General features: G+C 42.3%; 37 protein-coding genes, 1 tRNA gene and 2 pseudogenes. 22 read left to right on the forward strand and 18 right to left on the reverse strand.

All coding sequences use genetic code 11. The annotated features are described in order from the left end of the window. The first annotated feature begins 544 nt into the window (after nt 1-544). Both AC5590_RS23550 and argC read left to right on the forward strand, forming a co-directional pair. Nucleotides 545-2125, forward strand: coding sequence for a reverse transcriptase domain-containing protein (locus tag AC5590_RS23550; protein ID WP_169265820.1), 1581 nt, complete (start codon nt 545-547; stop codon nt 2123-2125). Between the two features lie 294 nt (nt 2126-2419). Then, on the forward strand, nt 2420-3388 hold the full coding sequence (gene argC, locus AC5590_RS23555) for an N-acetyl-gamma-glutamyl-phosphate reductase (RefSeq protein WP_169265851.1): 969 nt from the start codon (nt 2420-2422) through the stop codon (nt 3386-3388). Between the two features lie 100 nt (nt 3389-3488). On the opposite strand, the gene AC5590_RS23560 is transcribed toward argC, so the two are convergent. Continuing rightward, nucleotides 3489-4118: a chorismate lyase gene (locus AC5590_RS23560; RefSeq protein WP_169265821.1), complete on the reverse strand. Its 630-nt coding sequence runs from the start codon at nt 4116-4118 to the stop codon at nt 3489-3491. 175 nt (nt 4119-4293) lie between these two features. After that, a tRNA-Leu gene (locus tag AC5590_RS23565) sits at nt 4294-4374 on the reverse strand. 517 nt (nt 4375-4891) lie between these two features. Between AC5590_RS23565 and accC the strand changes: the two genes are divergently transcribed. Then, nucleotides 4892-6244 carry an acetyl-CoA carboxylase biotin carboxylase subunit gene (gene accC, locus AC5590_RS23570; RefSeq protein ID WP_169265823.1) on the forward strand — a complete coding sequence of 451 codons (1353 nt, stop codon included), beginning with the start codon at nt 4892-4894 and terminating at the stop codon, nt 6242-6244. A 158-nt stretch (nt 6245-6402) separates the two neighbouring features. Here accC and AC5590_RS23575 read toward each other — a convergent pair whose 3' ends face one another. Next, nucleotides 6403-6693 carry a YggT family protein gene (locus AC5590_RS23575; RefSeq protein WP_169265824.1) on the reverse strand — a complete coding sequence of 97 codons (291 nt, stop codon included), beginning with the start codon at nt 6691-6693 and terminating at the stop codon, nt 6403-6405. Between the two features lie 194 nt (nt 6694-6887). Between AC5590_RS23575 and psbX the strand changes: the two genes are divergently transcribed. The 4 genes from psbX (at nt 6888) to AC5590_RS23595 (ending at nt 9410) form a co-directional block, all read left to right on the forward strand. Continuing rightward, nucleotides 6888-7007, forward strand: a complete 120-nt coding sequence (gene psbX / locus AC5590_RS23580) for a photosystem II reaction center X protein (RefSeq protein WP_169265825.1) — start codon at nt 6888-6890, stop codon at nt 7005-7007. Between the two features lie 293 nt (nt 7008-7300). Then, nucleotides 7301-8224 (forward strand): Ycf66 family protein, encoded by a 924-nt coding sequence (locus AC5590_RS23585; RefSeq protein ID WP_169265826.1) that lies wholly within the window; start codon nt 7301-7303, stop codon nt 8222-8224. Between the two features lie 53 nt (nt 8225-8277). After that, nucleotides 8278-8838 carry a TolB-like translocation protein gene (locus tag AC5590_RS23590; protein ID WP_169265827.1) on the forward strand — a complete coding sequence of 187 codons (561 nt, stop codon included), beginning with the start codon at nt 8278-8280 and terminating at the stop codon, nt 8836-8838. Between the two features lie 47 nt (nt 8839-8885). Beyond that, on the forward strand, nt 8886-9410 hold the full coding sequence (locus tag AC5590_RS23595) for a TolB family protein (protein ID WP_169265828.1): 525 nt from the start codon (nt 8886-8888) through the stop codon (nt 9408-9410). A gap of 77 nt (nt 9411-9487) precedes the next feature. Here AC5590_RS23595 and AC5590_RS23600 read toward each other — a convergent pair whose 3' ends face one another. Then, nucleotides 9488-10507 (reverse strand): succinate dehydrogenase/fumarate reductase iron-sulfur subunit, encoded by a 1020-nt coding sequence (locus tag AC5590_RS23600; protein WP_211178496.1) that lies wholly within the window; start codon nt 10505-10507, stop codon nt 9488-9490. A gap of 1368 nt (nt 10508-11875) precedes the next feature. Here AC5590_RS23600 and AC5590_RS23605 point away from each other — a divergent pair. The 8 genes and pseudogenes from AC5590_RS23605 to AC5590_RS23640 form a co-directional block, all read left to right on the forward strand. Beyond that, nucleotides 11876-12337 (forward strand): AbrB family transcriptional regulator, encoded by a 462-nt coding sequence (locus tag AC5590_RS23605; RefSeq protein WP_169265830.1) that lies wholly within the window; start codon nt 11876-11878, stop codon nt 12335-12337. A gap of 272 nt (nt 12338-12609) precedes the next feature. Beyond that, a complete protein-coding gene (locus tag AC5590_RS23610) occupies nt 12610-13506 on the forward strand; it encodes a CPBP family intramembrane glutamic endopeptidase (RefSeq protein ID WP_169265831.1) in 897 nt (298 codons plus the stop codon). A 173-nt stretch (nt 13507-13679) separates the two neighbouring features. Next, the gene (locus AC5590_RS23615; RefSeq protein ID WP_169265832.1) at nt 13680-14720 is read left to right on the forward strand and encodes a caspase family protein; all 1041 of its coding nucleotides are present in this window, start codon (nt 13680-13682) and stop codon (nt 14718-14720) included. A gap of 90 nt (nt 14721-14810) precedes the next feature. Then, nucleotides 14811-15791 carry a hypothetical protein gene (locus AC5590_RS23620; protein ID WP_169265833.1) on the forward strand — a complete coding sequence of 327 codons (981 nt, stop codon included), beginning with the start codon at nt 14811-14813 and terminating at the stop codon, nt 15789-15791. Next, on the forward strand, nt 15776-16762 hold the full coding sequence (locus AC5590_RS23625; RefSeq protein ID WP_169265834.1) for an AAA family ATPase: 987 nt from the start codon (nt 15776-15778) through the stop codon (nt 16760-16762). The genes AC5590_RS23620 and AC5590_RS23625 overlap by 16 nt, the downstream gene beginning before the upstream one ends. Before the next feature lie 2 nt (nt 16763-16764). Then, on the forward strand, nt 16765-17886 hold the full coding sequence (locus AC5590_RS23630) for a hypothetical protein (protein WP_211178494.1): 1122 nt from the start codon (nt 16765-16767) through the stop codon (nt 17884-17886). A 313-nt stretch (nt 17887-18199) separates the two neighbouring features. Beyond that, entirely contained in the window at nt 18200-18820 is a 621-nt protein-coding gene (locus tag AC5590_RS23635) for a hypothetical protein (RefSeq protein WP_169265852.1), read from the forward strand. 656 nt (nt 18821-19476) lie between these two features. Continuing rightward, nucleotides 19477-19854 (forward strand): annotated as a pseudogene (locus AC5590_RS23640) (response regulator); the annotation flags it as partial. An 87-nt stretch (nt 19855-19941) separates the two neighbouring features. On the opposite strand, the gene AC5590_RS23645 reads toward AC5590_RS23640, so the two are convergent. From AC5590_RS23645 to pyrH, 3 genes are all read right to left on the reverse strand, one after another. Beyond that, a complete protein-coding gene (locus tag AC5590_RS23645) occupies nt 19942-21066 on the reverse strand; it encodes a geranylgeranyl reductase family protein (RefSeq protein WP_169265836.1) in 1125 nt (374 codons plus the stop codon). Between the two features lie 792 nt (nt 21067-21858). Then, nucleotides 21859-22407: a ribosome recycling factor gene (gene frr / locus AC5590_RS23650; RefSeq protein ID WP_169265837.1), complete on the reverse strand. Its 549-nt coding sequence runs from the start codon at nt 22405-22407 to the stop codon at nt 21859-21861. Continuing rightward, entirely contained in the window at nt 22394-23122 is a 729-nt protein-coding gene (pyrH, locus tag AC5590_RS23655) for a UMP kinase (RefSeq protein WP_169265838.1), read from the reverse strand. The genes frr and pyrH overlap by 14 nt, the downstream gene beginning before the upstream one ends. A gap of 369 nt (nt 23123-23491) precedes the next feature. Here pyrH and AC5590_RS23660 point away from each other — a divergent pair, with 369 nt between their 5' ends. The 3 genes from AC5590_RS23660 to AC5590_RS23670 all read left to right on the forward strand — a co-directional run bounded on the left by AC5590_RS23660 (nt 23492) and on the right by AC5590_RS23670 (nt 25954). Beyond that, entirely contained in the window at nt 23492-24661 is a 1170-nt protein-coding gene (locus AC5590_RS23660; RefSeq protein WP_169265839.1) for an RNA-guided endonuclease TnpB family protein, read from the forward strand. A gap of 133 nt (nt 24662-24794) precedes the next feature. Beyond that, on the forward strand, nt 24795-24977 hold the full coding sequence (locus tag AC5590_RS23665) for a hypothetical protein (RefSeq protein ID WP_169265840.1): 183 nt from the start codon (nt 24795-24797) through the stop codon (nt 24975-24977). Nucleotides 24978-25054: 77 nt separating this feature from the next. Then, on the forward strand, nt 25055-25954 hold the full coding sequence (locus tag AC5590_RS23670; RefSeq protein ID WP_169265841.1) for an alpha/beta fold hydrolase: 900 nt from the start codon (nt 25055-25057) through the stop codon (nt 25952-25954). Between the two features lie 82 nt (nt 25955-26036). Here AC5590_RS23670 and AC5590_RS23675 read toward each other — a convergent pair whose 3' ends face one another. Continuing rightward, the gene (locus AC5590_RS23675; RefSeq protein WP_169265842.1) at nt 26037-27449 is read right to left on the reverse strand and encodes an LCP family glycopolymer transferase; all 1413 of its coding nucleotides are present in this window, start codon (nt 27447-27449) and stop codon (nt 26037-26039) included. A gap of 397 nt (nt 27450-27846) precedes the next feature. Beyond that, complete coding sequence (locus AC5590_RS23680) at nt 27847-28170, reverse strand: hypothetical protein (RefSeq protein WP_248277255.1); 324 nt, start codon at nt 28168-28170, stop codon at nt 27847-27849. Nucleotides 28171-28237: 67 nt separating this feature from the next. Between AC5590_RS23680 and AC5590_RS23685 the strand changes: the two genes are divergently transcribed. Then, the gene (locus AC5590_RS23685) at nt 28238-29518 is read left to right on the forward strand and encodes an AI-2E family transporter (protein ID WP_169265853.1); all 1281 of its coding nucleotides are present in this window, start codon (nt 28238-28240) and stop codon (nt 29516-29518) included. Here AC5590_RS23685 and AC5590_RS23690 read toward each other — a convergent pair. Together AC5590_RS23690 and AC5590_RS23695 are read right to left on the reverse strand one after the other, a co-directional pair. After that, nucleotides 29487-30815: a serpin family protein gene (locus AC5590_RS23690; RefSeq protein WP_169265843.1), complete on the reverse strand. Its 1329-nt coding sequence runs from the start codon at nt 30813-30815 to the stop codon at nt 29487-29489. The two genes, AC5590_RS23685 and AC5590_RS23690, sit on opposite strands and share 32 nt — an antisense overlap. A gap of 191 nt (nt 30816-31006) precedes the next feature. Beyond that, nucleotides 31007-32599, reverse strand: coding sequence for a S8 family serine peptidase (locus tag AC5590_RS23695; protein WP_169265844.1), 1593 nt, complete (start codon nt 32597-32599; stop codon nt 31007-31009). 260 nt (nt 32600-32859) lie between these two features. Here AC5590_RS23695 and rpe point away from each other — a divergent pair, with 260 nt between their 5' ends. Continuing rightward, complete coding sequence (rpe, locus tag AC5590_RS23700; protein ID WP_169265845.1) at nt 32860-33567, forward strand: ribulose-phosphate 3-epimerase; 708 nt, start codon at nt 32860-32862, stop codon at nt 33565-33567. 196 nt (nt 33568-33763) lie between these two features. Here rpe and hpsJ-A read toward each other — a convergent pair whose 3' ends face one another. From hpsJ-A to AC5590_RS23735, 7 genes and pseudogenes are all read right to left on the reverse strand, one after another. Beyond that, nucleotides 33764-34477: an HpsJ-like protein, cyanoexosortase A-associated gene (hpsJ-A, locus tag AC5590_RS23705; RefSeq protein ID WP_171975779.1), complete on the reverse strand. Its 714-nt coding sequence runs from the start codon at nt 34475-34477 to the stop codon at nt 33764-33766. Between the two features lie 37 nt (nt 34478-34514). Continuing rightward, nucleotides 34515-35165, reverse strand: a complete 651-nt coding sequence (locus AC5590_RS23710; RefSeq protein WP_169265846.1) for a cyanoexosortase A system-associated protein — start codon at nt 35163-35165, stop codon at nt 34515-34517. A gap of 13 nt (nt 35166-35178) precedes the next feature. After that, nucleotides 35179-36036: a cyanoexosortase A gene (crtA, locus tag AC5590_RS23715; protein WP_169265847.1), complete on the reverse strand. Its 858-nt coding sequence runs from the start codon at nt 36034-36036 to the stop codon at nt 35179-35181. Nucleotides 36037-36125: 89 nt separating this feature from the next. Then, nucleotides 36126-37091 carry a PEP-CTERM sorting domain-containing protein gene (locus AC5590_RS23720; protein WP_169265848.1) on the reverse strand — a complete coding sequence of 322 codons (966 nt, stop codon included), beginning with the start codon at nt 37089-37091 and terminating at the stop codon, nt 36126-36128. 470 nt (nt 37092-37561) lie between these two features. Next, nucleotides 37562-37771, reverse strand: a pseudogene (locus AC5590_RS23725) (hypothetical protein); the annotation flags it as partial. A gap of 69 nt (nt 37772-37840) precedes the next feature. Then, nucleotides 37841-38023, reverse strand: coding sequence for a CsbD family protein (locus AC5590_RS23730; RefSeq protein WP_169265849.1), 183 nt, complete (start codon nt 38021-38023; stop codon nt 37841-37843). Nucleotides 38024-38699: 676 nt separating this feature from the next. Then, a complete protein-coding gene (locus tag AC5590_RS23735; protein WP_169265850.1) occupies nt 38700-39119 on the reverse strand; it encodes a hypothetical protein in 420 nt (139 codons plus the stop codon). An 846-nt stretch (nt 39120-39965) separates the two neighbouring features. Between AC5590_RS23735 and AC5590_RS23740 the strand changes: the two genes are divergently transcribed. Both AC5590_RS23740 and AC5590_RS23745 read left to right on the forward strand, forming a co-directional pair. Further along, on the forward strand, nt 39966-40976 hold the full coding sequence (locus AC5590_RS23740; protein ID WP_248277256.1) for a hypothetical protein: 1011 nt from the start codon (nt 39966-39968) through the stop codon (nt 40974-40976). A 67-nt stretch (nt 40977-41043) separates the two neighbouring features. Then, nucleotides 41044-41721, forward strand: a complete 678-nt coding sequence (locus AC5590_RS23745; protein WP_248277257.1) for a vWA domain-containing protein — start codon at nt 41044-41046, stop codon at nt 41719-41721. The last annotated feature ends 164 nt before the right edge of the window (nt 41722-41885 follow it).

Consider the following 41885-nt stretch of genomic DNA (forward strand, 5'->3'; position numbering starts at 1 on the left):
GTACTTGTGCGATTCGTTACATGCTGAATCACGGTATTCAGCCCGTAAATAAGCATGTCAACCAGAAATGGTTGAACTTCGGACAAGATGAAGGTGAAAACCCTTCCCCTCAAACTCAGAGGTGACTCCTTATCTGCCCACACCGAGCGGACTCGGAATTCCGCAGAGTGAAGCTGGGAACAGGGCGCAACCAGACGGTTGTTATGAATCGACACTGGCGCTAACAGGGAGTGCGCAAGATGAAATAGAACCTAGAAAAACGACCCAGATTGGAGCAAGGCATAACATAAAAACCTTGACTTCGTTAGAGCAAAAATCCCGCCGATGATAAGTACGCAAGCGGCAAGAGTAAGGGGTTCTAACGGTTGGATTGGTTACATCTGACGGCACATATATCTTGACTGAGGAACGAATAAAAACGAGCTAAGAGTCCTGGGAGGTCGAACCCAAGGTAGGTATGACGAGATACGGAACTCTCTTAGCACGGGTAGGATTCAGCGTAATTGCTGAAAGGTGTTCAGAAAATAACCAAAAGGAGTAGAGTATGGTTAGGCACAGTCATGAGATTAGTGAATCATGGAAGAATCTGCCCTGGAAGAAATTTCGGAAAGATTTATTCCGCCTACAAGTTAGGTTATTTAAAGCAGTTAAAGCAGGAGACAAGCGAAAAACGCGGTCACTCCAAAAACTGATTCTGAAATCTCAAGCTGCAAGGTTCCTGGCTATTCGTCAAGTAACTCAGCTAAATGCCGGAAAAAAGACTGCGGGTATTGATGGCAAAGCGTCCCTCAATTTTGAAGAACGTTTTGCACTTGAGGAAAAACTCAAGACTAATTACATCAATTGGCATCATAACAAATTACGCGAAATTCCGATTCCAAAAAAGGACGGAAAAACTCGAATTCTCAAAGTCCCAACTATTGCAGACAGAGCTTGGCAATGCCTAGCAAAATATGCACTAGAACCAGCACACGAAGCAACATTCCACGCGAGAAGTTACGGATTCAGACCAGGCAGAAGTGCACACGATGCACAAAAACAACTGGCAAACAATCTAAACTCATCCTCAAATGGAATCAATAAACGAGTCATAGAACTTGATATTGAGAAATGTTTCGACAGGATAAGCCATACGACTATCATGGAAAACCTGATAGCACCAAAAGGGTTGAAAATCGGTATCTTCCGATGCCTAAAGGCAGGAATACACCCCGAATTTCCCGAACAAGGAACTCCCCAAGGTGGTGTAGTAAGTCCCTTATTAGCCAATATTGCGCTAAACGGAATCGAAAGTATCCATAGATATCATGAAATAGCAGGTAGAAGGATAACTCCAAATACCCCTACAAAATATATCATCGAACCATCAGTCAGATACGCTGACGATATGGTAATAATACTTAGACCCGAAGACAACGCAAGAGAAATACTTGAAAGAATAAATCAATTCCTTGCAGACAGAGGAATGAATATCAGTGAAAAGAAGACCAAGATAACCGCCTCGACAGATGGGTTTGATTTTCTAGGCTGGAAATTCAAAGTACAGAAGAACGGAAAATTTAGAAGCATCCCTTCAGCGGACAATTTTAAAGCATTTCGTAAGAAAGTCAAAAACATCGTCAACTGCCCTAACTATGGTTCTAAGGAAAAAGCCGAAAAGCTCGCTCCTTTAGTTAGAGGATGGAGAAATTACCACCGCTTCTGCAAAATGAATGGGTCACGAAATTCATTGTGGCACATCAACAACAGAACATTCACGGTATTTAATAAGGAAACCAAGAATGACCGCTACTCAAGCAAAGAGCTTGTAGACAAGGCATTCCCAGCGGTTCCTTACTCCGAAAACAGTCATGTCATGGTCATAGGAAATAAATCACCATTTGACGGAGACATACCATACTGGAGCAAGCGCAACAGCAAGCTCTACGATGGGCACACCTCTAAAGCCCTGAAACGGCAGAATCATTCATGTGGAATATGTGGAATGAAGATGATATCTTCAGATACAGTCCATCTACATCACGTAGACGGAAATCATCAGAATTGGAAACCCAAGAACTGCATAGCAGTCCATCGAGAATGCCACCAATACCACCACATGAGCAAAAGGGAACAACAACCCTAAGAACATCTGGGAGCCGTATGCACGGAAACGGGCACGTACGGTTCTGTAGGAGAGGTGCTCCGGATAATACCGGACATCGACTCTAACATGGACACGCTGATCAAACGGAAAATAGCCATGTCTAAGTACTCAATTTGACCAGAAAAAATCCTGATTATTGTGACATCATAATTGCTTGTTGGTAAGATTAACCAAAAGGTTTCCTTTCCTTTATTGATGAGTTGATCCACAACATATTAAGTTAAGTATTGGTGGGACAAAATATCTGTCACGGTTCAGGATGCTGAGCACATGATTACTAAACGTAAGATTTTCATTGATGGGGAATCAGGAACCACGGGCTTACAAATTTATTCGCGCCTCAACCAACGAGACGACATCGAGTTAGTTAATATTGAAGCATCTCGACGCAGGGATTCAGCTGAGCGAGCGAAACTGATCAATGCTGTCGATGTTGCCATTCTTTGTCTACCGGATGATGCAGCCCGCGAAGCTGTTAGCAATGTCCGCAGTGATAAGGTTAAAATTCTCGATGCTAGTACTGCCCATCGAACGGCTGAGGGTTGGGTTTATGGGTTTCCTGAACTGAGTTCGGGACAAAGAGAAAAAATTGCCAGCGCCCAGTTTGTGAGTGTTCCGGGCTGTTATCCCACAGGATTTTTAGCTTGTATCCGTCCGTTGATAGCCAAGGGACTCCTCCCTAGTCACTTTCCCATTACCATTAATGCGGTATCAGGATACTCTGGTGGCGGAAAGAATCTGATCAAAGAATACCACGCTTTCCACGAGCAGCAAGCCGGAGCAACATCGCTCTATCCCTATGGTATCTACAGTACACAGTTTGGGCACAAGCACGTTAAGGAAATGCATAAGTATTCAGGATTAGCATCGCCGCCGCTGTTTGTACCAGCAGTGGGGGATTTTGAGCAGGGGATGCTAGTACAGGTACCCTTACCACTGTGGACTTTGGATCATCCACCGTCTGGTGAGGTTATCCATCAAGTGATCGCCGACTACTACCAAGGCGAAAAATTTGTACAAATCGCTCCATTTGAAGATTCCACTCTTCTGCGAGACGGAAAATTCCTAGACCCGATGGCAATGAATGGCACTAATATTGTTCAAATTTTCGTTTTCGCCAATGATACAACCCACGAAGCGCTCTTAGTTGCTCGCCTCGATAACTTAGGCAAAGGCGCATCAGGAGCAGCTGTACAAAACTTAAACATCATGCTGGGCTTTCCAGAGGATCTGGGACTTTGATGTTGAACAAAGCAGCATAGGGAAGCTAGCACAGATGGATGGAAAATCCTGATTGTGTAGCAAAAAACAAGAAGTTTTTGCTACACAGCAAAATTTGCAACTAAATCTCAGCATTGATTGAACTGAGCTGCGTGGATCCCAAATATTTCGTCAAGTAAGGCGAGAACACCTCGTAAATTAACGTTAAAGGCTGTCCGTGGTGCCAAAACAAGTAGTGGCGACCCCAAAAAGGTCCGGTTTCATCAAAACCTGACTCCAAAGCTTCTGAGTCACCGTAGTAAATCCCTTGCACATCCCGATACAATTCTGTACGCAGACGAGCTAAACTCGCCCAAATCGGTAATGAACGGTTTTGCAAATACTCATCTACGTGAGATGCTTCCCACCATGAAGTAGCATATGCCAATCGTTGACCAGAGGCGGTACGCAGCCACACCTGTCGCCGTAACCGTGGTCCTGGGACAGCTTTAATAAGTTCTGGTGCACCATCTAAGTCCATGCCAATTAATGACATATCGATGACATCTACCTCTGTCGGTTCGCCCGTTAGTAATTGTAGGTGTCTGGTTGGAGAACCATCACCTAAAAGCAGCAATTGCCAAGCTGGTGCTAGCTGAGTGTGGGGCAAACTTTGTTGAATGACCTCTTCGCCACCTTGCCAAGTTGCACTGAGGCGGTGCCATCCAATAGGTAATGTTAAGTTGTTTGTTGGCCTAAAAGTAGCAGTCAAGGTTCTTTACAAAACTTCACTTATTTCTATCAAAGCACAAGTAAAGACTTATTGACGTACTCTCACATTCGTAGCCTGATCGCTAATCAAGTGTGACTGATGAGTGCTAAGTCATTCTTCCATTTACAAAAGTTGACACTTCGGCACCCATAACTTGGCACTAAATAATAAAATATGCGGATGGCGAGACTCGAACTCGCAAGGCAAAGCCACACGCACCTCAAGCGTGCGCGTATACCAATTCCGCCACATCCGCAAGGTTTCCCTGGATATATAGTATAGCACAACAAAAATATTTATCATCAGTAATATCCAAGTAACAAAAAATTAAGTACAAGAATTCACAACTATCAACAGATGGATATACTCGACGGACAGAAAAGTAATGACTTTCCAAGTGATATTAAAGGTATCGCGCGATCAGCTGCTCGGCAATTGGTTCTACCCTCCGGGAACGCCCGTCGCCAGGCTGCGCTTGAAAACGCCACATGCTACCCGAAGGGCACTGTCCTCCCCTACCAAGAGCGCGCTTACTCATCATGAAGCGCACAGTACGCTCTTATTATGCCAAAGTCGGGAAAATGAACTCATACTCGGCAACATCGCTGCTGCTAGTCTAGTTAATACCCGTAGAGGCAAGCAGCGAAATCTTTCCTTATATTTGGAAGGAATTTTGGGAATCTCCAGTCAGAATTTGAAATGAGGCTCTGCGTAATTTCAATTTTGATGGCAGAACAATGTCAATCTACAGGACTGATATCAAAAGCTAAAAGATGAAGTTTGACAAAATATTAATTGCTAATCGAGGAGAAATCGCGCTTCGCATTCTCCGCGCCTGTGAAGAAATGGGGATTGCGACTGTTGCGGTACACTCCACCGTTGACCGTAATGCTCTGCATGTCCAACTTGCTGATGAAGCGGTTTGCATTGGCGAAGCTGCTAGCAGTAAAAGTTATTTGAACATTCCTAACATTATTGCAGCGGCATTGATACGGAATGCCAGCGCTATTCACCCTGGTTATGGTTTTTTAGCAGAAAATGCTCGGTTTGCAGAAATATGTGCTGACCATCATATTGCTTTCATTGGTCCATCTGCGGAAGCTATCCGGCTGATGGGGGATAAATCCACCGCGAAAGAGACCATGCTAAAAGCTGGAGTACCCACAGTACCAGGTAGTGATGGGTTGATAGAGTCGGAGGAAGAAGGTTTGGCGATCGCCAGAAAAATTGGCTACCCAGTGATGATTAAAGCCACAGCAGGCGGTGGCGGACGGGGTATGCGCTTGGTACATTCTGAAAGCGAATTTGTCAAGTCTTTCCAAGCAGCCCAAGGCGAAGCCGGAGCTGCATTTGGCAATTCCGGAGTATATCTGGAAAAATTTATTGAGCGTCCCCGTCATATTGAATTTCAAATCTTGGCTGATAACTATGGTAATGTCATCCACTTAGGTGAACGGGATTGCTCAATTCAACGCCGTAACCAGAAGCTTTTAGAAGAAGCCCCCAGTCCAGCTCTAGATCCAGATTTACGAGAGAAAATGGGACAAGCTGCCGTCAAAGCTGCTCAGTTTATCAACTACAGTGGGGCAGGTACGATTGAGTTTCTCTTAGATAAATCCGGCAAATTCTACTTTATGGAAATGAACACCCGGATTCAAGTTGAGCATCCTGTCACGGAGATGATTACTGGGATAGATTTGGTTGTTGAACAAATCCGTGTTGCTCAAGGGGTAAGACTCCAGTTGACACAAGACCAAGTTATTTTACGGGGTCATGCGATCGAATGTCGTATTAATGCCGAAGATCCTGAGCATGACTTTCGTCCCTCCCCCGGACGTATCAGTGGTTATCTCCCCCCAGGAGGTCCAGGAGTTAGAATAGATTCCCATGTTTACACTGATTACCAAATTCCTCCTTACTACGACTCCCTCATTGGCAAGTTAATAGTTTGGGGAGCAGACCGTCCCACTGCTATTAACCGTATGAAACGAGCACTGCGAGAATGTGCCATCACGGGATTACCCACTACGATTGGGTTTCATCAGAAAATCATGGAACACCCACAGTTTTTGCAGGGGCAAGTCTACACGAGTTTCGTACAGGAGATGAAAACGTTAGTGCAGTAGTATTTGTGACCAAAGCTAAGGGTGTAGGGGGGTAAGGGTGTAGGGGAATAAGAGAATAAGAGAATAAGAGAATAAGAGAAAAATGCATTTTCTCTATCTCAAGCGTAAATGCATTTCCTCTATACGCCTATACCTTTACACCCCTACACCCCTTGTTACTAAGCACGAGACAGCATGGTCAGCAGTCCTTGCTGACCGAGAAGAATTTCCCGTAAAAGACTGAAGATACCAACCCAAATAATTGGGGTTATGTCCACCCCACCCACAGGTGCCACAATCTTTCGTAACGGTATTAGAAAAGGTTCAGTAGGCCAAGCGACCAGATTAAAAGGCAAACGATTCAAATCAGCTTGGGGATACCAAGTCAGAATAATCCGGAAAATAAACAAAAATGTCATCAGTCCTAATATTGGACCGAGAATCCAAATGGCAAGGTCAGCACCAGTCATGATTTAAGCTTGACTTTTTTTGAATAAAGGGAAAGAACTGAATCAGCAGATTTTAAGGTTTGTAAAGCCTTTCTCTAATTTTAACCAAAGGCTGTTAAACAACTTGAATCATTTATCTTTGGGATAACTGGCTTCTCAACGGTCTACTAGACCATTAGAATTGTTATAAAGTATGTAAAAAAAGGTTGAAATCTATGACGCCATCTTTAGCAAATTTCCTTTGGAGTCTGTTTTGGGGTGCATTAATTGTTGTTGTCCCCGCCACAGTAGGATTGCTTTTTGTGAGCCAGAAGGATAAAATCCAGCGTTCATAAGATGTATTGTAGGGGCGTGGCATACCACGCCTCTAGTTTTAAAACTGGTTTTCCGCCAGTTCACTGCTCAATTGGTAACTCTTAGCAATTCATTATAAAAAAATAATTATACTAAGCTTACTGAGTTGACAGACACAGACTTGTTAGCTTTGGGTCATAATGTAGAGACGCATAAGTGTTACTTCGCTTAGCCCGAGTGGCAAATTTACATCCTTAAAGTATATTGTGTCTAATTACAGTAGAGATTTCAATTCTGACTCGCTAACATAGATTTTGATATTAGGTAAACAACGATGCTAATGTTTGGGCTGAACTCAGCCAGTGTTCTGGCTCAAGTCAATTTTGGGGCAAACTCAGCCAGTATCCTAGGAATTTTCTTGGCTGTGGCTGGGGCAGCACTGTATTTTCTCCGCACTGTGCGTCCAGAACTCTCACGTGACCAGGATATCTTTTTTGCTGCTGTGGGCTTACTCTGCGGCTTCATTCTCATATTCCAAGGTTGGCGTCTGGACCCGATTTTACAATTTGGTCAGTTGCTTTTGGCAGGCTCAACTATATTTTTTGCGGTGGAAAGTATTCGCCTGCGCGGTATAGCGACTCAGCAAGCCAAGCGTAACACTCCCATTGTTGATGATGAACGAGAAGTTAGCGACAACTACAGGTATAACAAGAAGTATAAGGCACAGGTAGACGCTGAATTAGAACCACTGCCTTATGATGATGACTACGATGAGCGCCCCGTGCGTGGTCGAATTTCGGGTAGCAGGGATAACCGTTCATCTCGGGATGATTACTACGAAGATGAAACCCCTCGTCGTTTAGAACGTCGCAATGGTAGTGAAAGACCAACATCAAGTGACAAAACTGACAAAACCCGTCGCCGGAGTTCTGGACGTTCTGTACGCCCTTCAGAAAGGATTGAAGATGAACAGTGGGGTGGTTCCGATAGAGTAGTTGATGAGTGGGGTAGCTCGACTACTGAAGAAAGACGACCTTCGCGTCGTGGTAGTAATGGAACAGTACGTCCAGAAAGTCGTGATCAGGATGTTCCTGCAAGACCGAGAAAACGGCGATCGCCCAGTGAATCCGCTCCTCAAAGGGGACGTGAAGATGATGATGTCATTTCTAGTGAGTATGTAGAATACAAACCATTAGACCGTCCTGAGCGTTCGGATCAAGATCGAGATAGCTCATCCAAATTTGATGATGATCTATAAATCTATAAATAAGATTAGGTGAAAGACGCGAAAGCGTAACGAAAAAAGTTGAGGTGAGGAAAATTACACCTAGTTTTTGGCTCCAAAGGCAAATTCCTTGGGGTCTAAGTTTTGCATTGGTAAGTTTGCTTGTATCTTGTAGTTATAGCGATATCCCTCTTGGACCGACTTCCCTCAACAGCCGTTACACGGAACAGCAACCTGCGTTGAGTGGAAATGGTCGTTTTTTAGCATTAGTCTCTAATCGCAATGGTAGTCACCAACTGCTGGTGTATGACTTGGATCAGCAACAGTTTATTCAAACACCGCGCTTAAACCAACCGGAAACAATTGTCGAAAGTCCTAGCCTCAGCTACACCGGACGTTACATTGCTTATATGACCAGTGACCAAGGTAGACCAGTGGTGGCGCTTTATGATCGCGCTACGCAACAGTCGCAAATTCTTACCCCAACCTATCGTGGCTGGATCAGAAATCCAAGTATCAGCCCAAATGGGCGTTATGTTGTCTTTGAAAGTGCTAGCCGTGGTCAGTGGGATATTGAAGTTTTAGATCGCGGACCGGATGTTGAGTTAGATATAGACAATGGCGCATCGGTGGGTGCACCTCCATAAGGGGGATGGTGTAAAAGTCTAAAGTCTTCGACTCATGACTCATGACTATGAAACATTCTATTTTTCTACCTATATTTGTTACAGCTAGTTTGTTAAGTGGCTGTGTTGGTTACCCACGCATAGTGAACTATCCTTACGATCCAGGCGGAGTAAGTCTTAATAGTTCTGCTTCGGAATTAGATCCCCAAATCTCAAGAAGATATATCGTTTTTGCGAGTGACCGAGGGGGTAGACAAGATATTTATATGTTTGACAGAGTTACTGGTAGTTTGGTAGATTTGCCCGGTCTAAATTCCTTTGATACTGTCGCTTCTCATCCTGGTGTTTCTGAAAGTGGTCGTTATATCGTGTTTGCAGGTAGTAGACAGGGCCGCTCAGCTATTTTTCTGTATGATAGAGAAACACGTCAATTAAGAAATTTGACTGCCAACCTGCAAGCAGAAGTTCGTCATCCAACAATGAGTGCTGATGGTAATAGGATTGCTTTTGAGTCTAGTGTGAATGGGCAATGGGATATTTTAGTTTATAACCGTTCCGGACAACCGCTGAATATACCTCAAGATCCACGTTAAGAGATATGAGGAGTATGAGGAGGGAAAGAGGGAAGCAGGGAAGGCATTTTCCCTCCCTCACTCACTCTCTCACTTCCTCACTCCCTCACTCCCTGTAATTTCTTCTCTTCTTGCTTGACGGCTTCAATCAGCGATCGCACTTGTTGAGTTCCTTCGGAAGGTTCAAACGAAAGAGGAAACTTACCTCGGGCTATCATTCGCAATCCAAGGGGAGCAAGACTGAGCAACCCTTTGAGGTCTTTAAAGTAGTTCCCGACGACTTGTAAACCAAATTGACGCTCATCAATCCACCCGCCTTCTTTAACTAAGTCTATCAATACTTTACGATGACGAATTGAACGGCTGTCGCTTGCTTGTTTGCGATCAAGAATTTCCTGCTTGATTTTTGTGATTTGGTCTAATGGGGCGACTTCCATTGGACATACGGAATTACAGTAAAAACAACGGGTGCAACCCCAAACTCCTTTAGTTCCTTCGTTATATTCTTCTAAACGACTTTCGGTTTTGTGATCACGAGAGTCTGCCACCATGCGGTAAGCTTTAGCCAGTGCGTGGGGGCCAACAAAATTTGGGTCAACTTCACGAGCATTGCATTCAGAATAGCAAGCTCCACACATGATACAATTACCAGTTTCATCAAGCCGTGATCGCTCTTGCGGTGTTTGTAAAAACTCTCTTTCTGGAATGTTACGTCCCGCTGTACTCACATAAGGAGCAACCGCCTCAAGGTTGTTCCAAAAACTGCTCATATCTACCACTAAATCTTTGATCACAGGCATATTGCCTAGTGGTGCGATGATGATTTCTGGAATGCCATTTGTATGACTTCCTGTTATAACAGTTTGTTCCAATTTGGCAATTTCACTACCAACATTTTCCTTACAAGCCAAAGCCGAACGCCCATTGATTCGCATTGCGCAGCTACCACAAATCGTGTTGCGACAATTTTTGCGAAATGCCAATGTCCCATCTTGCTCCCACTTAATAAGATTGAGACAATCTAGGATTGTATTCCCCCCTTCAACATCCAAATGGTAATTCTGCACTATCGGGGAGGAATTTTGTTGTTGCCGTATGATCTTAAAAATAACTTCCATGACCACCAACCAAAGTTTTGAAATTGCTATACCCATCTTTGGGAATAATTTCCACTATGGAGTAGCTCACCAATAAGTGAGCTATACTCTTGTTGCCCTTAATTAAAAGCTACCTGTTAATAGGCTGATGATTAAAGAGGTACTCATTATAGTTTAAGGATAATTATCAAAATTTTAGTTGTATTACTACCCAATGGGTTTAACACCAGATGTGTCAATAGCCAGATTACCAGAAAAATGCTCACTGCTTGACAATTAATTTATATCTTTCGGCGTTGGAGGAAGGAGAGTAAAATACAGCGACACTGTTCTTGAGACTTTAGTTCATTGTAAGCTGCGAAAATTTCCAAATTTAATGCTCCTTGGATTCTAACTATATCTTGATGTCAAGACGAGTTAAACAAGCCCTGAGTTAAAAAATCGCTCAATTGGTCGTGAAGCTGTATTTTTTGGTTATATAGAATTGTTAAAGCTCTTAATGAACATCTTGACCTCTTGATCAAGAAACTCGCTTGTTCTCACTCATCTCGTTAAAACGGCTTGTCAAAATTAAATGAATTTTTATAAAACCCGACCACCAATACTCACCCCAACCATAAAAATTTCGATAAAAGTGTATCAGCAAGTTGATTTAAAAGTGAAACACCTATTTTGCTATTATTAAATCATGCTACTATTTAATATAAAATTATGAGGCAACAAAACCAGTATTAATCGCCGTGTAAGTGCGACTGTTACTGCTTTGTTTCTTTGTAATAAAGTGGAGGCAAGAAATTTATGGTCTCTACTAGCAGGGTTAAAGGTTGTATGTTGCTGCAACCTTAAGAAAATACTATGCTGTCAATTATGTTTCTTGAGTAGAAATGGGTAAAACCCTACGACTCAAGGTCAATTAAGACAGAGTAAGGAAAGTAAAAAGCCTGCAATTTATTGGGTCTACGACTTGTTTGGTCGTGGTAGAACACAACGGCGAAACGGCGAGAAATCGGGATGAAAATCCTCACCCGGACACTTTGCACCCCCCTTGGGAACCCCTAAGGGCGCAGTGTCATCGCTTTTTGTCTCCCCAATTTGTAGTTGTTCAAAGTTGCTCCACTTTAGTAGTGCCAAAAAAGAGAATTATTTCGTTTCAGATGGCAAATGATGGTTAGAAATGGCGTAAAATTACGAAAATTAATGCCTGTGACAACTACAACCATCTTCTGTTGTGGTCAATCGTAACAGATACTCTTGTGGCTCACCCTATATGGAGGAATAACCCCTCTGGTATTAGGTCTGAAGCAACTTTGTGCAGATGTCAAAAAGCCAAGTACTGGCAGAAGATGATTTGTTTATTTGTTTGGAGAGAGTGAGGATATTTGAAGCATAATGACTGAAACCGCAACTGCACCATTAACTGGGAAAACACTGCTAGCTAAAGTGAAAGAACTTTCTACCTTACCACGGCGAGAAAGAGCTAAGCAGTGTGGTTATTACACCGTTACAAAAAATAACCAAGTTCGTGTCAATCTCACCGACTTTTATGATGCTTTGCTCTCGGCTAGGGGAATTCCCTTAAGTCCAGAAGCACCAAAAGATGGTCGTGGGCGTGAACCTACTTACAGGGTTAGTGTCCATCAAAACGGTCAGATTGTGATTGGTGCAACTTATACCAAAGCAATGGGTTTAAAGCCGGGTGATGAGTTTGAAATTAAGCTGGGTTACAAGCATATTCACTTAATTCAAGTTGATAGTGATAAAAAGATACTCCAGCATGATGACGAAGAAGTCTATGATGAAGAGCTTGAAGACGAGGAAGATTTTGAAGACGATGACGAAGAGGAGGAATAAACTTTTGTGATCGTAGAGGCAAGTTTAAGGCAAACGCTGGACAACTTGTCTTTACGGCGAAAGTCAAATTTTTAAATTTTTTGAACAAAAAAACGATTAGACTTCTTGGATGCATGATTCATTTTAGTAAAAGGTTTGGTCAATAAAAAGAAGAGCGATTAGATGAGCAATACTTGAGGTAGTGAGAAAAGAAGCGCAACCTAGCTATTCCTGCTTGAAAGCTGCTCCAAATTAATAAAGCTTTTCTCTTACCAAAATAAAATGTTTCTACTATGCAAGAAGTCAACTGTGTTTTTTTACCTACTTTCATATCGTTACCTGAGCCATCAATCAACTTTTTACTGTCATCCTTAAAAGATGCACCAGTATTGTTTGTTGTGATGGCTTTCTTTATTGTTTGGGTGTCCTGCTGGTTACCCATAGCAGCTTTAACAGCGTTTGTCCTCAAATGGCAACCTTCTCAACTTTTGCAACCAGAACAAAAGTTACCTTTAGTAGTGTCTCTCTACTTACTAGCTCCGTTGATTTTGTGGGTAACTAGTTGGTTAACCGATACACCTTTCTCAGATTACGGCTTGATTGGAAATGTTTCAACTTTATATTCTTTGGTGGTAGGTTTAGCTTTAGGAATATTTAGTATAACATTAGTTTTTTTATGGCAATCGTGGCTAGGATGGTGCTCTTTTCAATGGTCAAATATTAAGCTTGTGCGACCTATCTTACTACCTATTTTGTTAGTGGCGTTATTTGTAGGTGGTATTGAGGAGCTAATTTTTCGTGGGTTTGTGTTTACTGAACTAGAGAAGGGTGGTTCTGTTTGGGTAGCAGCGCTCATTTCTAGCTCGATTTTTGCTTTGCTACACTTGGTTTGGGAGCAAAAAGAAACCATCCCACAGTTACCTGGACTCTGGTTTATGGGGATGGTGTTGGTACTAGCACGGTTTGTGGATGGGGGGAGTATAGGCTTAGCTTGGGGATTGCATACTGGATGGATATGGGCGATCGCCACAGTAGACACAGCCGCACTCATTGATTACACAGGTAACGCCTCAGACTGGGTGACAGGTAAGAATAAAAAACCCCTTGCTGGTGTAGCGGGTGTTGTTTGTTTACTCCTGACTGGAGGAGTTCTTTGGTTATTTTCTCGCTATTTTGATTTTGTGCATTGACGCTCTCGGCGTAAAAAATCAGTAGTGACAGCGTAAGGTAAACAACTGAGAGTATCTTTGTTCTCAATTGTTGCTGAAAAAAATCTGGGATGCTTTGACTTCAGTTGGTAGATTAGTATACTCCCCTCAAAAGGGAGTCACCAAGCACTGTCAATAAGTCAAGAGGATAAGGCGTGACAAATCTAACTTTTGCTAATGGTTATGCATTACTCATCGGTGTTGGTGCTGATTTAGGCATTACTGTTAAAGATGCTACAGCCCTACGAGATGTTTTGGTTAACCCCAATCAAGCCGCTTATCCACCAAACCAAGTCAACCTGCTCACTGAGACTTCTGCAACTCGGCAACATATTCTCAAGGCTTTTGACCAGCTTATCGCACAAGTGAACCAAAATGTGGATGCGAGTGTCATTATTTACTACTCTGGTCATGGTGGACGGATTAAGCGTACAAATGAATACTTTTTAGTGCCTTATGGCTATGATCCCAGTCAACGTGGAGACACTGCCATATCAGGATTGGAGTTTACCCAAAAAATAGAGGCGATTAAAGCACGTAAGCTCGTCGTTTTGCTAGATTGCTGTCATGCAGGAGGTGTTCCTGCTCTTAAAGAAGCAGGAGAAACTTTTGTCAAGTCACCTGTACCACCTGATTTGTTAGATATTCTGGGAACAGGAAGTGGTCGAGTTGTCGTCGCTTCATCGCGAGAAGATGAATATTCTTATACCGGTCAGCCATACAGTGCTTTTACAGATTGCTTGTTAGAAGCTTTACAAGGCAAAGCCGCCGTGAATAAAGATGGCTATGCTCGTATTCTTGACGTTATGATTTATTTGTTCGACCAAGTACCTAAGCGGGCTTCCGGACCACAGCATCCATTCGTGAACAAAGTGCTTGATTTGGGTGATAATTTTCCACTTTGCTACTACGCAGGTGGAAGTAAATTTTTACCTGGGGAAACACCAGTGGCTGAAGTTAACTCAACTACCAGTAGTTTGAGGGCTGGACAAAAGCGACGATTAGCGCAGAAACAAGACACACTACAGGCAGAATGGGATCTCCGTAGTGAAAAGGTGAAGCGAATGCGGGATGCTTTGGCTATTGAGACTGGTACGGCTGTTAAGTTTCAATTAGAAAAGCAGCTTTTGGATGAAGAGGCTCAACTAGCGCGTCTTGGTGATGAGTTGGATGAGATGGAACAGGCGTTGCAGTAATTTTAGAAGGCTGGAGCTAAGTTAAAGATGTCGTTTGTCAAAACTATAACAAGTAAAAATATTGTGTATAAAGTCTAATATTTTATATTAATGTCCTCAGTTCGGCACTTACAGCAAAGACGGAAAGAACTTCAGCAACAGTACGAACTGCTATGCCTGAAAATAAAGCGCTTGCGAACTGATTGTGCTATCCAAGCTGGTGCTTCAGTGGCTTTTCAGCTAGAAAAAGAAATTGAGCGGTTTGAGGTGGAACGCGATCGCCTCCATAAGCAGATTTCAACTATTGAAAGGTCTTTAGACAATGAGCGAATACATAGCGAACTGTTTCGCCTAAATTATGTCAAGGAGGTGCGGCTGTTCCGAGAATTTATTGAAGAAAAACGAATAGGAGCTTTTTTGGTTCATGGCTCACCGGAATACGGTCAAATCTTTCTGCTGAAGCGCTTGTTACACGCAATTCCAGACAGTACCATAACTGTGCCAATCCAGTTTCACCTCCGCCGTAGGGCTTTGAGAACAGATATTGCTGCTTTGTGGCGAGAACTGGGGCGTCAAATGGGAGTACAAAACTTTTCATCCCATGAGGAGATTGCTAAGAATGCGATCGCTCAGTTGCAAACCCAGCACGTCATCCTGGTTTTTCATGACTTTGACTGCATTGACGAAGACTATCTACATGAACTGATGCGCGACTTCTGGCTACCGTTGGTAAACTCAGTTCAACAGACAATCTACCCAACTAACGAGTTTTTTCTCCTCATGTTTTTAGTTGATCATGAGGGTTGTGTCAGCAACTGGAAAATCCAATTTGCAAACCAGCTCGATCAGGTTTGGGAACCCTGTATCCCTATTAGGTTACCAATCATAGATCCTCTATCTGAGCGAGTATTAACTAATTGGATGGAAAATGCAATTGATGCATTGCCAACCAAGGTCACTAAAAAAATTGACTATACAGTTCAGGTCATTTTGGAAAAGAGTGAAGGGGTTCCAGAGCGTGTGTTTGCCGAAATTTTTGATTTGTGTGACTGTAAGTGGCAGGAGGAAGAAGTTAGGTGGCTAGAGCTTTAGACGGAAAGCGGCTGAAATACACAGGCAAGGTGCAGCCCAAGCCAGAAGAACAAGACCCGCAGACGGGGCAATTGCTGTATCCCTACCTGCCGAGTGAAAAGTTGGTAGAAGCAGTTAATTTGGCTATAACCCTTGAACGACCCTTATTGCTGAAAGGAGAACCAGGGTGTGGTAAGACAAAATTAGCTCGTGCGGTGGCTTACGAACTGGGTTTGCCGTATGAAGCTTGGTACGTCAAATCTACCAGTCGGGCACGAGATGGGCTGTACACCTATGATGCGGTTGGAAGGTTGCGGGATGCTCAACTTGCTGCGTCGGGAATTGATGATGAAGCCGCAGTCCGGGCGAAAAATGTGGATGCTTACGTAGAGTGGGGACCGTTAGGGCGTGCTTTTCGCAGTGACTTGCGCACAGTGGTGCTGATTGATGAAATTGATAAGGCTGATATTGACTTTCCCAATGACTTGCTGCTGGAACTTGATGAGAAACGGTTTGAGGTGGCAGAAGTAAAACAGACTAGTTCCATTAAGAAAATTCAAGCGAAGGTGACGCCTATTGTCTTTATTACCAGTAACGATGAGAAAGACTTACCAGATGCCTTTCTGCGCCGTTGTTTATTTCACTATGTCAAATTTCCGGAGCGTCAGCAGTTAATTGAGATTGTCAAAGCACACTTCCCAGTTTCACCTTTAAAAGTAGTAGACACAATTATTGACCGCTTTGTTGAACTGCGGGAAGAGATGCGGCGGGATAAGGGTGAGGCTGGCAAAAAGGTAAGCACCAGCGAACTGATGGACTGGGTGCGGATTCTGCGGCATCATGAAGATGACGAAATCCTTGCCAAGTTAAAGACGGAACTGTTGTATCCGGGGGTGTTGCTCAAGAGTTGGGATGATTATCGGCGATATGGAGAACAGGGTTTATCGCCTCAAGAGGACGACTCCTCCGCGCCATCGTCATCAAGAATATGAACATGGAAACTCTCCAGGCAGAACTACCACTACTTGACCTCTTCACTCGGCTGCGAGAAGCTGGCTTACCTTTAGGTATTAATGAGTACCATCTTATTTTGCGTGCGTTACAAGAAGGCTTTGGCACGGCTGACCATGAGGCTTTGGCGGAGCTGTGCCGTACCTTGTGGGTGAAATCTCAGGATGAGGAACACCTGTTTAACTACCACTTTCAGCAGCTATTCGCCAAATCAACCAGTACTGCCCCAGTTTCATCTCCTGAAAAACCAGTTGTACCAGACTCAACCACTGTTGATTCGGATACTGCCCCCACGTCTGAACTTGACACAACTACTCCAGCTTCCGTACCTGTCTCATCGGAATTAATGCAGGTAGAAGATGAAATTAAAGTCGCAGAGGCGGTACAGATTACTACTCAACGAGATGAGGATATTACTGTTAATCGCTTCACACAAACAGATGAGTATTTCCCAGTCACTCGACGGCAGATGAAACAAAGCTGGCGACATCTCAGGCGTTTTGTGCGGGAAGGTTTGCCTACAGAATTAGATGTGGAAGCAACTATCGAGCGAGTTGTACAGCAAGGGGTGTTGCTAGAGCCTGTTTTGCTTCCCCGTCGGGTAAATCGAACTGAGTTGCTGTTGCTGATTGATCACAAGGGATCAATGGTACCGTTTCACGCCCTATCTCAGCGGTTGGCGGAAACTGCCCAGCGGGGAGGACGCTTAGGAGGGGCTGGTACTTACTACTTTCACAATTGTCCTACTCGGTATCTTTACCAAGACTCGGCACGCGAGAAAGCTGAATCTGTGGCAGATGTTTTGGCTCAGCTACGCCCAGAACGTTCCACTGTATTAATTTTTAGTGATGCAGGGGCAGCACGGGGCGGCTTTAGCATAGAACGCCTGGAATTGACCCAAAAATTTCTCGACCAGCTTAAACAACGTGTGCGTTATGTTGCATGGCTCAACCCAATGGCAAAAGAACGTTGGTTTGGGACAACAGCAGGTGAAATCGCCCGTTTGGTGCCAATGTTTGAGTTTAGCCGTCAGGGCTTGGATGGGGCAATTGATGTGTTGCGGGGGCGGGGAAGCTATGCACAATTAGAATATGGGCTGTTTTAGTAACAGCCTTGGACTAAAGTTTGAGTATAAAGTTTGAGTTCACAGCTAAAGTCAGTTTCAACTGATATGTTGCACCAGCTTGCAAGACTCGTCCGCCAAGGGTTAGAAACCCCTGGCTTATAGCCTAAGTCCTCTTAAGAGGACTAAACGCTTACTTACCAAAATTTTCAGTCCATTTTAATGGACTTGAGCTAAAAGCCTGTGAACTTCAGTTCTGGGCGGGTGAGGAAGCTAGTTGAGAAATCGCCCACAGTAAAAGAATGAAAGTAGACTTTTAGAGACAGATGTCAGTTGAAACTGACTAAAAATGCACATGCCATACAGTGATTTTACTCTTGCTAAAGCTAAAAATACATTGAGCTTAACTCTGGACGAAACTCGCAATTTGTTTCGGAATGTACTAGGAGTGCAGCCATCTGACTTGCTGACACGCTTGCTAGATGAAAACTTACCTTTAGCAACAGCTATCAACAGTGAAAAAGCCCGTTCCGAGTTCCTTATTGCTCCCATCCTGTCTGAAGTCAGACGACAGCAGGATTATCGAATTAGCTTATTTTCTGGCACGGAGTTTAATGTTGAACCAGCGCAAGGACTCTCAGGCTTTTGTGACTTTATCCTGAGTGCGTCTGGTGAGCAGTACTTTATCAGTGCTCCAGTAGTCACAGTGGTTGAGGCAAAAAATGAGAATATTATTGCAGGGCTAGGGCAATGCGCTGCCACAATGCTTGCTGCTCAGATTTTTAATCAAAGAGCAGGAAATGATGTTGAAGTTATCTATGGAGTCGTTACAACTGGAACCAACTGGAAGTTCTTGACTTTAGAACAAAATATTGTCTGTATCGATTCTATTGAATATTACATTAAGGAAGTTGATAAGATTTTAGGAATTTTCTTGCAACCTTTCCAAGGTTCTTTGTCGAAAACTTCAGTTTAGAAAAGCACATGAAACCAGAAGTAGCTACTCGCCGTATTAAAACTTTTGGGGAACGTTTTGGAGAAGCACACCTTTATCTGGCTTACCATGCGGCTTTTCCATTAGCCCTCACACCAGATTTACTCTACCGGATGTGGGCTAATTTCCAGCGCGATATCAACGGTGAAGCGCTGAACATCCCTTGGATGGCGGTGGCGGATTTGCTGCTTTCTAGCCTTTGTGATGAAGTGGGGCATGAACTTTATGAAATGGATACGGTAGTGCGAAATGCGCTGCTGAAGGAGTTGAAGGAGAATTCTCGCTTTGGTGAAAAGCGGATAAATGAGTTATCTGATTTTTTACTTGCCTATGTGCAGCAGCAGCTTGATAGTCACGATCCGCATATGCGAGATTTTGATCAGGTTCAGAGGTGGACGGCGTTAGCTTATACAAAACCTAATGAAGTGGCGCGGGAGATAGCATCTACTCTTTCAAAGTTGAAATTGGAGGAAAAAGCCGAGTGGATTCGCATGACTTCCCTAGTAGAAACTTTTGCAGAGTCGTTAGCAGAATTTCAACCACTACTAATTTATTCTCGTGGCATGGCGAATTTCATCCGTGGAAACCACGAAGGTGCAACAGCCAAGATTACAGGTTTACTAGCAAACCAAGAGCCATTGCATACAGGTGTTAAGCGTATTCTTGCCGTAGATGATAATCCTGACAATCTCATCTTGCTTGAAACAATTTTTGAGAGTGAAGGGTATGAAGTTGAGTTAGTAACGGATGGAGTAACTGCTCTAAAGCAAGTTGAACAATCTCCTCCCGACCTGATTTTACTAGATGTCATGATGCCGGAAATGGATGGCTATGAGGTGACACGCCGCATTCGTAAGAATCCAGAGATATCATACATTCCAATAGTGCTGATAAGTGCCTATCATGATGCGAGTGTTATCGAAGGTTTGGATGCAGGAGCAGATGATTTTATTCGCAAACCATTTGATCATGAAGAGCTACTGGCACGAGTGCGATCGCTTCTGCGACTGAAACACATCATGATGAAGATGAATGCGATTTAAAAGATAAAGCCATCCATGTTAAATAGCTATTTGTTCAAAACGAATGACTCATCATTCTAACTACCCACCAAAACCAGGAACAAGACGCTTAAGCGCCCGACCAGTCACATCGCTGTAACGCATTTCACCACACAAAAGTTTGCCCATAATTTGCACAGATGATGGACGCCTAACACCCACCTTATAACCAATATTAGAAAAACGGTAAAACGCCCCGGCTAATTTCTGCGCCCAAGCCATATCACTACCCCATTCTTCGTTGATGGTGTCTGTGTATTTTTCCAAAGCGTTGATATCACCACCCAAAGCTTGGTCAATGGCAACTGCAGCTTTCATCCCGCTAAAAATTGAGGGACGAATACCTTCTGCGGTGAAGGGATCAACGACACAAGCAGTTTCCCCAGCCAAAACGGCATTTTCTGTGTGCAGCTTTTGATTACCATTCCACAAGCACAAAGCATGTCCATACTGCTTACAAATTTTGAGATCTACACCAAACAAGCTGCTGTACTCGTTCAAAATGCTCTTGAAATCTTGGGATTCACCACCGCCAACAAATGTGCCAATTCCAATAGAATATCCATCCGCTTTGGGGAAGTTCCAGAGATAACCATTTTTGACCATACCAAATTCAAAGTGAGCAATGTGACCGTTCTCCACTTTGGCTGCGGCTTCTGCTTCTAAAGCTCCTGCTAAACGGCGTTTGCGCTCTTTAAAGCCTAGCAATCTTGCCATTGGTCCTTTTGCGCCATCAGCAGCAATTAAGTAACGTCCACTGACAGATCCATTTGCTGTATTGACTTGCCAAAAGTCACCTTTAAATTCAATGCCTTTGACTTCCGTATTATCTTTGAGTTGGGCCCCTTGCTTTTGAGCTTGTTGAATCAGGAAATGGTCAAAGACATCGCGCCTCACCATCCAAACTGGTTCAGGAATTCCTAGTTCAGCTTCTACAGGTTCGCCCATTTTCCAGGTGCAGCGAATTGTGGTTGCTTTGATGGAAATTGCAGGGCTAAAGTCAAAGTCGAACCATTGAGCGATCGCTGGCGATACTCCACCCCCACAAGGTTTATATCTTGGCAGAGTTTCTTTTTCCAGAACTAAGACTGAGCGTCCCCGCTTAGCTAAATGATATGCAGCTGTTCCACCAGCTGGTCCTGCACCGACGATAATACAGTCGTACATATGCTTTTTGTCTTTGCTCCTGAACTTGTTAGCTTCCCTGTTTTTTATTACTCTGTCAATACACAGCCTGATGAGACTTAACTGTTTTTATAGTTTGCTTTTTAAAATCGTACAGTGCTTGTCTGACTCCTCAATTTTTTTCTTAACTATGTTTAACGTCAATCTTAGTATATGGAACTACTGTTATTATTTCTTCTTTTATTGATCATGGCTCTGCTCTGATTATCTTTTTTATGAAAAAACATAGTTTTCAATATTTTTGATAATATCAATTGCTTTTTGCTTACAAGTAACTCGTCTCTTTTTTTATCTACATACTAAAATACATTTCATTCATTTTACTTTCCACAAATTTTTTGCTAAGCTTTTTCTGAATTTATATTTTTTTTGTAATTTTTTTATCTTTTTTTTCCTTTTGGCAATTTTTCAAAAATGTTTTGTATAATCTATTATAAGGTAATCAAAAATTTATAATAGTTATTTATAACAGTTGCCAAAAAGCAAATTTATACCTCAACCAACAGTTTTGAGGTCATGCATGAGAATTCGTTGATCTGCTGTAAAAACTGTAAGATGCGCTGACGCGGTTTCTGTTTTATGCGTATACACGAAGAAAAGGAGACGTTGTGACACTGTTGATAACGTGAAGATAACTAGACGCTGTGACGGGGGGAATCTTTCGGAAGAATTTCCCCGTATTTGGTTTGTCGCTTTGTCTTGGTATCCTTTATCGTCATGTCTCCCTTGTGTTGATAACCGCGTCTCCCTGATGAGCATTTTCTTTAGTTGTTTCTAGACAGTTGTGATGTCTTTTTCTTTTTCTGCGAGTAACTCGTCTATTTTGGCAGTGTACTTGTTTGTCAATTTTTGCAGTTTGTCCTGCTGATCACGTGACTCATCCTCAGAAACTTCGGCGCTTTTTTCTAGTTTGCGAATTGTATCTACAGTATCGCGACGGATATTGCGAATAGCAACGCGCCCTTCTTCGGCATACTTGGCGGCGATTTTGACTAATTCTTTACGGCGATCGCTCGTCAAAGGTGGAATGTTGAGCCGAATTAGGGAACCATCATTGCTGGGGGTTAAACCCACATCCGACATAGAAATTGCCTTTTCAATCAAATTTAAGGTATTGCGATCGTAAGGCTGAATCAGAATTGTTGTGGAATCTGGCGTACTAATGTTTGCCAGTGATTTTAAGGGCGTTGGCGAACCGTAATAATCTACGGTGATCTTATCCAATAAACTCGCGTTTGCGCGACCAGTACGAATTGTATTAAAAGACCGTTGAGTTGACTCTACGGTTTTTTGCATTGTACTCTCAGCTTCAGCTAATTTCACAAGAACCTCCCACAAGGGTGCCGATGGACTCTCCCATGACTGCTCGATGGATATTACCGCGCACAGTTAAGTCAAATATAAGAATAGGGATATTGTTTTCCTTACACAAGGCTATCGCGGTACTGTCCATTACTCGTAAATCTTTTGCCAAAACGTGTCCATATGTCAAGGTATTGTAACGTTTGGCGTCGGGGTATATATGAGGATCAGCATCATAAACGCCATCTACCTTGGTAGCTTTAAAAATCACTTCAGCTTCTATTTCTGCAGCTCTTAATGCTGCGGTGGTATCGGTGGTGAAGAAGGGATTTCCAGAACCAGCACCAAAAATAACCACCCGCCCTTTTTCTAAGTGACGAATGGCACGACGACGAATATACGGTTCAGCGACTTCTTGCATAGAGATTGCGGTTTGCACCCGCGTCTGTACCCCGATTCGTTCTAGTGAATCTTGTAATGTCATGGCATTCATTACCGTAGCAATCCTCCCGATGTAGTCAGCGGTTGCTCGATCCATTCCCGCCGACGCCGCCTTGACGCCACGAAAAATATTTCCGCCTCCGACGACGATGGCAGTCTGAACGCCTGTTGACACTACCTCTGCTACTTCTTCGGCTATTTCCTTGACCACTTCTGGATCAATTCCATAACCCAAATTGCCCATGAGGGCTTCACCACTAACTTTAAGTAAAACCCTTCGGTAATGTGTTCCCATGAAGTTACGCGCTTGATCAAAAATTTGTTATTACCTCCAATTTAAGATAGCAATACAGTGGCATTCTGTCTCTAGTTTTTCATTACTAAATAAGTATAAATTCATTCAGTCTCTTTGGGATGAATTTCTTGACCTTGCAATAAACAGATAATTGGGCAAAGTTTACTACCCACTGCCTGGGAGATGGTCTAGCCTTCTCGCCCTTCAAAGGACTGGCTCCGAGTCTTTGCCCAATGCGACACCGCATTTTCGCTCATGAATGCGTAGGGACTTTAGTCCTGGTCATTTCCTAACAAGAACTTTTTCTTAACTTGATCTATTGTCTTACCCATATGGGTAAAATACAACATATCAAGGAGGTGAGTGGACTTGAAACGAGTAACGCGAACAATTAAGCTAAAGTTTCTGCAATTAAATAAAGCAAAGCAGCAGTTGTTTGAAGAAATGACTGTTGAAGCAACAGATTTGGCTAACTGGTTGTTGACTCTTCCTCTTCCAGAAAGACGAAAGTTAACAACCTCCAAAGTTCAAACTCGTCTCATGTCCGCGCTGTCTAATCAGGTTATTCGACACACCACATCTGACGCTGGGAAGAAGGCAAAATCTTTCAAGCGATTCCCGCCAGAAGTAAATAATCAGAACTGGGTCTTGCACAAAGTGGGAACTACATACAGCGTTAGCTTCCCAACCATCAAAGGAACAAAGCGTGTTCCTGTTGAAGTTGCATCATCGCACTGGCAACCAGTTTTGGAAGGAATTCTTAACGGCACGATTGAAACAGGTAGCGCCAAGATTATTAAGCATCGGAACAAATGGTATGTCTATGTTTGTGTGACCGAGGAAGTTCCTCAAGTTGATGCAACTAACACGATTGGCTGTGATAGAGGACAGAACAACCTTGCGGTGGTGGCTCCCAAAAATGGATTTGGTAAGTTTTTTAGTGGCAAAAAAGTTATGCATCGTCGTCGTTATTTTCAGAAACGGCGTAAGCAACTACAAGAGGCTAAGAAATTTCGAGCACTTAAAAAGTGGGACAAAAAAGAACGTCGTTGGATGGACGCAGTAGACCATACTGTTTCGCGTCGGATAGTGCGTTTTGCTGAGTACTTAAATGCCGACGTGGTGGTTGAGGACTTAGAGGGATGTCGCAAGACCATGAAGCAATCTAAAAAACAGCGTGGTGACTCTGCCCAATCTCGTCACTCGTGGTCATTCTACTCGCTGGAGATGAAGTTAGACTACAAGTTGGCAATGTTAGGGTTGAAGTTAGTTAAGCGTCCAGCACCATACACATCAAAGTCTTGTTCAACTTGTGGAACTCTGGGTATTAGGGAACGCCACCACTTCAATTGTCCGCATGGACACTACCATAATGCAGACCTTAACGCTGCTAAAAATATAGCGCAGTGGGATGGTTTTGCTTGTTCTTTGGATCTAAAGAGGGACATAGCTGCAATGGCTATGTCTGATTCAGAGAATGGGCTGCTTGGCGCAGCCCCAAACTGGATGAAAACTCAATCCACGGGGATTGGGGACTAGATACCAGAATCCTACGGCTTTATGTGAGGCACTTGCCGTTTTGGACACCACTTCCTTCAAGTCGGGAAACTCTAGCCTATGAGTGGGGAGGGTTCCCGTCGTTAGCGGAGCGTTTCCGCAGGAAATTGGCAAAGTGCCGAACCCGAAGAGCCATATTGGAGCGTTCGCGCAGCGTGTGCCAAAGGCACTCAGCGAAAATATGGTAGCCGTGGGAGCGTCAAAAGTTATCATCTTGTTTGTCCTTGATGCGTATCGGCAGAATTATAACCATATTTCTCATGCCCAACGCTTAACACCTTGGGCTAATCATTGTTAAGTACTGCAACAATAAAAACAGTCGTACCTGTAGTCTGCGGGTGCATCTTTACTCCTTGTACTAATTATTCATCTGTCATGACCACCTCTGCTTCCACTCCAGCATTTACTTCAACAAAAACGTGGATTTGGCAAGGTTTTCCCATTTCCTACCAAACCCAAGGAACCACTGGACCTGCTGTTATCCTCGTGCATGGCTTTGGTGCTTCTTGGTGGCACTGGCGGAAAAATATCCCTGTGCTGGCAGAACACTGTCGTGTCTATGCCATTGATTTGATTGGCTTTGGTGCTTCCGCTAAACCAAAGCCAAATGAAAAAATAGCTTACACAATTGAAACTTGGGGACAGCAAGTCGCAGATTTTTGCCGTGAGGTCGTGGGTGAGCCAGCTTATTTCGTTGCTAACTCCATCGGCTGTATTGTGGTGATGCAAGCGGCGGTGAGTTACAGTGAAGTCGCCTTGGGAGTTGCGTTACTTAACTGTTCCTTACGACTGTTGCATGATCGTAAGCGGGCAACTTTACCGTGGCATCGCCGTTTTGGAGCGCCAATACTCCAACGTGTACTATCTGTCAAATTAATTGGTGACTTCTTTTTCAATCAAGTCGCCAAACCCAAAACAGTGCGGAAAATTCTCTTGCAAGCTTATGCTGATTCACAAGCAGTTACAGAGGAGTTAGTAGATATACTGACAACACCCGCCCGCGATCCGGGGGCTGTAGCTGTTTTCCTTGCCTTTACCTCTTATTCCTCAGGTCCATTACCAGAAGATCTTTTACCTCAACTGTCGTGTCCCGCGATTATGTTGTGGGGAACTGTAGATCCGTGGGAACCTGTCGAGTTAGGTAGAGAGTTAGCCAATTTTGCGCAAGTGCAGAAGTTTTTTCCTCTAGAAGGCGTTGGACATTGTCCTCAGGATGAAGTTCCTGAGGTGGTAAATCCAATTATACAGGATTGGATTTTCAAGCTAACACGATAACATCAAAAGCCCTGAATTTTCTGCATAAATGAACAAAGCCAAATTCATGCAGATGGGGAAGTGTTAATTTATCTAGTTCCAGCTATGGTTCAACAGGGTTCTGATTGATTTGTGTTTGCCGCAACCAGTCCTTACCCACTTGGATACTAATATCAGAACCAAGATTACCGGTGCTTTCTACCCGCACTTCTCCAAACCCTAAAGTGTTGCGAATTGATTCGGCCGTGTTACCATCTCCTTGTTGGGCAACAATATGAGTTTCTTCTAGAGGTTCACCCCAGCTTTTGGCTACATAAACGTTGGTATAGCCAAGTTTTTGCAAAGCTTTTATCAATGTTTGGAGATTAGCTTTATCGTTACCCGTGCTGTTTTGAATTGCGACTCGCAAAGATCTTGGATTTACTACACCAGATACAGAATCTGTTTGTTGCACATCAAAGTACTGAGCCATCATGCTATGAATGCGCTGCCTATCTGGCATCCAGTAGCCCCCTTTTTGTTGGCCGAACTGGCCAGGTAGCATTAACATTTGCATATTGGAGCGATTTGTTCTTACCCCAAAACCAACTAGTGCTAATAGCTCCTCAAGTGTCAAGTTAGTATCAATGTGTTCTTTGACGACGTTAAGAACTTTAGGCAATTGAGCTACGGTTGCTGGGTTGACAGATTGATCCATCAGTGCTCGCATCACCATTTGCTGCCGCTGAATCCGACCAATGTCGCCATTTTCATCATGTCGGAAGCGCAAAAGTTGCAGTGCCTGATCGCCATTGAGATGCTGTTTTCCTTTCTTTAAATTGATGTATAAGTGCTGAGAGTCATCTTGATATTTCATATCCTTGGGTACGTAGACTGGAACTCCACCTAAAGCATCAATAAGCTTAGCAACTCCCAACACGTTAATCCGCATATAGCGGTCAATTCCTACATCACCTAACAAGCTACTCACAGTTTTGGCGGTTAAAGCTGGTCCACCAATCACATTTGCGGAATTAATTTTTTTTATACCATGCCCATCTATTTGTGTCCGAGTATCTCTGGGAATAGAAAGCATCATCACTTTTTTGTGCTCTGGATCAAATTTGGTCAAGAGCATAACGTCAGCAAGACCATCAAAAGAGTTGACTTGGGGCAGATATCTCAGATTTTTGGTTTGAGCGGGAGGATTTCGCACATCAGGGGGAAGTACGCTCATCCCCATGATTAAAATATTCACGGGGCGAGTTAATTGTGAAAATTTCAGTCCATCTCCAGCAATGCGATCGCTATCAAACACCGCTGCTTCATCTGGGCTTAAAGAAGCTTGCATTAAAGGAGTACCTGTTAAAGAAACTGCTAACAGTGCTCCTGCTGTTGCTGATACCATTGCAATCCCGCTCATAGCAACCCAAAACCACAGCCAACGTCCAGATTTGTCAGTGTTGGCATTTTTATCACTTGAGTTGCTAGTATCTGTAGAATAGTCGTCTTGCGCCGAAGTTCTTTGAATAGTCACGCTACTCCTCACACTTATCTGAATAAAATCTGGAGAATCTGTTGCTATGGAAACAGACAAATTAACCCATGATAGCTAACTCTTAGATTAACAATGATAAATTTTACACTTCAGTATGCTCCACAACACTTATTGGAGTAATTCTCCTATTTTTTCAGAAATCCGGAGAGGTTTTATTTGAAGTATGACAATCTCAAAAGAGATTTGACTAGACCTGTTAATAATAAAATGCATATTTTTTAGTAAATTAAGTAAAAACACTGTTAAGTCTTTTGATGACTAAAGAATTCTGACAGATATTTGTCAAGCGCTGTTTCGACAAAACGACTCATGGGCGTGGCTATCGCTTTAATCTGCTCTTAACTAAAGGAACAATTAACCAGATATTAATCAAAAACTACCCAGATGTGAGAAAGTTAGGAACGATTTGTAGATGCAATATTAAAAACTTTGAAGTTGCCGCCCCAGTTGCTAGTAAAAAGTAACCCAAAAGCCAGGAAAATACTAAAGTGATTGACAGATAAGTAACTCGAACTTGTTCCCGGCTTTGCTGATGATGGTAGAGTGTCCATAGTGAGGAGAAAAAGTCTGTGACCGGAATCAGGTAGATAACCACCTGTCCACCAGAGGTGGGGGAGTCTTGAGAATGGTGAGAATTGTCAGATGATTCAAGAATTTTGATGATTGCTGAGTGCAATCCGAAATAAGAGGGATGAATCATAATGGTGTAGTCAGAGATAATAAGGTTGATAGAAGAATTTTATTTAGTTGTATCCAACAATTGGCAGATGCAGACACGCAAGCTCTTAAACTGGTGGGAAACACTTACACCCGTAGCACGATTCTTGACAATAACTCTATTCGCTCCACTGCTAGTGCTTAATGGTTGGGCGATTAGCGCAATTTTTCATTACTTTCACTCCCTAATTGTTATTTTAGTCGGGGCGTCAGTGCTAGCATTTCTGCTAAACTACCCAGTTAGCTGGATGCAGCGCCAAGGTGCTAGGCGAGAGCAGGTTGCTATTTTAGTCTTTCTACTCGCTTTGTCAGTTTTACTGGCGTTGGGTGTCACCCTTGTCCCGCTTGCTCTGACTCAGGCTCAGCAACTGGTGGCGCGTATACCAGAGTTAATAGATTCTGGGCGATCGCAGTTGATGATGCTGAACGAGAAAGCAGACAGCTTTGGTTTACCCGTCAACCTTGATGCTTTAGTTTCACAAATTAACGACCGTGTCAAGGGACAATTGCAGGCGATCGCTGGACAAGTTTTAAATTTGGCTGTTGTTACAGTCACCAGCCTGCTTGACTTTATCTTGACAATGGTATTAACTTTTTATCTCCTACAGCACGGAGATGAACTGTGGGAAAGTTTAGTATATTGGCTACCTGTTAAATTCCGTGAGGCTTTTTCAGATACAGTACGCCTGAGCTTTCAAAACTTTTTCATTAGTCAGTTAATTTCATCCACCTGTATGGCATCAGCCCTGATTCCCATCTTTTTGTGGCTGAAAGTTCCATTTGGCTTACTATTTGGTTTGACCATTGGTATCATGGCACTTGTACCATTTGGTGGTTCTGTAGGTATTGCTCTAACGACTTTGATAGTGGCACTACAAGACTTTTGGATGGGCACAAGGGTATTGGCTGCTGCACTTATTGTTCAGCAAATTCTGGAAAACTTTATTGCTCCGAGAATTTTAGGGAGTTTTACAGGTTTAAACCCTGTTTGGGTGCTTATTTCAGTTTTGACAGGCGCAAGAATTGGTGGACTTTTGGGTGTGATCGTAGCGGTACCCAGCGCTGTTGTACTCAAAACAGTTTTAAGCGCTATACGTCCTTACTCTTCTGTATCTAGTGGCAGTAATGTAGAAGTACTTCCTCAAGGAAGTTCAGAATCTAGCAATACGGAAAATGATGAGACTGCAGGGGATAGTATAACTGCAGATTCAAAGGCTCATTCTACTGAGGTAGCTGCACCCGTTTCAGTTGAAGTATCGCCTTCAACTGCTCAAACAAATCATCCTGGGGCAAATCCTTCTAAGACTGTGGCTCCACAATGGAACCCATAAACAATATGCTTCCTGTTTGATTATCCCGAATCGCACAGAAGAAGGGACGCTCAACAATCATTTGGAATGGCTCTTTTGATGGCAAGAGCGCTGATACTGGCATGATTTCCACAGAAGTAGCAGCAGCAGCTTCTGTACCTTCCTCATTGACTTCAACAAAAGTTTTATGCTTGACTTCGCTTATTTTTAAATCCTTACCCATCGCAGAAAAATTTGCCTGATCGCTGAAAGCTTCACCCATACCTATGGCTGTTAGAGGATTTTTCAGCGTGACGTCATAGTTCATCTTAAAACGGGGTAAGCGAATAGACCCCTGTTGTTTGCTAAACTGAGCCATCCAATTTTCCCAATTCTCTGCATTTAGGTTTTGATAAAAACTTTGTAGATTAGAGTTTTGTTTGGGTAAGAAAATATAAAAGCTCATTTTAGCATCTTTTCCATAGGGTAAGCTAACTGCCTGAAATTGTTGATTTTCAAAGTATCTATAGTCACCTGATTGTGACATCATTGGGTGTTGTTTCTGTTCACCTGACTGGAGATAAAAAGGATATTCTGCTGTTTGCTGTTTATCAAATTCATTTGTCCAGCTACCTTTAAAATAGATAGCATTGACGAGAAATAGAACTTGGTCAGGTTGTATTTTTTCAACGATATTAGTGATTTTACCGTTTGTCTTTTGATTAACCCAGTCATTAATCACGTTCAAAGAACTTGCATCTGTGAAGTTAAGACTGGCAATTTTAGCTGTGTAAAAATCTCTATTTAGTTGCAGAAAATCTGGTTGAAAGCTAGCTTTTCTATTTCCCCAAAGCGAATTAGCAATTGTCAGCTGCACCTTTGGATCTGAGTTTTCTAATAGTTTTTTTAACACCACGTTAGAGGAATTAATTTGTTCTAAGTTCAACTCCTTAAACTCCAGTGCTTTAGCCATTGCTTCTTTTGTGCTGCCACTCGCGCCATTGTAGGTCATGGCAAGGGCGATCGCCACACTAGAAGGTGAAACAAAAATATTCTTACCACTATCGTTTTTCAAAACTTCTGAAAACAGTTTGAAGCCAAACTTTGTGTTGGCAGTAATAAGTTTACTATCAGGATTTAATGCTGGCTTCGATACTGGAGATTCTGAGCGAGGTGAACCCGACTGGGCAAATGCACTCGTGCTACTATTAACTTGAGAGCATCCTATAACACCCATTAGGACAACGCTCGCAGCCGCCAAAACGTAACGTCTGCCTAAACGAACTCCATAACGTCTTTGTAAGAAATTTTCCCCAGCATTGCTAAATTTATGCTTCATTTTACCACCATTCTCGCCAGAGTCTTTATTTTGACTATCGCATCTGGTGTGAGGTAATATCTGACCCGTTACAGTTTTGGCAACAGTGATTGTACAGTTTGAGGTTTTTTCCTGATTACGAATTTTGCTAATTAGTCAATAAGTATTAGTTCTTAGCTTTGATTTTTGACCACTGTTTGTGGCCCAATTTCCTACCTGACGGGTACACTCCACCAAGCTAAAGCGTAAGCCTGAGTTGCTTCGTTAACTTTCTTGCGAAATTGAACACGGATTTTGTACTGACCTGTTGCGGGAACAGGGCAAAAAATATGTTCAACACTGTCAACTTCACTGATTGAGGAACAGACAGCGTCAGCATTTCCATTTTTATCATCAGCTTTGACCAGATAAAGGTCGAGGTTGTTTAAGGCGCGATCGCGAAAATATTCTCCTGCGTCAAACTGACCGTTTTTATTCCTGTCGTTTAGCTCTACTAACCTATCCCAAGTTAAGGTGATAGAAACAAAACTCCCCTGCCTTAAGGGTTTTGCTAACTTATATTCTACAGATGCTTCTGCATTGACTGTGCGATAGTCCCAACCAAGAACTGGTACACTTTGCGTTGGATTCCATTCACCAGCGCTAAATTGTTGGTAAGCGCGAAACGCGTTCAAATGACCAGTTCCCATTTGGGAATCTAAAGGAATTTTTGGGTCTTTATATGCTTCAGTTGCCAACCAGTCTTTATTTTGTTTATCGATGAGCGTCCGCGTCATTCCTAAGCGCAAACCGTCGCCACTGTCTTGAATTTTATCAGCTGAGTTGAGCAGTACTGCTTTCATCACTTCATGTCTGCGAGATTCTATACTCCAGTTGGGTTGTTTTGTGCGCAGTTGTTTATCACCAAACTCCTGCAACAGAGCAACTGTAGCAGTCACCTGAGGCGCTGCAAAGCTTGTCCCCGTGACTTTATTCTTTTTCCCATCTGCATTTCGCAAGCCGATGTTATTCCCTGGAGCAACTATACCAATAGCACGACGTGGACCAAGATTCATCTCTTTTCCAGCAAGCCGCGTCACTAGTCCTTCATCAACAGCCGCCAAATTAGAAACATCAACTTTATTATAAATCCCTCCTCGACGGGATGAAAAAGCTACGTTGAGTCCGTTATAATTATCTGTAGGTATCGGAATGCCGCCCTTTCCCTGATTGCCTGCAATTATGTAAAGACTATTGTGGATGCGACTAGACCAGTCAATACATAAGGTGAGTAAGGCGTTGCCATCTAAAACAGCCTGAGGTCGTGGGTCACGGTTTAAAGGTTCGCCAAAGCTAAAGTTAATTGCGCGGATGTCTCCCCCATTTTGTAGTGCTACGTGCTGTGCTGACAAGCACTCTTGTGGTTGACCTAAGCTTTTTCCATAACCCACAGCAGATGAGTACAATCGTGCTCCTGGAGCTACTCCAGGAAATGCTTTATCTGTACTGACCATCATACTAGCGACATTGTAGGCGTGGGGGTCAACACCGCTATTTGACTTTGCAAGTTCATTGCGTAGGAATGCTCCTGCTATAGATACTGAGCGATTTTTAGAGACGGCTTTATCCAACCCAAACCTACCTGGACGCCCAATCTCTACCTGACCAATAGCAATCTTGCGGCCGATTAAATTATATGGGAGTTGGTGTAGTCTTAGAGCATCAATACCATTAGTGCCAAAAGGAGATTCCACAGCAGCAAGTACTGGCGCACTCAAGCAGCAAGCACCTAATCCCCAAATTATCCAAGTTTGTTTGTTCGCCATAGTCAGTTAGAAACCATGAGTTGTTATAAGATTCCTATTTAATTTGTGAACGCAACTCAGTACAGTTAAGCGTTCCTTGTTACCTACCTTAACTAGTAAATTCATAAACAAAACCGAATTCTACATTTGTTTGTTGTCAGAAAGTACTACTAACGACTAATTAATCCCCAGGAAGGAAAAAGTGGGGATCAGATAGATGAGCGTTTGCTCAAGTTTTGTTACAATACTGACAGATGAGGACGCTTTAAAACCCACGAGCCATGACCCAAACACAATCTAAAAAGCCCATTGTAATAGCTCCATCCATCCTATCAGCAGATTTTAGTCGTCTAGGAGACGAAATACGTGCTGTAGATCAGGCTGGCGCAGATTCGATTCATGTCGATGTAATGGACGGTCGCTTTGTACCTAATATTACGATAGGTCCTCTGATTGTGGAGGCGATTCGCCCAGTGACACAAAAGCCTCTGGACGTCCACTTGATGATTGTAGAGCCAGAAAAATACGTAGAAGATTTTGCGAAAGCAGGGGCAGATCACATCTATGTTCATTGCGAACACAACGCTTCACCTCACCTGCACCGCACGTTGGGACAAATCAAAGAAGCTGGCGCAAAAGCAGGAGTGGTTCTTAACCCCGGTAGTCCTTTGGATTTGATAGAGTATGTTCTAGAACTGTGTGACTTGGTGTTGATTATGAGCGTCAACCCTGGTTTTGGCGGTCAAAGCTTTATTCCTGAAGTTGTGCCAAAAATCCGCAAGCTACGTCAAATGTGCGATGAACGTGGTCTTGATCCTTGGATTGAAGTTGACGGCGGACTCAAGGCAAATAATACCTGGCAAGTTTTGGAAGCTGGGGCGAATGCGATCGTAGCTGGTTCAGCTGTGTTTAAGGCAAAGGATTATGCTGAGGCTATAGAGGGTATTCGCAACAGCAAGCGTCCTACTCCACAACTCGCAACGGCTTGAACTATTAATTGACGAATAGTCATTAACTCAATTTTTCTCGTTCCCAGCCTCAGGCTGGGAATGCATAACTTGAGGCTCTGCCTCAATATAATCATTATAATCATTGGGAGGCTCAGCCGGCTGAGCCTCCCTTTAGGTCTTCCCATGCAGAGCATAGGAACCAGAGAAATAAATTTCTAAATATCCCCGTTTTATATCAGTTTCTTGCCCAACGGGTTCCCTTCCAAATACTGATAAATAAAGTTCCTGCAACCACAGCACCAAGATTCCATTTTACAGAAGTTTTAATCAAGCTTAACCCTCGAAGAGACTGAGTTGCTTCTGCTTGAGTTTTTATCTCTTGTTTAGCTTTTGAGACATCTGATAACAATTGCTCTTTTAATTCTTGAGGATTTTTATCTATTTTGCGACCTTGACTCTTGAAAAATTTATCTATCTGTTCGGGTGAGGCTTTAGTTACTTGCTGTTCTAATTGTTCAGCTTGATATATTTGTTGAGTCGATACAGTTTTTACTTGAGCGGCATTTTGACTGTTTAATCTAATGGTACTTACTAGTCCTAAAGGTATTAATAGAAAAAATAATATTCCCAATAATAAAGTTAACCAAGATAAAAACTTTAAAACAGGAATTTCCAATTTTGTTCGTGAATGTAACTCCCCAAAAAACACTAAAACTAGTCCAATTAAAGGCACTGGAACTTTTTCAACTAGCATCCCCATTGTTTGAAATTCCCATACAGGATTCATAAAGTTGGGCGGAATAAACATCTCAATGATGTCGAACAATGCCAATAATAATAAACCATAGCCCAGCGATCGCACTATTGTCATCGAGCCTTGCTGACTGAAGGCAAAGTCTTGTAGTTCTTGAACGACTGGAATAAATTTATCGCTATTTGATTTTGTCATTTTGCGAACCGAGTAATACAGAAAAAGTGACGATAATTTAGGACTTGGGAAAGCGTGGTTCCCACCATCGATACCAAGAAAACCAAGCGTTTTCTAAAACTTGGTAAGCTGCTTCTGGAGAATAATTTTTGAAAGGAACTGATAAATGCGCCCAAAGACAACGGTTGTCTTGAAGTTGTTCCTGACTCAATATCCAGGACAATAAACGTTTCGGCTGGATTGCGTGGGTATGTAGATTTTGATTAAATTGTTCGTTAGTAAATGTACTGCCACCTTGAGGGTTGATACAGGCACTCAAGTAAGCTCGTTGCTTTTCTACTCCCAAACCATAGTAGCCGACTCCTTGTTGCTGACGTACAACTGCAGGGGAAGAGATAAAGGTAAAATCTCGCAGAAGCTGAACAACATCTCCATCCTTCAAATAACGCATTTCAATATCTAGAACCCAATTCTTGTTTAGGTATTGATAATGCTTTTGAGCTATGACTTTGTAAACCTTTTTTGTTGGCTGTGGTAGTGGACGACTGATAGTGAATTGCCATTGTGGTAAAGGAACCTCTTGAGGAAATGTAAACGCAGGCACTGTCTGTTTGTCTTTTGTGGGAAGAAACACTATAGTTCCTAAAACAAACAGGACACCACTCAGAGTGAATGCCAAAAGTGATATGCGTAATTGTTTCCAAATCATCGCTTCCAAATCATTACTTTGATGACTCCGTGGCGTCTTTATTTCTTAATTCAGACCTTCCAAGGTGAAACCAGCAAAATAATCCAAAAAGTAACACGGCAATCAGCGAAAATACCAGAGAACCATCTCCCTCATGCCAGTAATCAAAGACTTCCATATGTCCTTGCGCTACCAAGATAGCCATCAGAGCGACTCTTAAAGCATTCACAATAAACGCCAATGTGCCAGCTACAAACGGGATCAGAATTTGGTACTTCAAATTTTGAGGAAACATCAAGAGAAAAAGTAGGGCTAAGCCTACTAGTTGGAATATAAGCTCTATGCCAGAACAGCCAGAATAAACTTCTACGCTTCCAGTCGGAAGATAAATTAGAGTTCCATTTCGAGCAACTTCAAAACCTGTGTACCAAAGAATTAAAGTTGTAAATTTGGCAGTTAATAGGGATATATCAAGCCATGAAGATAATAATTTAGGTAAACTCAGAAAAAATAAAATGAATAATTCTGCTTTGTATTGCTTTAATCCCTTAAAACCAGAAGCCAACAGAGCAAGACCAATTGCCAAAATCACTGGTGAGAGGTACAAGAAAACACCAAAGCTTGTGAGGGATATACTTTTTATGAGTAACAGCGCAATTAGTGTTAGACCAAAAAAACTAGAGAAAATTTCACTTTCTAGATTTAAACTGTAGCGCTTTTCCCAAACTAAGGAAGATATAGCCGCCCAAAATAGAAAAGTCATGCCTAACAAGCTAGAATTATTAGCTTTCCAAAGCACAGCCAAATTAATTGCAATTAAGCCTGCTCCTATTGCTAATAGCCAGATTTGGGGGTATTTGAGTTGTGAGACTGTGAATTGAGAAGCTTTCATATCATGATGAATATAGCTCTTAGCCAGGGGTGTATTACCCCTGGCAAGTGATGAGATGGGTGTAGGAGATAGATTTTATTTAAGTTTTCCTACACTTTTGCAGTCTCTTTTTGTTGCTGCTTGTTGTATTTACGACGCAGAGCAACACCAAAACTACCTGCAGCTAAGGAACCCAATATGGTTAGAGGTTCGGGAACAGGTTGTTCTGAGGCAATTTCACGTCCTATTTTCTGTGTGACAGCATTTCCAAAGTCCGAGAAGTTATTTGCAGCAATGAGGAAAGAGCCAGAACCTCCAATAACATTGTTTCTGTAATAGGTATCTAGATTAGCCTCACTACCAAGAATTGGTAGACCGTTGATGACAATTCCTGCGTTAACTGCGTTATCTCGTGCTGCTCTGAGGTTTGCGTCTGAGGTAACATTTTCTGAACCATCACCTGACACATCAATAACTCTTCTGTTCCCAACATAATCATTATTGTCGAGTAGATTTCGAGCAAAATTAATGCCATTAGCAATACCAGTGCTACCGCTAGATGGTCTTGAAGTTGCTGCGATCAAATCAGCAAATGCATTAGCACTAGCAGCATCACTAATAAATGTCCAAGGCACTGATTGTACAGCACCACTAGACCAGTAGGATAGAGTCGCTGCAAGACCCCCTGGTAAAGCTGAAATTTGATTCTGAATTGTCGGATTTCTGAATGCGTTTACGTAACCTTGTTTCTGCAAGTTGAATTCATTGGTGTCAACGCTACCTGAGACATCGACAGAGAGCACTAACTCTGTGCCAACTACAGTGGCGGCAAAAGATGCTGACGGGGACAGCACACCCAGCGTCAACGCGGCTGTCCCCAGACCGATGACAGCCGCTCCCCATGTATACTTGTTTTGAAAGTATGTAGGCAAGAAATTCAGAGTTGCTTTGCCTATGCCTTGTCTGCTCCCACTTCGATTAACACTCGTCTGTCCGATGCTCAGTGTTCCTAAAGCAACATATTTTGCCTTAGAACAAACTTTACGTAACTTTCTTCTAACCTGAAATCTTGTCATGGAACTCACTCCTATAAGTAGGTAAAAGTTGATGGTAGATTTACCCTGGAGTGAGATTCGCTCGTACCTCAAACTAATTGTACGCAAAAGTGCTGGGACGGGTTAGCGTTAACCTGTCGCACACCTCATCACAAAACATCTATCAAACGCTGATGGCAAGTTCTACACTTGCCTCTATTTCTGAGGTACTAGCGGTGTCTTCAGTAATGCTTCTGAAATTGCATAGTAATGAGTCTCACTGTTTAAGTAAGCAAAATCAACTATTTCTAGTTGTCTTAACACAAAATTTAAATTGAATGTTGTTATTACGTAAACATTACATAGCATGAATAGTGAGCTTAGATCAAGCTTCTAGATGATTCATCACCTAGATTACTAGATAAAAATTTGGTAAATTTACCACTATCAAATAAAAAAGATGGGCATTCTTGCCCATCCTACTACAAACTTAAGAACTCAACACTCAACTTTTATCGGTTGTGATTACCTAACCATTTAGCTGCAGCAATTCCCAAAATGGCTGCTACAACAGGATTGCTGAGAAACCTGATAATACCCGGTTGCTCTGCCAACACTTCGCGGAAGATCTCGGGATGGTTGTAATAAAAAACGAAGCCCGCGTTAGCGGACTTCGTTTGCGCGCTTTGATAGCGCAGGTAACTATAAGTTTTTAAGTTTAATAGCGTAGGTATTTGTTAAAATAAATACGCCATTACAAACGATCAAAGCTAGTAGAAAAAGCATTAGTTCTATTTAAGCGCGTCTTTTACGTCATCTTTAACGTTTTCAACACCATGACGTACTTCGCCTTCTGCTTGCTTAGCCTGACCTTTCGCTTTATCTTCTGGATCGCCAGTAACGTTTCCTACTACTTCTTGAATTTTACCTTCAACATTTTTAGCTACAGCCTTTGCACGATCTTCTAAACTCATTTAGCCCTCCAGGAATCCTATCAATTACGTTTTAATGTTGATGATTAACTTTGAGCTTGTTTTTCATCACTCTTCCAAATTAGCTGAATTTTGTGACAACAGCCTTCCACCTCCAGATATATTAATCTCCTATGCTAAAAGAGAGAGGAAGACTTACTACTAACTATTCCTTTAACACTAGTTAGTTATGAAAAACTTTTGATGCGACTATATGGCAATCTGACTTAAAAATGGGTGTAAGGTGTAAGGGTGTAGTACAACGCGGCGTAAATAGGGCAACCATTTAAAATCCCTAAAAACCTCATCCCATAATACTTCTGACTTTTGACTTCTGACTTTTGACTACCGCCTTGCGGTAGTAGGGGTGTAGGAGAAAGACATTATTCATGGCGAGGTTTGTGAGATTTTCTCAGCAATGCTGACTTGAAAATAGAACGGGCTGCGCCCTTGCACTGTACAGCAACTCCTGACTTAGAAAAGGCTGCACGCTTACACTCTACAGAATAAAGAATCAATTTTCATCTGTTCTAGTGTTCTGTTCTAATGTCAGGAAGTACATGATGGCTATTTAATAATAATGTTTTATGAATAACTCTTAATGCCCCCTATTTGATTAATCAAAAACCCGGCATCTTTACGAAAACCGGGTGAATAAAGTTATGTGTACAGTTTTTATTTAATCAAGAAAGCCCATGAGAGATTCGGGATCGTCAATAGTATTTGATGCTATTGGGCGATTTCCCATGGCAGAGTATGTTTCATAAATGACGAGATCACTTGTACCAACTGGACGAGTTCCAGACTGGTTCATAGTGTGAGCAACTTCAAATAAGTGACCTGTAACTGGGCGTATACCCATTACATTCCTTGTCTCTACAACTTGCAAATCACTGGAGCTGACAGGACGTATTCCACCGACAGGTAGTGTATTATCTACTTCAACTTTACCTAGTAGTTCTATCCCTTTTTGCTGGTCACCACTGTGCTCTACTTGGTCCCAACTTTTACCCTGATTATTTTCCACTGTAGTTTCTCCGTTAAGCTTCAAATTTTTTCGCCGAGGACTTCTTGCTTCACCAGAGCTATTTATGCTCATTCATTCTCACCTGGTGCATTGTTAACTAATTTTACAAGATTCTGAGAAAGTTAAATTTTTCCTTAATATCTTTAGTTTAACTTTAAAAATATCGTGTAGGTATAATTATTTTGTAAGACTTATATTTTCAATATAAATCTAATATTTTTGTTAATTAGAATAAAGAAATGTTGCAGGTCTTATCGGTTACAGATTTCAAACTACAGATGAAACTTATTTATACAGTCAAAGCACCGATTGGATCGAAGTTGTTAGCATATTAAATAGAAGCAGCTAAATTAACTTCTATGACGCAATTTCACCTTCAACCTCCCTTTCAAGCAACAGGCGATTAACCACAAGCGATCGCCCAACTTGTCGATAGTATTTAGGCTGCTGATATTTTTAGTATTTTGGGCAATCATCTGATCAATAAGGTTGCAAGTGATGTGGAATAGTGGGCATCGCATCCTCAAAGCCCTAAAAACTAGCATTTGCAAACATGCGCTACTTTCAGCGTTGCCCAATAGCACTACCGTCACAAACAATGTTTACTTCAAGATTAGTAAAATATTTCCAGCTTTACAGAATATAGCACATTTTTGCTTTTAAGTATCAAATCATCTATGTAAGTACAGTACGGTCATCCAGTGTCAATAATTTTAACTGGATTCTGTTGGTACCTGCGAATAAACACTTAGATTTATTTGATCAATCCGGAATCATGAGTTACCTTATTGTTGTATAAATCACATTAAATGGCTTGTAGCTGAATAATCGATTGACGCTATAACCCTTGCTGCGTATTTTTTTGGGCATTTTTTCAGTGTATCAAGCCGATGAGTAATATAGAGTAGGTATGTAATTATGACGAGCCATCTGATAATCTATGATGAGCACAGACAACCACGTAGACTGAGCGAAAAAATCGGTGGTGGTGGACAAGGAGACATCTATCCACTGGCAGAAAATCCCAGTATTGTAGTTAAAATATTTAATCAAGAGAAATTGCAAGAAAGAGGACGTGAACTGAGGGAAAAAGTTTTCGTTCAAATTCGTGTGTTAGAAGACCTGATTAGCAGTCCCTATGTAACTTGGCCGCAAATAGAGGTTTTTGACAGCAACGACCAGTGGATGGGCTATGCCATGAAAAAAGCTAAAGGAATACCACTGAGTAAGTTAGCTCACCCGATGCTCTATTTAAAATACTTTCCAAACATAGATAGAAAAGGCATAGTGCAAATCTTGCTACATCTTTTAGATACCATTGACATTTTGCACAAAAAAGGAATCTACGTTGGCGACATTAACTTAGGGAATTTTCTTGCAGACCCTTCTACGTTTAAAGTTTATCTGATTGATACAGACAGCTATCAAGTCAAAAATGCTAGGACTTCCCAAATCTATCCTTGCCCTGTAGGTAGACCAGAGATGACACCCGTAGAACATCATGGCCAGCCTTTTGACAAGATTATCAGAACACTTGAAAGCGACTTATTTTCGTTGGCTATCTTGATGTTCCAATGCTTGATGTTGGGACAACATCCTTACAGTCAAGTTGGTGGTGGAAATCCGGTAGAAAATTTGCGAAAAGGTAATTTCCCCTATGGAAAAGGAGGCGCCAGACCAGGGGAGGTAGAAGCTGTACCACCAGGACCTTGGTTTATTATCTGGAGCCACCTGTCATTTAAGGTCAAAAACCTTTTCATTAGAACGCTGAAGGAAGGTGTTCGCGACCCATCAAGTAGAGCATCTATCGCTGAATGGCGAGATGTACTTCAACAATACTACTTTGCTATCCAACGAGGGCATATGACTTCAGAAATCAGACCAACAGAACGAAAACCCAGTCGAGATTGTGAAGATAGGATTGCTTAAAAATATTTTGTAATTGCCTTTTTTTTTGAATTATTTCTTGGAATTGAATTGATTTGGAGACAGCAATATGAGGATGTATCTCAATAACTCATATGGTGATTTAATTGAAAATCCAACGCCCCGTTGTGCATGTATGTTGGTCTTGGATGTCAGTGGTAGTATGTCTGGTGATCCAATTAGTTTACTCAGTAAAGGTGTAAATCAGTTTATTCAAGAAGTCTGTCAAGATGATTTTGCAAGCCTTGCTGTAGAAGTAGGAATCATTACTTTTGGTAGTACTGTAGATGAAGTAACTCCTATCCAATCGATTTTGGGAATTAGTACACCGACATTTTCTGCTATGGGAAGAACACCGATGGGTGCAGCAGTTTCGAGAGCGATTGAAGTTTTAGAAAACCGCAAGCAGCAATACCAAAAACATGGTGTTCCCTATTATCAACCTTGGATTGTACTGATGACTGATGGTGAACCAACTGATGAATACCTCAAGGCTGCAGCTCAACTGCGCGAACTAGCAGAAGATAGTAAAATGCTGGTGTTTGGGATTGGTATAGGTGACCACTGTAACTTGAAGAAACTTGCTGAGTTTTGTCCCGCAAATCGTCCTCCAAAAAAATTAGCAGAGTATAGATTCACGGAGTTTTTCCAGTGGCTTTCTCAAAGTATGGCGAAAGTCAGTGTTTCGACTCCTGGAACTGGTGTTGAATTACCAAATACTAAAGGCTGGGATACCATTCAAATTTAACAGTTATCAGTTATCTCAGATCTTGCACCTCGACTTTAGTACGCCTTGAACTTAAGTTCAAGGCTGCATAGCCAAAGTCCGTTAAAACGGACTGAAAGACTCAGCCAGTCCGTTTTAACGGACTTGAACTTTGAGCCAAGAAATTTATTTCTTGGCGGACGAAA

Origin of the sequence: Brasilonema octagenarum UFV-OR1, assembly GCF_963888615.1 — a bacterium.
In the GTDB taxonomy this organism is placed as follows: Bacteria; Cyanobacteriota; Cyanobacteriia; order Cyanobacteriales; family Nostocaceae; genus Brasilonema; species Brasilonema sennae.

Coding starts and splice junctions, on each gene's coding strand:
- AC5590_RS23720 (WP_169265848.1), bottom strand. CDS start 37,091: ATGACAAGATTTCAGGTTAGAAGAAAGTTACGTAAAGTTTGTTCTAAG.
- crtA (WP_169265847.1), bottom strand. CDS start 36,036: ATGAAAGCTTCTCAATTCACAGTCTCACAACTCAAATACCCCCAAATC.
- AC5590_RS23610 (WP_169265831.1), top strand. CDS start 12,610: ATGCAAGAAGTCAACTGTGTTTTTTTACCTACTTTCATATCGTTACCT.
- AC5590_RS23735 (WP_169265850.1), bottom strand. CDS start 39,119: ATGAGCATAAATAGCTCTGGTGAAGCAAGAAGTCCTCGGCGAAAAAAT.
- AC5590_RS23685 (WP_169265853.1), top strand. CDS start 28,238: ATGCAGACACGCAAGCTCTTAAACTGGTGGGAAACACTTACACCCGTA.
- AC5590_RS23670 (WP_169265841.1), top strand. CDS start 25,055: ATGACCACCTCTGCTTCCACTCCAGCATTTACTTCAACAAAAACGTGG.
- AC5590_RS23550 (WP_169265820.1), top strand. CDS start 545: ATGGTTAGGCACAGTCATGAGATTAGTGAATCATGGAAGAATCTGCCC.
- hpsJ-A (WP_171975779.1), bottom strand. CDS start 34,477: ATGACAAAATCAAATAGCGATAAATTTATTCCAGTCGTTCAAGAACTA.
- psbX (WP_169265825.1), top strand. CDS start 6,888: ATGACGCCATCTTTAGCAAATTTCCTTTGGAGTCTGTTTTGGGGTGCA.
- AC5590_RS23635 (WP_169265852.1), top strand. CDS start 18,200: ATGCCATACAGTGATTTTACTCTTGCTAAAGCTAAAAATACATTGAGC.
- AC5590_RS23645 (WP_169265836.1), bottom strand. CDS start 21,066: ATGTACGACTGTATTATCGTCGGTGCAGGACCAGCTGGTGGAACAGCT.
- AC5590_RS23695 (WP_169265844.1), bottom strand. CDS start 32,599: ATGGCGAACAAACAAACTTGGATAATTTGGGGATTAGGTGCTTGCTGC.
- AC5590_RS23730 (WP_169265849.1), bottom strand. CDS start 38,023: ATGAGTTTAGAAGATCGTGCAAAGGCTGTAGCTAAAAATGTTGAAGGT.
- AC5590_RS23630 (WP_211178494.1), top strand. CDS start 16,765: ATGGAAACTCTCCAGGCAGAACTACCACTACTTGACCTCTTCACTCGG.
- rpe (WP_169265845.1), top strand. CDS start 32,860: ATGACCCAAACACAATCTAAAAAGCCCATTGTAATAGCTCCATCCATC.
- AC5590_RS23710 (WP_169265846.1), bottom strand. CDS start 35,165: ATGATTTGGAAACAATTACGCATATCACTTTTGGCATTCACTCTGAGT.
- AC5590_RS23600 (WP_211178496.1), bottom strand. CDS start 10,507: ATGGAAGTTATTTTTAAGATCATACGGCAACAACAAAATTCCTCCCCG.
- AC5590_RS23745 (WP_248277257.1), top strand. CDS start 41,044: ATGAGGATGTATCTCAATAACTCATATGGTGATTTAATTGAAAATCCA.
- AC5590_RS23575 (WP_169265824.1), bottom strand. CDS start 6,693: ATGACTGGTGCTGACCTTGCCATTTGGATTCTCGGTCCAATATTAGGA.
- AC5590_RS23680 (WP_248277255.1), bottom strand. CDS start 28,170: ATGATTCATCCCTCTTATTTCGGATTGCACTCAGCAATCATCAAAATT.
- AC5590_RS23595 (WP_169265828.1), top strand. CDS start 8,886: ATGAAACATTCTATTTTTCTACCTATATTTGTTACAGCTAGTTTGTTA.
- accC (WP_169265823.1), top strand. CDS start 4,892: ATGAAGTTTGACAAAATATTAATTGCTAATCGAGGAGAAATCGCGCTT.
- AC5590_RS23740 (WP_248277256.1), top strand. CDS start 39,966: ATGACGAGCCATCTGATAATCTATGATGAGCACAGACAACCACGTAGA.
- AC5590_RS23690 (WP_169265843.1), bottom strand. CDS start 30,815: ATGAAGCATAAATTTAGCAATGCTGGGGAAAATTTCTTACAAAGACGT.
- AC5590_RS23585 (WP_169265826.1), top strand. CDS start 7,301: ATGCTAATGTTTGGGCTGAACTCAGCCAGTGTTCTGGCTCAAGTCAAT.
- AC5590_RS23605 (WP_169265830.1), top strand. CDS start 11,876: ATGACTGAAACCGCAACTGCACCATTAACTGGGAAAACACTGCTAGCT.
- pyrH (WP_169265838.1), bottom strand. CDS start 23,122: ATGGGAACACATTACCGAAGGGTTTTACTTAAAGTTAGTGGTGAAGCC.
- AC5590_RS23620 (WP_169265833.1), top strand. CDS start 14,811: ATGTCCTCAGTTCGGCACTTACAGCAAAGACGGAAAGAACTTCAGCAA.